Here is a 57,671-nt window from a genome sequence, read left to right on the forward strand (position 1 = left end):
AGTATTCCATGAACGCGTCAATAAAAGGTTGGAATATGAGTTGATCATAATCAATAAGCGACTCTGGGTTTAATTTGGCTTGCTCAGCGTCTTCACTGACTAGGCCATAGTGTGCAGCAATGGCACTTGTCAAATGACTGTCACCAAACAACTGTTGCAACTGATAAACAAACTGCCCTTGCTGAGCAATATAGACCGTGGTTCGACTTTGACCTATATCAACCAATGCTATCGTACCCAGATAATTGATATTACCGCTAACCATGAGCTGTAGGGCACGCTCGGTGGCCTGCGCCTCAACCTCTATCACCTTTGGATTTAATCCAGAAAATATTAAAGCATCCCTATACTGCTCGACGTACTCCGTGCGCGCCACTATTAACAATACTTCATTACAATCAACCGCATCTGTAGCCGCTCCTAATACCTCAAAGTCTAAGCTTACCTCATCCAATGGGTAAGGAATATACTGGTCGGCATCGACTCGTATTTGAGCTTCAATGTCCTGCTCATTAAATTCGTTAGGCAAGCTGATGTGTTGAGTAATGACCAAATCTGTGGCTAGAGCCATCGCTGCTTGCTTCGTATGGCGCTTACTACGAATAACCAGTGCAGCAATACGCTGCCCCATATGCTCGGTGTCTATAATCTGATTATCTACAACCTCCCCCTCCTCTAATGCTAACAAGCCATAGCCTAGTAGATGGAACTGCTGCTTTTTAAAACTTAGTTCTACAAAGCTTAAGGTACTGGCATTAACCGCTATTGCTAGCAATGATTTTGGTGGGATAAAAAATAGCCGCAAAACACATCCTTGATTCTGTACGTTAAAAACAAGCTTAACTATCACCGGCCAGCGTTGGTTTCAATAAATGACTCTCTCTAACTTGATTTACTACCCTATTTATTTAACCCTGCTTTGTCAACATAATTATTAATTTATATTAATTAGTATATTAATATAAATTACAATAACCTTAGTGGTCTTATCTAATAGCCGAGAGGATAACTTTAAATTTAATCTAAACTATTATGTCTCTGAATTTTTTATCCCCTCCCTGGCCTTTTATTATAAAATAGAGCCTTTTATCACTTAAAACTCAGTGTATTACTTTGTTTTATGGCTAGAACTATAAGATATCGCTCAATTACTTTATAATTTGCTTTATAATTGTAGCTGTATGCGTGTCATATGTGCTTTTTATGCATAGAAAGAAATCATTATCCCAACTCATCTTTAAGTTAACCGGCTGTAGTAACTAACCTAGGTTACTGTTTTGATTAACTTTTAAGGCAGGTGCTGTGATTTTTGCTATGCCTAATATTTACGTTTCTAATTAATAGAGTCACTATGTCTCAATCGTCTGCTAGCTCTCGTCTTATCCATTATATTGTTTCCATATTGTTGGCCATTATTGCCTTGGCTCTCATATTGGTATTGGCTCTGCCTATTGGATTTTATGGGATGGCCATGTATATCTCGCCAAACCTGCCTGATATCTCAGATATCAAGACCTCAAATCTAGAAATGCCTTTGCAGATCTACAGCAAAGACGGCAAGCTAATTGGTCAGTACGGCAACCGTATGTCACTGCCTGTGACTTATGATGAGATTCCACAAGGTTTTATTAATGCTTTTTTAGCCGCTGAAGACTCCTCTTTCTATGAGCATAGCGGTATTAGTATTAAAGGCCTAGGTCGTGCAGTTACCGAAATCATCACTGACGATGAAGGACAAACGGGTGGCTCAACCATTACCATGCAGGTGGCGAAGAACTATTTCTTAAGCCCTGAGCGTACTTTTAGCCGTAAGCTAACTGAGCTATATTTAGCCCGTAACATTGAAGATAAATTAACCAAGCAAGAAATCCTCACCTTATATGTTAATAAGATTTATATGGGTGAAGGTGCCTATGGTATCCGGGCTGCTGCTAAGAAGTATTTTAGTAAATCTTTGGACAGCCTAACTACCGCTGAGATGGCAACCCTAGCAGGTCTGCCTAAAGCCCCCTCACAAAACAACCCTGTCTCTAATCCTGAGGTCGCCTTAGAGCGCCGTAACTGGATTTTAGGACGGATGTTAGAGTTGGGTCATATCACTCAAGCGGAATATGATGAATCAGTTCGGCAGCCCCTTGGCGTGCATCTTTATAAAGAAAAGCTCGATGTAAATATGCCTTATCTGGCTGAAATGACTCGTCGTACTTTGGTAGATCGCTACGGGGATCAAGTTATCAACGCCGGTTGGCGCGTTAAGCTAACTGTAGACAGTAAAGACCAAAGAGCTGCAGATACTGCCATCAAAAAAGGCTTAATCGGCTATGACCGTCGCCATGGTTGGCGAGGTGCCGAGGCTAATGGTGAGCCTTTGGAGAATTTCAAAACTTATTCCAACATGGTTCCGGCCAAAGTTACTGAGGTGAGTGGGCGTAGCTTCAAAGCTGAGTTACAAAGCGGTGAAGTGGTCACCATTCCTTGGTCAGGCATGAGCTGGGCCAAAGAATATCTAGATGCCAACCGTATTAGACGATATCCCAATAGCGCTTCAGATATCGTCAAAAAAGATGACATCGTGCGTTTAATTGCTAATGAAAATAATACCTCTTGGCGATTAACTCAGGTTCCTGATGTACAAGGAAGCTTGATAGCATTAGATCCTGAAACTGGAGCCATCGAAGCCCTAGTTGGTGGATTTGACTATCAGCACAGTAAGTTTAACCGGGCCACACAAGGGTGGCGTCAGCCTGGATCAACCATTAAGCCTCTTAATTATGCTGCAGCTTTGGAGAAAGGCTATCGCCCTGACAGCATGATTTCAGATGGTCCCTTACGTATTGGCGATTGGAGTCCTAAAAACTCTGACGGTCGCTTTTATGGCGACATGACCTTAAGACGCGGACTTATTCTGTCCCGTAACTTGGTTTCTATTCGCTTACTGCAAGCGGTAGGTACTGCTGAAGCACGTCAACTATTAGAACAATTTGGTCTCGATAAGGACAAGTTGCCGACCACCCTATCTTTGGCACTGGGTGCTGGACAAGCCACACCTTTACAAATGGCGACCGCTTACGCTGCTTTTGCTAATGGTGGTCACCGCATACAACCTTACTTTATTGACCAAGTTTACGATTATAAAAACAACCTATTGTATTTAGCCAACCCTCAACGTGCCTGTGCGTTGTGCTATAACAATGAGCTCAAAAAGCTAAATGAAAAGCAGCTTGAGGATTTTGAGAAACAAGCTGAGGCTAATGCTGAGCAGCGCCAAAAAGCGGTCAAAGCCTTACAAGAAGATCCAGAGCTAATCACAGCTAGTGAAACATCAGAAGAGCCTGAGGTTGGTGCTGAAGATTCTGACTTAGAAGAAGCCAAACCTAATCCTAAGCAATCACTGCAAGCTGCGGTTGAATCTCTACTCTACGATGCAGGTCCTGAATCGGATCGCTTGAAGCCGGTACCGTTAATTTATCAAGCGGCAGATCAGGCACCTCGTATCTTAAAGCCCGCGGTGGCTTATGAGATGGCAGGCATGCTTCGTGACGTTATTCAAAGCGGTACAGCAGCCCGAGCCAAAGCCTTAGGTCGTTCTGATATTGGTGGCAAAACAGGGACAACTAACGAGATGAAAGATGCCTGGTTCGCAGGATTCCATCCCACTCAAGTGTCGGTAGTTTGGTTAGGTTTTGACCAACCTTCAACCTTAGGTAGAGGAGAATATGGCGGTGTGGCTGCCTTGCCTATTTGGGTAGATTATATGCGTACTGCCCTGAAGTCTGTGCCTTATCAATGGGTTAGTATTAATAACGTGGCAAAATCTGAAATTAAAAAGCAGGAAGTAGTTAACTTATCAGATAACGATAAAAAGGGCGATAAAGATTACAGCGGTCAAATTACCAATCAAAAAGTAACGGGCAATGCAGGCATGACACCGCCTAGAGCGGCTCTGACTGAAAGAAAACCGCCAGAGCCTGTTGCGCCTCCAGCCTCTACTGAACCAAGTGCAGAAAAAGCTGTAGAGAAAAAAACAACACCGGCTAGAGCCCCTGAAAAATCAGATCAGAAGGCCCCTGAAAAAAAAGCGGAAGCCGCTAAAGCAGAATAGAGGAGCTACCTTGTTATCTCTGCAGTGAGCCTCCACTATAAGATTACCCTACCCAAAAGCGCTATGTTAGATAGCGCTTTTATTTTTGTAATTTATTGAACAGCAAAATACAGTATTTGACTGTTTTTGCTATTTTACCCCGTCACAGTGATCATAAAATTATCTATTATTTTGTGTATTACTTTGACCTCATCAGCACTAGGTTTGCGACCTAGCCAGCAGGAGAAAATATGACAACTCAGAATGTAACAAGTGCAGATGCCACTACTAAGCAACAGGATATCGTAGTAACGGCCCTTTATAAATTCACCCGATTTGACGATTATGAAGACTACCGTGAGCCATTACGCCAATTAATGTTAGATCAAGGGGTGCGTGGGACACTACTACTTGCCTCTGAGGGTATTAACGGCACTATTTCTGGCAGCCGTGAAGGTATTGATGCCGTACTAGATTATATTCAACAGATACCAGCTATCGGCCGACTAGAGTACAAAGAGTCTTTTACTGATACCCAGCCTTTTTTCCGTACTAAAGTTAAGTTAAAAAAAGAAATTGTCACCATGGGCGTAGAAGGCATCGACCCCTTACAGTCCGTTGGTCGCTACGTTAAGCCTAGCGAGTGGAATGATTTAATCAGCGATCCAGAAGTGTTGTTAATCGACACTCGTAATGATTATGAAGTTCAAATCGGTACCTTCAAAAATGCGGTGAATCCAAAAACAGAAACCTTCCGTGAGTTTCCAGAATACGTAAAAAATGAACTGGATCCTAATAAACATAAAAAAGTGGCGATGTTCTGTACCGGTGGTATTCGCTGTGAAAAATCTACCGCGTATTTGCGCGAACAGGGTTTTGATGAAGTGTATCATTTGGAAGGCGGTATTTTAAAGTATTTAGAAGAAGTGCCTGCTGAACAATCTATGTGGCAAGGCGACTGCTTTGTTTTTGACAATCGTGTGGCTGTAAATCATAGTCTTGAAAAAAGTGATTATGACCAATGCTATGCTTGTCGTATGCCAATTACCGAAGAAGACAAACAGCATCCTGCCTATGTGAAAGGCGAATCTTGCCCTCACTGTATCGATAAAGCCACTGAAGAGCAGCGGGCTAGATTTCGTGAGCGTCAACGTCAAATCCAGTTGGCCAAAGAGCGTGGTGAAGCTCATATCGGCGTTGAGGTGAATGAGGTTATTGAAGCTCGCAAACAGCAGAAACTACAAGCGAAACTAGAGCAGCAGCAACAAGACTAGTCTCCTTTAAGCGAGTCAATACTGTTATAGCAAAAGGCCCAACACTTGAAGTGCTGGGCCTTTTATTTTAATACGCTTTTAGCCTTTATTTAACTTAGCTAAGTAGCAAGTGGTTTAAGCCTTACTCCTCAACCCACTCGCCATTACGCCAGTAAACACCCCAACGGGTCGCCTTGCCAGTCTTCAAGTTTTCTGAGCCAATATATTGCTCTTTTTGCTTACGTGACCAACGTAGAATGGTTGGGTTGCCCTCTGGATCTTCATCTGGACCCTTAAATAAGTACTGGAACTTATCCTCCATTTGATCCTGAATAGAGCGTAATTCAGCTAATTTAGGCGGTCTAGTCTCCCGTACTTTAGGGAACTTAGAAGCTGCTAAGAACAAGCCCGCTGCTCCCTCACGTAAGATGAAATGGTCATCATGCTTGGTCGACTTCAACTGTGGCATGTCAATTGGGTCCATACGTGGTGGCGCAGGCTCACCATTTTTTAGTACTTTACGCGTGTTGTCACATTTATTACAGGCAAAGTAAGGACCAAAACGACCTGTTTTTAGCTCCATTTGACCATCACATTTATTACAGTTGATGGTCGGTGCATCAGAGCCTGGCACTTCAAATTTACCTTCTTCCAGCAAATAGCCATCACAGTCTGGGTTGTTACCACAAATATGCAGCTTTAAACCCCCATCAACGATATAGCCATCCATTGCTGTACTACATTTAGGACAGCGCTTCTTCTCCATCAGCTCTTTAACTTCAGCAGCATCATCAATTTCACTGTCATCTAAGTTAGCAAAAGCTTCTACGGGCATTAAGTTCTTGGTGCCTTTACAACGCTCTTTTGGAGGTAAATTATAACCAGTACAGCCTAAAAATACCCCAGTGGAGCCATTACGCAGCTGCATCGGTCGGCCACACAAGTCACAATGCACATCTGGGACGTCGGTTGGATCATTAGGGCGCATGCCGTCTTTTTCTTTGGCGTGCTCAAGTTTGGTTTTGAAATCACCATAGAAGTCATCAAGAACCGCTTTCCAGTCTTGTTCGCCTTGAGCCACGTGGTCTAGCTCATCCTCAAGACCCGCTGTGAAAGTGTAGTCCATCAATTCGGGGAAACTTTCGGTCAGACGATCGGTAACGATGTCACCCATTTTTTCGGCGTACAAACGTTTGTTCTCTAATCTGACATAACCTCTATCTTGAATGGTCGAGATAATAGAAGCATAAGTAGAAGGACGACCAATACCTTTTTTCTCAAGCTCTTTTACCAAGCTTGCCTCGGTATAACGTGCTGGTGGTTTAGTGAAATGTTGGCTGGGATCCAGCTTAACCAAATTCAGTTCATCGCCCTGTTTGACATCAGGCAGTAAGGTATCGTCTGTTTTTGCTGGTGGCATAACTTTGGTATAACCATCAAAGGTCATGGTGCGACCACGAGCTTTTAGCTCCACGTTACCCGCTTCAACCAGCAAGTTAACCGATTTATATTTAGCTGGTAACATCTGACAGGCCACAAATTGACGCCAGATTAACTCATAAAGACGAATGGCATCACGCTCAACCCCTTTCAGTTGAGTCGATTTTAGATTGGCATTGGTCGGACGGATAGCTTCGTGAGCCTCTTGGGCATTTTGTTTGCTACCATAGAAGTTTGGCTTCTCTGGCAAGTATTTTTTGCCATAGCTGTCTTCAATAAAGCTTCGAACTCCAGCCAAGGCATCAGCCGATAAGAAGGTAGAGTCGGTACGCATATAAGTAATATGACCGGCTTCATACAGACGCTGCGCCAACATCATGGTTTTCTTCACTGGGAAGCCCAAGCGAGTACTGGCTGCTTGCTGTAAGGTCGATGTGATAAAAGGAGCACCTGGCTTAGACTGAGTTGGCTTTTCTTCACGCTCTTTAACCACGTATTTGGCGGGTTTAAGAACGTCAAGTACCGCGTCAGTTTGCTGTTTGTTCTCAAGCTTAAGCGTCTTGCCATTTTGCTTGACCGCTTCTAGACGAATTGGCGTGTCTTCGGCTACATTCGCATTGTCATTACCTTTCATGGTGGTGTCGGCATGGATTTGCCAATATTCTTCTGGAATAAAGGCACGAATCTCACGCTCACGCTCAACCACAAGTCGAGTCGCTACTGACTGTACTCGTCCTGCAGATAGACCACGAGCAATCTTTTGCCACAATAAAGGAGATACCATAAAGCCCACAACACGGTCTAAAAAGCGGCGAGCTTGCTGAGCATTGACTCGGTCAATATCAAGCTTGCCTGGTTCTTTAAACGCGTTTTGAATGGCAGATTTGGTAATCTCGTTAAACACCACTCTTTGGTATTTGCTGTCATCACCGCCAATCACTTCACGTAAATGCCAAGCAATGGCTTCCCCTTCTCTATCCAAATCCGTTGCCAGATAAATCTTATCGGCATCTTTGGCCAGAGCTTTTAATTCTTTAATAACCTTGGTCTTGCTAGGCAGTACTTCATATACCGCTTTCCAGCCATGCTCTGGGTCAATACCCATTCTGCGTACCAAGGCTTGTTGTGCTTTCTCTTCTTTGCTTAACCCCTCATCAGCTTTGGTGGCTTTTTTCTTGGCACCGCTGCTGGTTGGCAAATCACGCACATGACCAATACTTGAGCGGACAATAAAGTCATCACCCAAGTATTTATTAATGGTTTTCGCTTTTGCAGGAGACTCCACAATAACCAGTGATTTGCCTTTAGCACTGGCTGAAGAGGTCGCTGCTGTTTTTTTACCGGTGGTTTTAGCCATTGATATCACAATCCTAATTAATCTTTTTTATAAATTATATTTGTTATGTATGCGTTTATAAGCAGGGTAGCTACTAGTTAAATCTAGTTAAATTATGCTGAGTGCCAAAAGTTGCCTTGACGTTACACTGCTAACAGTTGCGCTGTCAACCAAGTTTTTCAAGAGCAGTGGCCTACTATGGTACAAATTTTGACAATTTTCAGCCTTTTAAGCCCCTTTATTAGCTAGCTTTTGGGCCCAAGCCTGCATGGTCGACTTTAGGGCAGATAATTCAGGTTCTATTTGCTGCACCTTAAAGTTTGGGTTGGTGGCAGGCTGTACGTAACTGCTGTCATGCCAAAACACTACCAAACTATTGGCTTTTAGATAGACCCCCTTAACCAAGGGCGCTATGCTGGGAGGTAGGCTTAGGGGTTCTCCCTCCAAGCGCTGAGCTAGCATTTGCTTAGAGGTCGAATGAGATCCTTCTAAAGAGGATGATTGAGGGTTTAAATCTGAGCCTTGAGCTTGAAAGTTCTCAAGTTTCAACATCCCATCAACAACTTGATAATGGGTTTCAGGAAATTTCATATCATCCATGATAAGAGAATACTGTCCGATCATCCCTTTACCAAACTCATTGTTGCGGCCGCGAATCCAATCGGGACAAGCAACCACCTTTGGATTTAGCTCCAACCTTCTGGCAATCATACGTAGCTTATCTAAGCGTATATCAACAGCACTGGGCTTAAGCGCCATGATTGTGCCCAATGCAAACATAGCAATAGCAATGGCTATCCAGGTACCCATAATTTCCCCGTAATTTTGACTCGCTGTCAGCTATAACAGCAACTGACAGGTGTAGTATAAATAGGGCGCTAGTTTAGTAGGTTTTTGTGGTTATTCATACCATGTTGAGCCATCATCTACTTTTTTTAATGTATTTTCCTGATCATTACTGCTGTTTGCCAACTTTTCTAAAGTAGCAGGTATCGTACTGTCTGCCAATACCTCTTGGTACTTACTGGCCACTTTTGGCATCAAAGCGTCCATCACTGGCTGCCACTGGGCTTGCACATCACGATAACGCTTTTGATTAAAATCAAAGATGCTCAGACCCTGTTCTGCCAACTGTGGATATAAACTTCTTTCACTCAGCCATGCTAAGGGAGGTTGTCCTATTTCAGTAAAAAACCCCTGTAAAGTTTGGTTGGTGCTACTCTGGGGGCGAATACGGTTGGCTAGTAAATGGATATCAACCTTGCCTTTACGTATACGCTTGATGTCTTGAATGGACTTTAAAAACTGCTTAGTGCTGTCCGCATCGAAGATAGAAGGTAGGACTGGAATTAAGATGGCCTTCGCTTCACTAATTAAAGACTCAGCGCGATCAGCGGTTAATGAGCCTGGTGCGTCAATAATTAACCAATCTTTCTTACCCAAGTTCTTGGCCGCTTTTTTTGGAAGCTCACCAATATCTTCTTCATCCCGCCAATCCACAGCATAAATCTTCGCGGCGGTGTTTGGACGCTGTTTTAACCAGCGCAAGCTAGATTTTTGCGGATCTGCATCTGCTAACGCCACACTCTGTCCTTGATTGGCTAAGGCAGCGGCTAAAGTAATTGCCACTGAGGTTTTGCCACACCCTCCTTTTTGATTTGCCACTAATACTGTTTTCATAGTTATGCCCATTATTGGTATTTAAAAACCAGGTTTTCCTTCTTATACTACTTATATATACGTGATTTAACGTAAATTCAATATTTAACTATTAACTTTGTTGCGTAAATGAGTCACCATACATAATAACAGAAGAAAAGTATTCTATAAGCACTGAACCTAATTCTGTTGTTAATTAATCTTGATTAAAGGAGATCTCAGGGGTTATCCCTTCTCCACTTTGGCATTCATCCTCAGGAGCAATCATTATGACTTTAATGCGTATGACTTTAGCCGGTAGTCTATTAAGCACTGCCCTCGCTCTGCTGTCCGGATGCGCCACCACTCAAGCCTTATCTCCTAAACAGTGTCAAGCTGGTAATTGGACCGAGATTGGCTATGCCGATGGTATAGTAGGCCGTTCGGGGGCCTATTTTGCAAAGCACGTAGAGAGCTGCACTCCGGTACCAGGCAGCACTCCTAATCGCGTGTTATGGGAACAGGGACGACAACAAGGCCTGAAGCAATTCTGTACCGAATTAAATGCCTATAAGCTGGGCCGTGAAGGTTACGCTTGGCAACCAGTATGTCCATTAGACGACATTGAGAAACTAGAAGAGGCTTACAATCAAGGTCGTTATTATTATCTGCGTCAACGTGATATGGAATATCTAAGCACCCCCTATCCTTGGGGATATGGCCGTTATGGTTACGGTCCTTATGGCTGGCACAGTCCCTTATGGCGTCCTCCAGTTTGGTAGTACTGAAGATTAAAACTAAAAAGACCTTTCCGCTAATGCCAAAAGGTCTTTTTTAATGCAAAAATTTGTCTGTTTAGAGGGCTTTACCTCGGTATCAACTTGCGCTATCCAAATTGAGGCTGCTGTCAATTCGGTAGACTAAAAACGTGCCCAACCACATTAATATGGTCATGGTTGCACCGAGTTTAAATACTGGATTAACTGGGAATAGATTAAGTAAAACGCCACCAAAAATGCCAACACAAAACATCAATGACCCTTGCAAGGCACTAGCCATACCAGCACGATGCTTCTGAAACGCTAAGGCAATCGCCGTAGCATTAGGCTGGGTCAACCCTAAGCCTGAAATACAAAAGAAAATAGAGGTCAGCACCAAGGGCAACCAAGCTTCTGAGCCATAAACAATGCCTAAAAATAACAAACAAGTAGCGGCTATCGTCTGTAGTGTGGCCCCAAAGCGCAGCAGTGAAATGAGGCGAAAACGATTGGTTAAAAACTGATTCACCTGAGTTAGCACAATAAATCCAGCTGCATTCATGCCAAATATAAAGCTAAATTGACTTTCTGTCAGACCATAACCATCCATCAATAACTCTGGAGCAGCACTGATATAGACAAACATTGAGCCCATTAATAACCCTGCGCCTACAGCAGGATAGCCAAAAGAAGGGTCTTTTAATAAATCCACATATTGACTAAATATGGTCTTTAAAGGACGAACGCTGCGGTTTTCTTCGGTCAAGGTTTCTTTAAAAAAGAACTTAGTCAGCAGCAGGTTTAATACGCCAAAAGCTGCCAAAAACCAAAAAATCGCATGCCAATCAAAAAACCTCAAAAAAGCAGCGCCTAATGACGGGGCTAAGATAGGTGCCAAACCCATGACCAGTACCATAATTGAGAAGGCTTTTGCCATTTGACGTGGTGGCATGGTGTCTCGAATGGCCGCTCGGGTAACCACTGCACCGACACAAGCCCCTAAAGCTTGCAGGGTACGGGCAGCAAATAACACATATTCACTGTCTGTGGTGGCACATATTATCGAGGCAATGACATATAACGTCATACCAAAGTAAAGGGGTTTTACTCGGCCGACACGGTCACTTAAGGGTCCGTAAATAAGCTGACCAAAAACCAAACCTATAAAATAAGCCGGCACTGAGTTGGAAATCCGAGCGGTACTCACCCCAAAGTCTTTAGCCATCGTTGGCAAGGCCGGTAGATACATATCTATCGACAACGGACCAATAGCCACAATGAGCCCAAGCATCATAATCCAGGCTACAGGCATGGGCTGTTTATCAGCAGGAGTCGTTTGTTTTTTTGACATAAAATATATATAAAGACCCAATAAAATTAAAAGCCAGTCTCCCCGAAAAGAAACTGGCAAAACTGGCTGTTTTAAATTAGGTTAGGTTAACTAACCATCGTCATTCATTAAAAAAATAGAGGAGCTAATAAGCTAAGCCTACCCTAATATCGCCGTTAGTCAATCAAAATTACGCAAGCTTACTTAACCATAAAACAACATGACTAATCCTGGTTTTTTAGTAGCTACTTAAAACAAAAAAAGCCACCTTCCAGACCAATTAACTAAACTGACGCTTTAAAAACTGCACCCCACTGTCCTTGGCTTTTTTTATTGCCAGCTTACGGTTTTTACCACCGCCCATAAGCTTAAGCTGCCACATTTTTTCTTGATACAAGGCACAAAAGCTTTGCTTAGTCATATGGTTTATGACCCGTTTACTGGCCAATACCGCATCTGGCGAGCGACTAGCAATCTCCTCTGCTAAGGCTTGGGCTTTCTGATAAGGATTGTCATCCACATGGCTCACTAAATGTAACTGTTCAGCTTCTTCGGCTGAGATTAAACGGGCGGTCATGGTCAGCTCTTTTAGGGTATCTACTGGCAAAACGTGCAAAGCAGATTGGGTTAATCCCATGTCGGGTACTAAACCCCATTTTGCCTCCATAATGGCAAACTGGCAGTCCGGGCTCGTAATACGAAAATCACAAGCTAACGCCAATTGCATGCCAGCCCCAATACAGTAACCATGAGTGGTGATAATGACCGGCATCGGGACTTCACGCCATATCAAACAAACTCTTTGAAAGATGCTTTGGGTGGGTTTTAGCAGCTCATACAATCCCATAAGGGCATTTTTAGGGTTATTCAAATCGCCCAAGTCGATGCCCGCACAAAAAGTATCACCCTCTCCATTAATAATAACCGCACGAATAGCTCGGTCTTTTTTTAGAGCCTTGGCAACATTGATTAGCTCTGCCATCATTTGAAAACTCATCGCATTTTTTTTGTCAGGACGATTTAGGGTTACAGTCAAAATATCATTGGCCTCACTTAAGGTGACGGTCTGGTAGGTCTTGGTTAGTAGGGATGACATAGCTTCTCTCTTTTTATTTAATTGTCCAGGTTAGTTCCATTAACTAGTGATAAACTTAGATCATTTTCCAGGTCATATCATTTTCACTCAAAGTTTTCTCTTCGCTGTCTTGCATTTGTTTGGTTATATAAGCATCTAAATCTAATGCTTGCAACACTTTTAAGCTAGAAACCAGCGCCGTATAGTACTCCTCCAACATAGCAAACTGTGCAGGCGTAGTGTGCTGCACGTTTAACAAGCACTTGTCCTCTAGGTCTTGGCTGGCTTGACGGATTTGGGGCACACCAGAGTAGCGACTTGCTCCTAATATTCTATGCGCAATTTGTGCCAACTGCTCTCTGTCTCTATTGTCCCAAGCCTTTTGCAAATCTAGTAACTCATCTTTTACAGAATCCTGCATCATCAGTAGCAGCTGTTTGGCCAAGTCTGCTTTGTTCGCCGACCGCATTAAAGCATCTCGCCAATCCACTACCGGCATCTCGCCACTATCTGTAGTAGAAGCTGTCTCACTACCTTGCTTTTGCTTTAATGCAATGTCATTAGATCGCGCCGATTTACTTTGTTTTAAAGCACTTGAGACCGCCTCTCCCCCTCGTCCTAGCCAGCGCTGTAGAATTTGTAACAATTGCGGACGACTGATGGGTTTGCCGACATAATCATCGATGCCCGCTGCTATAAGCTTATCTTTGCCATCCGCCAAGCCATGCGCTGTCAACGCAATAATGGGTAAGCGCTTGGTGTAGTTTAAATGCTCTTTTTGCGCCTCTTCTTCTAATTGACGTATCTTTTTCGCAGCTTCATCCCCAGACATTCTAGGCATTTGAACATCCATAAACACCAAATCAATTTTAGTGTTTTTGCTGTCTTTTGCTGAGCTTGAACCAGCAGCGCCCTCTATTCTGGATTGCTCTGAATAGTCATATGTGTCATACATAATCTGCTTACCGATTATGTCTACTGCATCATAGCCACTATTGGCCGTAATGACTTTAATACCCAGCTCACTGAGTAGGGCATCAAGCACCAACAAGTTTGGCAGATGATCGTCAACTGCCAACACCGTTATCCCTTGCCAAGTCGGCGGCGCAACCATAGTAGAGACATTAGTGGTCCGTGTATCTAGCATGCTATACAGTTGGCGCTTATCAAGGGGCTGATAAAGGCCCGTCGCCTTATAACGCTCCAGTAAGGTTGCATCTAAAGCCACTTGATAGCCATAAATGGCTAGTTTGCCTTGATAATGCAGGCGAATTTGCTTTAGCAGAGCCGCCCTATCCTCTCTAGTCTCACTTTCACCTCCATCAATGACCACCCAATTCCAGCTATTACCGCCTTCTTTTAGCTTCTCTAAGGCACCTGCCAACGAACGGGCTATGGTTACATTCATATTCAGCGGTCGAGTCGCTGCCATAAACACTTGAATACTTGGGGCATGGTTTATCCATACCAACATCTCAAAGGGCTTATCATCAATTGTCGATGATTGGGCAAAGGGACGCAGTACTGGCAGCCTTATTTGATCCTCATTATCAATGTCTTCATGAGTCGCCCCAAACTCGATATCATCAGGCAAGTCTACTTCTATATGAGCTGGAATTGTGAACCAAAAAGTAGCTCCTGTACGTACTGAACCTGTATTAGCAGTACTTTGCAAAGTAGTGTCTGCCAATAATCCCTGGCCATTTATATTGACCTTATCATTGTCATAAAAACCAATACTGCCGCCCATCAGTTTGGTCAACTGCTTAGAAATAACCAGTCCTAAGCCGGTACCACCATACTGCCGGGTAATCGAAGGATCGCCCTGGCTGAAGCTTTTAAATAATTGACTCTTAGCGCTCTCAGATAACCCATGACCTGTGTCTTGAATGGCAATATGAATCATGCTGCCACCGTTCAGATGGTTTTCACTTGAGACTTGTCCCGCACCAGCACTCTGAACGCTGTCTGAGTCCTTATCAATTACTGTTGCCTCTTCAATCTCATCGATACCGACTCGGACTACAACCTCCCCCACATCGGTAAATTTAATGGCATTGCCTACCAGATTGGTCAGTACTTGCTTCACTCGCAGTGCATCACCAATGATGGTGTTGGGCACATCGTTATAGTACATCACCGCCATACGCAGCCCTTTTTCAGCGGCTAACGGCGACAACATATCCATCACATCATAAATGGCTGAGTACAAACTAAATTCATGCTTATCCAGCACCAGCTTACCGGCTTCAATTTTTGAGAAGTCCAAAACGTCATTGACCAGGGCCAATAAGTGAGCGGAAGATTTGCGGATGGTTTGCACATATAAGTCTTGCTCGGCAGTTAACTCTCCATGCCGCGCTAGAAGGTTAATAAAGCCATCAATACTATTTAAAGGGGTGCGTAATTCATGGCTAATGTTGGCTAAGAAAGCAGATTTTGCTTGGCTACTAGATATGGCCTGATCTCGAGCTTCTCGAATAAAGATATTTTGCATCTCCATTTCATCAAAAGCATCGCGCAGATCATCTTCAGTCTGGTCAGAATGGTCTTTTAACTCCTGAAAATCCCCATATAGCCGTCTAAAGGTCTTTAATAAATCCTGCTGTAGTAAATTCAATTCACCGGTGGATTTAATATTCACTGGCAAATACATATTTTCAGGGGTAATCTGCTGTAAATACAACCGCAAATCATAAATAGGCGCAATCCAGCTCTTGGCATAAGTATTCAAGCTGAGAAGTAGCATAAGCAAGGTAAATAGACCGGTAATACCTAACCCCAACCAAACCTTTAGCTGAGCTATGGTTAACGGCTCATTGTCCATATCAACGAACAACCAGTATTTTGTGCCCTCATAGTTTCCCAATAGGTAGCCATAAGCCGTGCCAATATCAGTGGGAACACCTGACACAAACCCCTGTTGATCAACCGCAGTCTTATCAATCAATTTTTGTGGATTAATATTAATCCAAGGCTCAATGCTTTGATTTCCCGAAAAAGCCAAAACCTTACCACCCTCATCAATAATAGCCACCCGCTGGATATGCTGATTATTATTCATTGAAGATAAGATATAGCTAATCCGCTTTTGGATATCATCTAAAGAGTTAAGATTTCTTTCAAGCTCTTGACTATCAATGATACCGTCAACACCTTGAAGCTCTTCAGGCACGGACATATTGGCAACTTGAGAGCTTGAGTCTCGAACAACTTCAGCCTTGCTACTAACGGTTGAGGTAGATTGGTTTGACTCCAAGTTTTCGGACAAGGCTTCTCTGGGCAAATCTTCTTGCACTTGTTTACCCTGGTTCTTTAAAATCACAGGTAGTAGCTGCTTCACCATGGGCTCATAGCGTATCAGTGCTGCTGTGGCCAAAGTGCGCTGCTCAGACTTAATAGCTTTACTTGACTCTCTTTCTACCAAGTAGGCCCCAACGGCTGCCAACACCACAATGGGCAAAAATACCAGTAAGATGAGCTGTGCATAGGCACTACTAAAATCGATTATTTTTTTTTGCATGGGAAGTAGACTTTATTTAGGGGCATGAAAGCCACAATAGATTAGAGCCAAGTAAAAGTAAATAAACAACCAGCTATATATAAGCAGAGGCCACGATAAGTGTAACAGGTTTTAACGTATTGCAGATAACCTGATGGGACTCAAAATGGTATAATCTTTTGCATTTATACTTCTATAATAAAACTGATAACTTGTACTGAGGCTCTTTATGTCAAATTCGACTCAAACCCCTGCGAACTTCTTCAACCAAGTCACAACCTTATCAAACTGCGTAGGCAACACCCCTTTGGTTGCGCTACAGCGTTTACCTCAACTTGAAGGAGTGGACACTCAGGTACAGGTCTTGGCCAAGTTAGAGGGCAACAACCCAGCCAGCTCAGTTAAGGATCGTCCGGCTTTTAACATGATCCATCAAGCCGAAAAGCGCGGTCAAATTAAGCCTGGTGATACCCTGATTGAAGCCACCAGTGGCAATACCGGTATTGCTTTGGCTATGGTTGCAGCCATGCGTGGCTATAATATGATTCTGTTAATGCCCACCAACTCTACCCAAGAACGCAAAGATGCTATGGCGGCTTATGGAGCCACTTTAATCGAAGTAGATGAAGGTATTGAGGCGGCTCGTGACCAAGCATTACAGTTACAAGCTGAGGGCAAAGGCATCGTGCTAAATCAATTTGCCAACCCTGACAACAGTGCGGCCCACTATGAAACGACAGGTCCAGAGTTATGGCGTCAAACTGACGGACGTATTACTCACTTCATCAGCTCAATGGGCACCACAGGAACCATTTCTGGGACTGGTAAATACTTAAAAGAGCAAAACCCTGATATTCAAGTCATTGGCCTGCAGCCTGATGATGAGTCTTCTATTGCTGGTATTCGCCGCTGGCCTGAAGAATACAAGCCAGAGATTTATGACCCAACTGTTATCGACCGTATTATGGATATTAGCCAATATACAGCAGAGGTCTATATGCGTAAGTTGGCCCGTACCGAAGGAATTTTAGCAGGGGTATCTTCTGGAGCAGCCGCTTGGGCCGCTATCCAAGTGGCTAAAGAGATTAAAGACACCCAGCCAGACGCGGTAATTGCTTTTATCGTTTGTGATCGTGGTGACAGATATCTATCTACCGGCTTGTTTACCGCCGAGTAATCACCTGGCAAACAATTGCTTGGTAAATAGCTACTTAGAAAACCATTACTTAGAAAATAATCACTTGGCTATAAAAGCAAAGATAAGAAAGTTAATTACACCGACAGAGCACTTGCCGGTGCAATTGGCTTGTAATACTTAGCTTTCAATACTAAAAACACAGTAGATACGCTATGACTGATCTTTTAAAGCAACCTGTCTTGGTATTCGACATCGAAACCGTCGCTGATATTGACGGCGCTCGCCGGGTTTATCCTCAGTTGGCCGACCTTAGCGATGAAGATGCGTTGACCGCTTTAACCAGCCTACGTGTCCAAGAGTCAGGAGATGATTTTATGCGTCTGCCCCTGCATAAGATTGTGTGTATCTCTGTGTTTTATTTGAAAGACGGTCAGCTCTCCCTGTTTTCTCTCACGGCTGAAACTCTTAGTGAAAAAGAAATTATATCTACCTTCTTCCGTGCCTTTAAAGACCTTAAAACCTTACCGCAGTTGGTCAGTTGGAATGGGTCAGGATTTGACATCCCAGTATTGATTTACCGGGCAATGTTATACGATTTAAGCGTTCCTTTACTGTTTGAGGAAGGCAATCGCATTACTGCCATGCGCTATGATAATTACGTCAATCGCTTTCACACCCGGCATCTTGATTTAATGGACCGTTTCAGTCAGTACGGTAGCAGTCGCCGTGAAGCCATGACTATTGTAGCCAACTTATATGGTTTGCCAGGCAAGCGCGAGCTTGATGGCAGCCAGGTTGGCGATATGGTGGCGCAGAAGCAGTGGCACGAACTTGCCATTTACTGCGAGTCAGATGTCCTTAATACTTGGCTTATCTACCTGCGGTGGATGCGTTTGATAGGCCATCTATCTTCAGCTGATTTTGACATTTGGCAAGATCAAACTCGCGACTTTTTGCAAAATAAATTTGAAGAGGATAGCAGTATTCGCCATCAGGACTTTTTAGCGCACTGGCCGGTCTCCCATTAATCACTTTTTAGGATTGATGGTTAAAACATTTATCCTTCTATCATGCCTTAGCTCACCAATTTATTTCCAAATCCCTAACCCTTAATAGATTTAGCCCCTTTTAAAGCAGTTATTGCTAACGCTTCAGTCTCGACCAAGGGCTTTATGTGTTAAAATCTCACTAATATTTACCCTTAATTTTTGGCACATTTAACAGACAGGCAGGTTTATGCAGCCCACCGATAATACAAACAATACCCCATCTCCAACCGATAGTCGCACCAATAACGCCTCTTTAGCGGCAGCTCCAAGCAAGAAGCTTTCTAAGACCAGCTCAAGAGTGCGTCGCCGCTTGAAAGACGCTGCGCCGCTTCCTTTCAAAATTGACGGCTTATCTCATGATGGTCGGGGTGTGGCTATTTATGGCAATGAGTTTGGCGCTGACCAAGGTCATATTGAAGAAAAGCATGGCAAAAAGGTATTTGTCAGCTTTGCCTTACCTAATGAATCCGTTACTGTGCGCCTAACCAATAGCCGTAAAAGCTTTGAAGAAGGGGATGCGGTTGAATTAATTGAAAATCCTCATCCACAGCGTCAGACCCCGCCTTGCCCACACTTTGGAATATGTGGTGGTTGTAGTTTGCAACATTGGCAGCCTGATGGGCAGATAGCTTTTAAACAAACCGTATTAGCAGAACTGCTTCAGCATCAAGCCGACGTTCAGCCTGACAATTGGCTACCACCTGTAGTAGCAGACCGTCTAGGTTATCGCACCAAAGCACGTATGGGTGTGCGCTATGTTGCCAAAAAAGACAGTGCGTTGGTTGGCTTTCGTGAGCGTAACAGCAACTTCTTAGCCGAGTTAAATGAATGTCATATTCTAGATGAGCGCATTGGATTTGAAATTGAGAATCTAAAAGCATTAATCAGCTCACTTGAATCACGCTCACATATTGCTCAAATTGAGCTAGCAATGGGTGAAGCGATACCAGAGCTAGCCGATGGCGACCAGCCTGTGGCACTTATTTTACGTCATCTTGAACCGCTGTCTGAAGCTGATATCGACAAGCTAAAAACTTTCTTTAAAGCCCGCAACTGGCAGCTTTATTTGCAATCGAAAGGTCCTGACAGCATCGAGCGTATTGCACTACACGACACCGATGATTTAACGGAGCAGTTTGGCCGTTTGTATTATCAACTGCCTGAATTTGACCTAACTTATGAGTTTATTCCGACCGATTTCACCCAGGTCAACTTGTCTGTGAACCGTAAGATGACCAAGTTGGCATGTGACTTGCTAGACTTAAAGCCTGGTGAGCGCGTACTGGACTTGTTTAGTGGCTTGGGTAATTTCAGCCTGCCTTTAGCCCGCTTAGTAGGCGGTAAAGATGGAACCCAAGGCCTGGCCATTGGGGTTGAAGGCTCAGACGCTATGACCGCCCGCGCTGCAGATAATGCCAAACGCAATGGCATTAGCAATACTGAGTTTTATAATCAAGATTTGACCCAAGATTTTAGTGAGCAGCCGTGGGCGCAGCAAGGCTTTGATGCTATCTTAATTGATCCGCCGCGTTCTGGTGCTTGGGAAGTTATGCAGTATTTGCCTCGTTTTAATGCCTCACGCATTGTTTATGTGTCTTGTAACCCCGCTACACTGGCTCGTGACACCAAAGCTTTGATTGAACAGGGCTACCGCCTAACAGATGCTGGAGTGATGGACATGTTCTGTCACACCGGTCATGTTGAATCAATTGCCCGCTTTGAAAAAGTAGACTCTGTTTAGCTCGATACTGCTTAACTGTAAACTATAGTGAGACTGTTTAACATTATGTTTTATAAGCTGCAGAGGCCTATATGCAAACTAAGGGTTAACTAAGCTCACTATAGTATTAAAGGATTTTGATTACTTGCTATACAATACTTACAAAGTATGTTTTATTAGATCATGGATTACCTTGGTTCACAACTGTTCACAGAGCACAACTTGAAATATTTTTAATAGATAAGATAATAATAAACGATAGTTAAGTAATAGCATACAACATAGTATAGGACTCGGTTTAGGCTTTTAACTTGAACCCGTCTAACATATGTTAAGGGAGGAAGACTTGGTAAAAGTTCGCGAAGGGTTGCCCCTTATTGATGGTCAAACAACAACTGAAGACAGTGCCTCCCTAGCTGCGCAAATGATTGCTCAGCAGCAACATGGTTACTATAAACCTGGTGCTAATGAATCCTTTAAGTTGCTTAATGAAGATTTAAAAAAGCAACTGGCCACCTCCAAGCTTACTACAGCCATGGACCGCTCTATTCAAGCGGACTTCCTACCTCTTAACGATGCAGAATTAGTGGAACGGGTACAACTTGACACCCTAACCTACTCTCATAACACGGCCTATACTCCAGACTCTGAAAATAAATCTAGTCCTACCGATGAGCAAAACAAAGATAAAGTCTTAGCCGAAAATACCATCATTGATTTACCCGCTTGGCTAAAAGCTGTGTCTAATCGGGTTAATATTCCCGAATTACCAGATTTGGCAAAAGCCTGTGAGATGGTCGGTAGAAAATCTAGCTTAGAATCCGAGGACAACCGCTCCAGTGCCTACATGACGGGTATCGGTATGACCGATATTCTTACTTATCTATACCAAGATGAGGATGCGTTAACTGCTGCTATGCTGTATCGTGCGGCGCGTACCAACCTTATCTCCAACGAGCGTATCGAAGAAGCTTTCGGCAGTGAAGTGGCCAAATTGGTTAGAGATGCCTTGGCTTTGGGTCAGTTGTCTGAAACTATCGAGAGCAATAAACGCTTAGAAGACCATTTCGTTAATAATCAACGCGAGCAGCTGTCAAACATTTATAGCATGCTAATCTCAATGACCAATGATGTACGTGTGGTACTCATTAAGCTGGCTGAGCGTACCTTTGCCATGCGTGAGCTGTCCTACGCCAGTGAAGAGCGTAGACAACGTGTGTCACGTGAGGTTATGACTATTTATGCCCCTTTAGCACACCGTTTGGGTATCGCTCAGATTAAGTGGGAGTTAGAAGACTTAGCGTTTCGCTATCTTGCCCCTGATCGTTATAAAGAGATTGCCAAGCTCCTATCTGAAAAGCGCAGTGAAAGGGAAGAATACATCGAACGGGTGCAAGCACAGCTCGAAACAGCCTTGGCCGAAGCTGGCATTAAAGGGGAAGTTTCAGGACGGGTTAAGCACATTTATTCTATCTACCGTAAGATGAAGCTAAAAGGCTTATCATTTGATCAACTCTATGACATTAGAGCATTGCGGGTGTTGGTCGATACTCAAGCTGAGTGTTATCACACCTTAGGGCTCGTTCATGGTATGTGGCGTCATATACCAGAGCAATTTGATGACTATATTACCAATCCTAAAGCCAATGGTTATCGCTCATTACATACTGCAGTTATTGCCGAAAACAAATCCTTAGAAATTCAAATTCGCACCCATCAGATGCATTTTGAAGCTGAACTCGGTATGTGTGCTCATGTCAATTACAAAGAAGGTGGCAAAAATAAGCAGGATGCTTACCTCAATCAGAAAATTAACTCTCTACGTCAATTATTATTGGCAGGCAGTGATAGCACCAATAAAAACTTGTCACCCGAGGGCATCATTGATGAGTTTGACTTAGAAGAAGACGAAGAACAACTGGTAGACTTCGGCGAATTAGAGCACATTTACGTGTTTAGCCGTGATGGAGACATTACCGAACTACCTAAAGGTGCTACAGTTTTGGACTTCGCTTACTACGTGCATACTCAGGTAGGTAACCGTGCCCAAGCAGCGCGGGTGAACCAACGTTATGTTCCCCTCACCTATCAGTTAAAAACTGGTGAACAGGTAGAGATAATTACCAAGTCATCACGGGAGCCAAACCGAGATTGGCTGGTTCCTTCCTTGGGCTACATTCAAACCTCGCGTGCTCGCTCAAAGCTACGTCAATGGTTTAATAAGCAAGACCGTGATAAAAATATAGAAATTGGCAAACAGATGCTAACAAAAGAGTTGAGCCGCTTATCGGTTCATCCCAATAGCATTAATTTAAAAGACTACGTCAAACATTTCAATGTCAACTCTGCTGATGATATCTTAGTAGGCTTGGTCACCGGTGATATAGGCCTTCATCAGCTGACAGGACACATCTCACGAGAGCTTGACTTAGTCACCGATAAGGAAGAGCAAGACTATACCCCAAGCGTACATCCTAAAGTCACTGGGAAGCTCGACGCTTATAAGATTAATATTGACGGTCTCGATAATATAGAAACTCGATTCGCTAACTGCTGTCAGCCGGTATACGGTGAGCCTATCGCGGGTTTTATTACTCAAAGTAGTGGGGTCTCTATTCACAATCGAGGCTGTGCAGAATACAACCGTTTAATTGAGCGGGAACCTGAACGTGAAATCTCGGCTTCTTGGGTATCACAGCAGACCAGTTATCAGCCCGTTGAAATCATAATTGAGGCTTATGATAGAAGAGGCTTACTTCGCGACCTAACCCAAGTTATTGATAAAGAAGATGTCAATATTCGCGGCGTAGATACCAATAGTGATGATGATAATGTGGCACACCTCAAGTTCCGTCTCGAGGTGACCGGTTTATCACAATTATCAAAATTGCTGGCCAAGCTTGAACAACAGCCGGGTATCTTACATGCGAGAAGAGCTGTCTAATTATGCCTGAGTTACCTGAAGTCGAAACTACTAAAACAAGTTTAAAGCCGCTACTTAATAAAAAAGTAGAAACAGTTGAGGTCTTTCAACCTAAGCTACGTTGGCAGGTCCCCGAGGATATTGATAGCCTGCAAGGCTATGTGCTAGATAATATTCAGCGCCGAGCTAAGTATTTAATTTTGCATTTTAAAAATAATATGCAGCCTGGCACAGCTGAAGTCGCTACCACGCAGCCACATACCAAGGCTTTAATCATTCACTTGGGCATGTCTGGCAGTTTGCAACAATTTCCCACAGGCACAGATAAACGTAAGCATGACCATGTAATCATGCAGTACGCTAGTGATAATAACTCGGAAAAATCAATTCAGTTACACTACCATGACCCTCGCCGCTTCGGCGCTATTTTGTGGTTGGAAGACTATGAACAAAAACTGTTAGCTCACTTGGGAGCAGAGCCTTTGGATGCAGAGTTCTCAGGAGACTATTTATACGATAAAGTTCATCGTATCTCTGAAAACGAAGCTCGAAATCAGCTTAATAAACCTCCCTTAAAGCCCATCAGTCGCCCAATCAAAGCGGTGATAATGGATCAAGTTTTTGTGGTAGGTGTAGGCAATATTTATGCCACTGAAAGCCTCTTTTTATCTGGTATTCATCCTAGCACTCCCGCCAATAAACTTACCAAATCCCAGCTCTCTGTATTAGCAGAGCATATTCGTGCAATATTAAAACGTGCCATTACCCAAGGTGGCTCTACACTAAGAGATTTTACCGTGGCCAGTGGCACTACCGGTTATTTTCAGCAGACTTTACTGGTCTATGGCAGGCACAAAATGCCCTGTCCCACCTGTGACACTCCTATTGAGAAGGTGACTATTACTGGTCGTGCTAGTACTTTTTGTCCAAACTGCCAGCCTGAGCCCCGCTCATAAAGCACAATAAAGATCACAGAATAAGCCTGAATTTTGGCAAATAAAAAAGAGACTAACCTAAGGTTAGCCTCCTTTTTTACTTTTAAGTGTCTTGTAACTTATACCATTACTAAATTGAGAATTACTGCTTTGAGTGGTTTCTGTATTAATAATTACTGTATTTATAGCTACTGTATATTAAGAGTTACTTGCTTAGCTTTTGGCTAATTTCACGAAGCAATAAAACTTCTTCTGACGGAGTCTCTTCAACCACCTCTTCCACATCATTATTACGACGCATTTTGTTCATACCTTTCACCATCATGAAGATAATGAAGGCTAAGATTAAGAAATTAATAAGTACCGTTATGAAGCTACCATATGCCAGTAAAGGAACACCCGCTGCTTTTAAGGCATCATAAGTCATGGCAACGCCTTCTGGGGCATCACCTAATAAAATGAACATATTCTTAAAGTTAATCTCACCACCAGCGATGAAAGCAACGATTGGCATAATCACATCTTCAACTAAAGAGTTGGTGATGCCTGAGAATGCGCCACCGATGATCACACCCACTGCCAAATCCATAACGTTACCCTTTAGGGCAAACTCTTTAAACTCTGAAATTATACTCATAATTAATCCTCCAAAAGATTAACAAAAAAAGCACAAGCAACTACAGTAAGCATATAAGTAAATGCTTATCACACTTGTATAAAAAAAGGGGTAAAAATAAATAGAAGCTCATCAAGAAAGATGAGTTGTTTTGTTTCTTTTAGAATATGTTAAAAATAATTGGGTAAACAAAAAGAGTTAACATAGACTATGTGCCTATATTAACTCTTATCAAATACCGATCCGTAGTCAAAATGTAAACAATCTTTAGCTTTACAGTAAGCTATAAGCTTTATAAAACCTAGACTTTCATCAAAGCTTTTTTCACATTATGACTTATGGATATAAGTAGCTGATTTACTTCTCTTTTTTACGACCGTGACGCTTACGCTCACTTTCAGTCAAATATTTCTTACGTAGACGTATCGACTTAGGAGTTACTTCAACTAGCTCGTCATCTTCGATAAACTCAAGCGCTTGTTCTAAAGTGAACTTAATAGGTGGAACTAGAGTTAACGCTTCATCGGTACCACTGGCACGTACGTTGGTTAACTGCTTAGCGGTAGTTGGGTTAACCACCATGTCGTCACTACGTGAGTTAAGACCAACAATCATACCCTCATACACTTCAAGTTGAGGTTCCGCAAACAGCTTACCACGCTTTTGAAGGTTAAATAAGGCATAGCCCAAGCAAACGCCGTTTGCCATTGATACTAACACCCCATTAACACGACCACCCACATCACCCACTTTCTGAGGACCATAATGTGAGAAACTTGAGGTTAAAATACCAGTACCAGAAGTTAACGTCATGAACTCAGAGCGGAAGCCAATAAGACCACGTGCTGGCATAACAGCTTCGATACGCATACGACCTTTACCATCAAGTTGCATATCGGTCATTTCACCTTTACGCAGACCAACCTGCTCCATGATGGTACCTTGGTGCTGCTCTTCCACATCAAAGATTACGTTTTCATACGGCTCTTGAAGTTTACCGTCAACTTCTTTAACAATAACTTCTGGACGTGAAACTGCTAATTCATAACCTTCGCGACGCATATTTTCAATCAATACTGATAAGTGCAGCTCACCACGACCAGAAACCTTAAATTTCTCAGCCGAATCAGTATCTTCTACACGTAAGGCAACGTTATGAATAAGCTCGCGCTCTAAACGTTCACGGATATTACGTGAAGTAACAAATTTACCTTCACGCCCTGCGAAAGGAGAGTTGTTTACTTGGAAGGTCATAGAAACTGTTGGCTCATCCACTGTTAATGGTGGTAAAGCTTCAACATGGTTGGGATCACAAATAGTATCAGAGATATTTAAAGCATCAATACCCGTAATACAGATAATATCACCCGCCTGTGCTTCCTCAACATCAATACGATCTAGGCCATGGTAACCCATAATTTTAAGGATACGACCATTGCGAGTTTTACCGTCTTTATCAATAACGGTTACTGGAGTATTGGTAGAAATACGACCACGCTCAATACGTCCAACACCTATAACCCCTACGAAGTTATTATAATCTAGGCTTGAAATCTGCATACGGAATGGCGCATCCGCATCCACTTGTGGTGGTTCAACTTTATCCACAATGGTTTCAAATAATGGGGTCATGTCATCAGCTAAGTTATCTGCATCTAGACCAGCGATGCCATTAAGAGCTGAAGCATAAACAACGTTAAAATCTAGTTGTTCATCACTGGCACCCAAATTGTCAAATAGATCAAATATTTGATCCATTACCCAATCAGGACGTGAACCAGGACGGTCAATCTTGTTAATCACAACAATAGGTTTCAAGCCTTGCTCGAACGCCTTTTGAGTAACGAATCGAGTTTGTGGCATAGGACCATCAATGGCATCAACCACCAGTAGTACGCAGTCAACCATAGACATTACGCGCTCTACTTCCCCACCAAAGTCGGCGTGACCTGGGGTATCTACAATATTAATGCGATATTCGATATCTGTTTTGGGATGTCGCCATTTAATGGCTGTATTTTTTGCAAGAATCGTAATACCACGTTCCTGCTCAATTGCGCCTGAATCCATTGCGCGTTCCGCAATATTTGCACGATCGTCGAAGGTACCAGATTGATGTAATAATGTATCAACTAGGGTTGTTTTACCATGGTCGACGTGAGCAATAATAGCGATATTGCGTAAATTTTGTATTTCATTAGACATATTTTGAAGACTCAATATTTTTCGGGTAATAATCAGTAACTCTTTTCACGCTCGCAGTATAACACCTTTGTATTACAGTTAATTAACTGATTTTATGAATGCTTTAAGAAAAATGTAAAGGTTACTCAAAGTATATAACAAAAAAAAGCCACCAATTTGGCAGCTTTTTTTTAAATAACTACTAAAACATACTCAAGATATTACTGAACGTTCATATCTTTAGTTTGGTCAACAGTCATGGTTTTGTTACCAGTGATAACAGCGTACACACGACGGTTCATTGCGCGACCTTCTTCAGTATCGTTTGGCGCGATTGGACGGTCATAACCGTAACCAACAGTGCTTAGACGGTTAGGAGCTACGCCGAATTCGTTAGTTAGCATAGTCTTAACTGCGATTGCACGGGCTTCAGATAGACGCTGGTTGTAGCGAGCTGATGGACCAGTCTTAGAAGCGTGACCTTCGATGCTAGCTGATGAGTTTGGATACTCACGCATTTTTTCTGCTACTTTAGCGATTTCTGGTTTGTACTGCTCTTTGATAACTGATTTGTCGTTATCGAAGAATACGCGTAGTTCCATTTTCAGTTCGTCATCGATCTGAACTTGTACTGGACAACCAGTTTCGTCAACTACTACGTTAGCTGGAGTGTTTGGACACTGGTCTAAGCTGTCGATTACGCCGTCACCATCGCTGTCTTGGTCAGCTTCAACAACGATAACTGGAGTTGGTTCAACAACTGCTACTGGAGCAGCTACTGCTGGCGCTAAGTGGCCGCCTAGAACTACTTCTAGACCAGCTAGACCCATGTAATCCCATAGATCATAATCAAAGTTATGGATCGCACGAGCTTCACCACGTAGGCTTAAAGCATCGTTGATACGGTACATAGCACCTAGACCTAGGTTACCAATGGTATCAGTGGTTTGACGAACTTGTTTACCACCTTTGTCTTTAACTTCAATTTTTTGTTGACCAGCCCCAATTAAAGCGTATGGACGGAAAGCAGTATCACGGTAGCCTGAGAACTCGTCAAAGCCAACTAGGAAGTTACCACTGATCATTTCACGTTCAGCATCACCAAATGCTTTGCCATTTTCATCAAAAGCATCAGAATCAGTAACACCATATTCAACTTGGAATTGAGTTGAAGGAGTCAATTCGATACCTAGAGCAGCACCAGTATATAGATCATCTTCAGTAGAGAATTTAAGATCTTCTTTTACGTAGTCATCATCGTTAGTTTCAGTGAAGTGATAACCAAGTAAAACTGGGCTCACAGTTACACCAGCAGTTGCCATTACTGGCGCTGCAGCAGCGGCAATTAAAGCCAAAGTAATTTTGTTAAGTTTCATAAACTTCCTCCAAGGGACGGTTTGTGTGCAAAAAACACTTAATATCTCTAATTTGTAATACTTAGCTCATAAAAAAAATGAACCGAGTACTAATTTATACTTTCGCATAATAGCTTATATATAAATTAATTTATTTACAACATATTTTTGTGACCCAGTCATCTAATACATATAAAAAAATACATAAATCACTTGCCAATTACATTGTATTCTATTAATAAGTAATTAATGTTAATTAATCACAATCTAATCAATACATTAATTTTTTATGTGATTTAATTATATGTAATTAAATATAACTAAATGTGATACACAACTTACTAATGGCAATTCTAATACATATACTCAAATAGTTCTATCCTTTATGCCTAGATTTTCACCAAATGTAACAAAATTTGACACTAGGTTAAATATTGCCACAAATACTCGGCTATCACTGGGCTATGTCCAAATGAAGGCTGTTTTATACTGTAAGGTTGACCTATAATGTCGTTTCCTATTGTTAAGTTACTAAATCAAAGAGCTCACCAGAACTGTGACAACCTTAAACTTAACCCAAACAAAAGAGGTCAAAACAAAGGATTTACTTTAATAGAATTACTACTAACTTTGTTGTTACTTATCACATTAATTTCGATAGCCTTGCCCTCATTTGTTGGGACATTGGAACGCTGGGAAGCCAAAGAAGTACGCAATCAAATAACAAATGCCTTTAGAGTTGCCAAAGCTCAAAGCTTTATGCAGCGTCAAAACAGCCTATTATGTTTAGCGGATGCTAATTATCATTGCCATAATCAAGCTGAAGAGTATCTACTGATTTTTACCGATAGCGACAACAACCATCAATTTGACCCAGCAGTCAATAAAATGCTACTAAAACAACCCCTAAACTTGGATTACGGAAGGATATATCTCAGAGCAGGGCGACGCCACTATATTAAATTCTTTGGAGACAGTGGGTTACCTCGTGGGCATTTTGGCCATATTAAATACTGTCCTAACGACCACCTAACCCACAATATGTATCAAATCTCTCTTAACCAACAAGGCAGCTATCGATTCAAGCCTTACAGCGTTAAAAAGACTGGTTGCCCGTGATTATTCTGATAAGATTAGTACAATTAGCCTTGCATTGCTTGCTTCATAGCCTGAACCGCTTTTTCAAGCCCCATAAATACGCTATCTGCAATTAAGGCGTGACCAATATTAAGCTCATATATCCCTGGGATACTGGCAATAGGATAGACGTTATCTCGAGTGAGACCATGACCAGCATTAACGATGAACTTATCTTGCGCCGACAATGCGTAGGCTGTGGCACTTTGAATTCTTTGTAATTCGTGGGCAGTAGCGGCACTGTCACCTGCTAGCGCTGCTTGTGAATACTGACCGGTATGTAGCTCAACAGCATCAGCCGCACAAGCAAGTGCAGCATCTATCTGCTTCGACTCAGGGTCAACAAATAATGAAACCTGTATACCCGCCTCATGCAAAGCTGCTATATAGCCCTTAAGATGCTGTTGCTGTGAAGCCACATCTAAGCCGCCCTCTGTGGTCAACTCTTCCCGCTTCTCTGGCACCAAGCATACCCATTCAGGTTTTACCTTGAGCGCAATATTGAGCATCTCTTCAGTGGTGGCCATCTCTAAATTCATACGAGTCTTTAATAAAGGCTTCATGCGATAAACGTCTTCATCAACAATATGACGTCTGTCTTCTCGTAAGTGAAGGGTGATACCATCTGCTCCTGCTTGCTCACAAAGAAGCGCCGCTTCAATAGGGTCTGGATAGCTAACCCCTCGGGCTTGGCGTAAAGTAGCCACATGATCAATGTTAACGCCCAATAACGGAGTATTTGAAGAGGACTGCACCATTTTATTCATAAGAGTTCACCCTAGATAACTGATAAAAATAACCGAGAATAATAACTGATATCTTGATAAGCATTCATAACTGACTCCAATCCTAATATAGGGGCTTTATAACAGTCATGGCCTATCTATCATACCTTATTGATAACGATAAAACTGTTGCCATAAGATACGACTCTGTAATGGCTGATAATCAAATAAGTAATCAATAAGTTGACGATGAATTTGGGTCCAGCTGTCAATAGTAGGTACACTAATACCTGCCTGCATGGCAAGAATTGTCTCTCCTTTAACAGGCGACTGTCGCATAAAAGCGGAGGGATTGCGATGACCAAAGTTAGAGGGCGAGGCCAAGGTTGCGGCCGTAGAGGACTGGGGGCCTTGATTGCTCGAACTTCTTTGCTGTTGCGACTCAGTGGCTGACGGCTTTACCCATCCTCTATCTGCCGCAAAATAGTAGTACTGTTCTTTCTCAATGAGCTGCTGTTCACTGTCTTGCTCAAGGTCAATCGCAAAACCAAGCTCGCTGAATAAAACTTGCTCATAACAGCGAAGCACAAGCTTTAGTTCAACCAAGCTTAATTGCTGCTGCAACTGAGTTATAGTATGAGCGTATTGCGCATAGACAATGGGCATACTGTCTTCAACCGGCAGTAACTTTAACGTGATCTCATTGACATATAAAGCAGCATATTGCTGTTGCCCCATTAAACTGGGTACCACCTCGACGATATTCACCTGTTGCAAGGTTTTTAACGATTTTTTACCGGTTGCAAACAGCATTAATGGAGCAAACTGTGGAATCCCTTTTTTACCAATACCATGCAACACCCCATGCTCTTTGGTAAACAAATAATAGATACTTCTTTTTTCTTGGTAGGGGCGCTGGTGCAAACTATACGCGTGTAGTGGTTCATTACGCAACGTTATTATCCATCCTATAGATTAATGACTGGTCCAAGCCTGACCTCATCGCCCTATTTCACAAGTCTGACTATTAGTATCCTAAACTGGTTAAGGCACGGGCATCATCTGACCACCCTTGTTTAACTTTAACCCATAAGTTGAGCATAATTTTACGCTCGAACAAAGCTTCCATATCTTCGCGGGCAGCGATACCCACTTGCTTGATACGACTGCCTTTATCGCCAATAATAATGGCTTTTTGACCATTACGCTCAACGAATATAGTGGCATCAATAAAAGTTACCGCTTTACGTTTACGACCAGTTTTAGGATCAATATGTGCCGGCTCATCTTTGAATTCATCAATCTGCACCGTTAAATCATAAGGAACCTCATCGCCTGATTGACGCATGATTTTTTCGCGAATTATTTCACTGGCTAAGAAGCGCTCGCTGCGATCTGTAATTTGCTCAGTATCGTAGATGGGAGTGCCTTGAGGCAGATGGGAGCGAATCACTTGTTGCAAACGCTCTAAGTTTTGGTTTTTTAGAGCAGAGACCGGAACAATATCGGCAAAGTCAAAGTTCTCATGATAGGTTTCAATCAAAGGCAAGATTGAACCTTTATCTTTGATAGTGTCCGCCTTATTGATAACCAATACCACAGGGGTATCAGTCTCGCCAATTTTTTCAAGTGTTAATAGATCGTCTTCCCGCCACTGCTCACCATCTACCACAAATAGTACCAAGTCCACATCAACTAAAGCGGAGAAGGCAGCCTTATTCATACGCTCGTTAATAAGGCGTACTTCATTGCTATGAATACCAGGGGTATCGACAAATACCGCCTGCATCTCTTCATTAGATAAAATACCATGAATGCGATGACGGGTAGTTTGTGGCTTACGTGAGGTAATGGATAACTTCTGCCCCAACATGTGATTCATTAGGGTTGATTTACCGACGTTAGGGCGACCAACGATGGCCACATAGCCAGCTCGATAATCTTCAGGTAACGATTCATCATTAAAGAAGCTATCTAACAAATTGTCAGTCGCGTCTTTTGATTCGTTAGCTAAAGGTTGGTTTTCTTGTGGTGCATTTGACATATGTCTATTTATCCGATGTTATCTTCTGAAACTTCTTGAATTAAGAGGCTTAAGGTTTTAATTTAATAATACGATCACTAACGAGCTTATTTAACTGGTTAATCATCTTCTCTGCTGTCTTTTGTTCAGCAATACGGCGACTCTCACCTGACTCAACTATAGGAGTGGTATGAGGTACGTCTACCTCACAGCGCACAATAAAAATTTGATTAGGGGCATTGCCTTGGGTTTCTAGTAACTCATAGTTGGGTAGCTCATACTTATGACCTTGCAGCCACTCTTGCAGTCGGCTTTTGGCATCTTTTAACACCCGCTGATCATTCACATTATCAATGAGTTCAGCAAACCAACTTAGGACGCAAGCTTTAACCACATCCACACTTTGACTGTCTAGATAAATGGCACCAATTAAAGATTCAACCGTATCTGCCAATATTGACGCTCGCTCACGACCACCACCCTTGCGCTCACCAACTCCCAAAATTAGATGCGAAGATAAGTTAAGCTTTTGCGCCACAATAACTAGTGACTCTTGACGAACTAAGGTAGCCCGCATACGCGTCAGCCGACCTTCATCTTGATTAGGGTATTGGTAATATAGCGCTTCACCTATAATCATCCCTAGCAGGGCATCGCCCAAAAACTCCAGTCGCTCATAGTTAATTTTGCCATCATACGAGCGATGGGTTAAAGCCAACTTTGCCAGAGTGGTGTCTTTAAAAGTATAGCCCAACGCTCTTTGCAAACTAGGCAAACCTTTTTCAAAGTTTATATAGCGCTGTTTAGGAGGCTGCTTATTAGGAGACACTATCTCAGCAACTTCTGTTATCTTCTCGCTATCACCGCTTTCTTTTTTAAAAACTTTTGGCATATTATTTCGGCATATTAATAACTATTACTGGACTCAAGGAGGTGTCAGAAACAGCTAGGTATATTAATTGAAGGGGTTAAATTAGGGTAGTTAAGCTTATGTTATTTAAGTATAGGGTATCTAAATCAAGGTGATGTATGGACTTACTACGGCGCATCAACTGTCTTTATTACATGACACTTTACACTTTATTGTGATATGCACGGTTAAAGATTTGATACACCGCTTGATAAAATTTTACTTAGTCAATAGCGCGGTTATGGCTGAAGGTCGGCATGTTAGACAAGCCAGGCTTTTTGTGCATCCACACATAAACCGCTTTACCAGCCAAGTTCTCATCAGGTACGAAGCCCCAATAACGGCCGTCTTCACTACGGTCTGAGTTATCACCCATTACGAAGTAATTACCCTCAGGAACACTTACGCTCCAGCTGCTATCATATTCTATCGGCTGCTGTAAAAAGTTTGAGTATTCAGCACGTAATAGATTAGGAGACAAGTAACGACGTAAGTAGCTATGCTCACCTAACTTCTCCTGAAAATATCGTGCGCCGCGCTCTTCACTTTGCGCCACCATAACCGCATCCTCAGGGGACAAGTCCCACTCACGGCTAGGATCGCTGCTTTTAACTGGAGTATAAAGTTGATTGGTTAAAGCCTCATCTGCCGTAAACTCAACTTGCTCACTCGGAACGGGTTGCCCATTTACTGACAGCTGGCCATTGTTAAAGCTAACTTCATCACCAGGTAAGCCAATAATACGCTTAATGTAATAAATTTTCGGGTTTTCTGGATAACGGAACACCACCACATCACCGTGCTGTGGCTCACCTATATCGATCACTTTATTATAGGTTAACGGTAAGCGAATGCCATAAGCATATTTATTTACCGCTACAAAATCACCAGTATATAAAGTGGGCACCATAGATGAAGAGGGAATATTAAACGGCTCAACAATGAATGAGCGCACTACCAACACAATCGCTAATACTGGAAAGTAATCATGAGCCCAGCGAATTAAAAAGTGCTCTTTAGAGGAATGAGAAGCCTTCTGGGAGATCGATTGATTGGCCAGTCTTTTGGCTTCACGATATTCACGCTCAGCCTGCTTAACTGGCATAGGTGCGTCACTGACGTTAATCGTATCTAAGTCCTGATTGCTGTTCTCATTGAACATATCGTGCTCAGACAAAGCCTGAATATAAGCGGCTTTTTTATTCGCTAAATTGTCCTGGGCCGCCTGAAGCTCTTTCGAATTACCTGTCTTAGCGCTCTTGTGTTGCTTAAGCCAAAACTTATCAAGCAGCCATATCACCCCAAGAATCAAGGTTACTGGCACTAAAATTAAATTAAAATCAAAGTCCATACTGCTGCCTTAACCGCTTTGTTATTATTCCAAGTCTACTAAAAAGCTAATCACTCAAAGTCTTGGCTAGTTGTTTTTATTTAAGTCATAGGATTCAGATCATAGGGCTTAGAAGCTAAGCCCTTGCGATCGATTTTATTAGGATAAGCTTACTGATTATCCACTTGCAATACCGCCAAGAAGGCCTCTTGTGGAATTTCCACACTACCCACTTGCTTCATGCGCTTTTTACCTTCTTTTTGCTTAGCTAGTAGCTTTTTCTTACGAGATACGTCACCACCGTAACACTTAGCAAGAACGTCTTTACGCATCGCTTTAACCGTACTACGGGCAATAATCTGGCTGCCAATAGCGGCTTGAATTGCCACATCAAACATCTGTCTTGGGATCAGCTCTTTCATCTTCTCAACCAACTGGTTGCCACGATAACGGGCTTGCTCTTGGTGACAAATCATGGCTAAAGCATCTACTTTATCGCCGTTGATTAACACATCTACCTTAACCAGTTTATCCACTTCATAACGGTCAAACTCATAGTCTAATGAAGCAAATCCACGTGACACAGATTTTAAACGGTCAAAGAAGTCCATCACAACTTCACCAAGCGGAATATCAAAAACCAGCTGCACTTGTTTACCCATAAAGCGCATGTCAACTTGCACTCCACGGCGCTCCATACATAGGGTCATCACGTTACCCAAATAATCTTGCGGTACAAGAATCTGACAGCGCGCAATGGGCTCACGGAATTCCTCTACAAAACCAGGATCTGGTAGTTTAGAGGGGTTGTCCACGAGCATGACTTCACCGTTTTTCTTTTTAATTTCATAGATTACTGACGGCGCTGTGGTAATCAAATCAAGGTTGTATTCTCGCTCTAAACGCTCTTGAATGATTTCCATGTGCAACATACCCAGAAAACCACAACGGAAACCAAAACCTAGAGCATCTGAGGTATCTGGCTCAAAGAATAAGGCTGAGTCATTGATCTGTAGCTTTTGTAGCGCTTCACGGAACTTCTCAAAGTCGCCTGAATCCACTGGGAATAAGCCAGCATAGACCTGAGGAGTAATTTGTTTAAACCCAGGAATTAGCTCAACATCAGGTGTGCTAGCATGAGTAATGGTATCCCCCACTGGCGCCCCATGGATGTCTTTAATACCGGCGATAACAAAACCCACTTCACCGGCTTCTAATTTGCCAGTTTCTAGGGGCTTCGGGGTGAAAACACCAATGGAGGTCACTAAATGTGAATCCATAGTCGACTTAATTAAAATTTTATCCCCACTCTTGATAGTACCTTGGCGTACACGCACCAAAGAAACCACGCCCAAATAATTATCAAACCATGAGTCAATAATTAACGCTTGAAGCGGAGCATCACGTTCCCCAGTTGGGGCTGGAATGCGCTCAACTAAAGCTTCTAATAATTCATCAACACCAAGACCTGACTTTGCAGAGACTCGGGGAGCATCAATGGCTTCAATGCCAATAATGTCTTCAATTTCTTGAATAACTCGCTCCGGCTCAACCTGTGGTAAATCAATCTTATTCAGGACGGGTAGCACTTCTAGACCTAAGTCCACAGCGGTATAGCAGTTAGCTACAGACTGGGCTTCTACCCCTTGAGCGGCATCCACAACCAGTAAGGCCCCTTCACAAGCAGCCAGTGAACGTGAAACTTCATAAGAGAAGTCTACGTGGCCTGGAGTATCAATGAAGTTAAGCTGATAGCGCTCGCCATTGGGGTGATCATAATACAAGGTCACTGACTGCGCTTTAATAGTAATACCACGCTCACGCTCAATATCCATTGAGTCTAAGACTTGGGCCTGCATTTCACGATCCTGCAGCGCACCACAAGTCTGAATAAAGCGATCAGCCAAGGTTGATTTACCATGGTCAATATGGGCGATGATTGAGAAATTTCGAATATTTGATAATGCGGTCACGTCTTGCGGCTACCTAGTTGTTGAGTTCATTAATAAAAAATGAAGTAAAAAATATGTTAAGGTCATCTATTCTATCAGCTTTAACTTAGCTTGTAAGTGATAGAAATGCAATGTTAATTGACACAGGTCAAAACTGAGTTTTTTGAGCGTTATTGTCAGCGTAAATCCCATCTAACTTTTAAACGTTTAGCCATACAATTAACTAAACAGCTAGCAGTTAACTAAATGATTAAGTTGAGAATACCAACAAAACGAAGAGACATAAAAAAAGCCAACTACTTAGCTTGATATGGCAAAGTAATCGGCTATTTTAGGCGCTAATGGCCAAATATATGGTGGCGATGAAGAGACTTGAACTCTTGACCTCACGATTATGAGTCGTGCGCTCTAACCAGCTGAGCTACATCGCCATTTGAGGGCGGTATTATCCCTAAAACATTATAAGCCGTCAACCCCTAAATGCAAAAAAAGTGAAAATATTTTAAATTTAAGGGAAAATCTCTGCTATTTCATTAGCAAGTGGCTATTATATACGCTTTTTTGTAGTAAGCATAAAAGATTTTTGGTAAACCGATAAGCCGGGTTCTGTCGTGAACGATCATTCATCTAGGCGTATCGTTGCCAATACGCTCGAGCAACCTACCCGTGTCCCCTGCAGGCGACAAGTAATGGACACCTATTTGGTCTTGCTACGCGTGGAGTTTACCTTGCCATGAACTGTTGCCAGCCATGCGGTGCGCTCTTACCGCACCCTTTCACCCTTACCTCACACTTTACAGCTAGGCTGTATAGCTTAATTGAGGCGGTCTGCTCTCTGCTGCACTTGTCGTCGGGTTACCCCGCCCAGCCGTTAGCTGGCACGCTGCCTTATGTAGCCCGGACTTTCCTCCCTTCTGCCAAAGCAAAACGGCGATCGTCTAGTTTACCAAGTCGCACATTATAACAGACCAAAAAAAATATGGTAGAACAACTTGCCAACTATATGAAAAAATTACAGAACTTAATGCAAAAAAACAGCAATGACTAATGGTCATTGCTGTTTTCTTTATATCTTAGCTACGTCTAAAGCGAGCTATATCTAAGTCGGCTATGTTTAAAACTTTAGCTTAAGCTTTTAAACACCAACTTATCTACGCTCACATTTAACCGCATATTCAGTACCGTCTGCCCATGTTAGGCGCATGATACCTAGATCACCTTTGGTATGCCAATCATAAGTAACGTTTTGACTGGCGTTATTTACATAGCGTGAGCCTGAAGCTGCCTGTGCGATATCCATAATTACAGTTTGGTTATTCCAGTTAGCTTTAGGTAGGCTTGCATTGATTGTAGCTTGCTCACCATCAATTGAGTATTTAGCGTTTACAGTAGCATTGTCTTCACAGATAAACTGTTCAGGCGCCATACGGTCATAGGCTTTATTAGCGGCTGCGCTTGGTGCAGTAGTCGTTGGGCTAGTTGCACAAGCGGCCATAACTAAGCTTAGAGGTAATAAAGTTAGTAGCTTTTTCATAAAAATCTCCAAAAGTTATTGTAATTAAAGGGATGGAAAAATAGAGCAATTGTTAATTTAGTTTTATAAAAATTGCACTAAAAATAATTAATCTGTTGACTATTATAGTCGCCATCTCAGCACTGTCTGTTATCTCTTGTCACGGCTGTTAGTATTCTTTTCATAATTTTGATTAATTTGTGTAACAAAACAGTTACTCATTCCAAATCCCTACCCTTCTAAACCAAAGCCTTGTAAACCGAAGCCTTCTACACCAAAGTCTTATAAACCAGACCTCTATACTCAAAAATACAGCGATTGCAGTGACTAGATTGACATTAATAGCCATATTGTCGCTGTAGCTGCTCAAGGGCTTGCTCTATATTTTTAATACGCTGATTTACTTTGTTAGCTTTAGCCGGTAACTCAAGCAAATAACTACGTGCCTCTTTTTCGCTGGTGAAGTTTAAATTATTCCCTCTGCGCAGCTTATCGTAATCATCTTGGTATTTTTTTAGGCGATCTTGCTCGATACCTAACTGTTTATTCAACAAGTAGTACTGACGACCATCAGCATTAATACGCTCTAAGTTAGCAGCAACATTGGCTGGACACACAGGGCTCATCTGCGCCCCTCTACGCCCAATTTGATAAGCATTGGTCTCAGTACAATACTGCTTTAGACCCTCTTTGCGGCCTTGCTCCCAAGCTCTATAATCTGCAGCTACTCCTACTTTAGCGCAAGCTTTATTGTGATTGTTTAAATAATCAGGTGTCCTGCCGGCGGCGCCATCGGCAAAGCCAATCGCTTGCCAATTACCTATCATACATTCCTGCTTTGATAGGGTGGCACACCCCGTTAATCCTGACAGTACGACAGCCGTTATCAACAACAAACATCTTATTTTCACAATGATATTGTTCCCTTTGTGAATCCGGCTAAAAGAGCAAGAAACCCTCTCTCTTCTGGCCGGTATGTTTCATTTATCTTATCAACTTACCTATTTACTTTATTTTTACAGCATTATCTTCACTAGCTTTTGGTTAAGTCTAAAGCCGTGATACCCGTTGCCGTCTCTTCTTTTAAAGTATATTTCAGCACCAAATACCCTACGACGCCAGAAATAATAGACCCTAAAATAATACCCAAACGCGGATCAAAACCTTCCGTTCTTCCACCAAATGCCAGGCCACTAATGAATAAACTCATAGTGAAGCCCACCCCACAAAGCAGAGAGACACCATAGATCTGCTTAAAGTTGGTACCATTGGGCAATGATGCCATACCTGATTTGATAATGGCCCAAGTCATAAGCATAATGCCCACCTGTTTACCTAGGAATAAACCGGCGGTGATACCAAAGGGTACCGAATGAAACAACTGGGCAAAACCTGCGCCCTGCAGTGAAATACCAGCGTTGGCAAAAGCAAATAGCGGTAGAATCGCAAAAGCCACTGTACCATGTAAGTCATGCTCTAAATCTTCGAGTGGCGAGTGCTCAGGGTCATCCGTATTAACCATAGGAATAAACAACGCCAACAATACCCCTGCTAAAGTGGCATGAACCCCAGATTTAAGCACCGCAATCCACATGATTATGCCAAAGAATAAATAAGGGGTAATCGCTGTGACATTACGCTTATTAAGTAAATAGAGGAAGGGCAGACATAACCCTGCTACTGCTAACGACAGTAAAGATAAATCACTGGTATAAAATAAGGCAATAATTAAGATCGCCCCAATATCATCAAAAATAGCGATGGATACCAAAAATATCTTCAGTGCGTTGGGGACTCGGCTTCCCAATAAGCTTAGGATACCAATAGCAAATGCAATGTCAGTTGCCGCAGGAATAGCCCAGCCTGCTAAATACTCTGGGTTATTGTGGTTAAATGCTACGTAGACCAAAGCTGGTACGGCCATACCGCCTATCGCCGCTGCTGCAGGTAATACAATTTGCTTAATGTTTGACAGCTCGCCAATCAATACTTCTCGCTTGAGCTCTAAGCCCACTAAAAAGAAGAATACCGCCATCAACCCATCATTAATCCAATGATGCGCATCTTTATCGATAATAAGTTTTCCAACCTGCACCACCACTGGGGCATGAATAAAAGACTCATACCAGTGGCTTAGTGGTGAGTTAGCGACAATCATCGCTGCAATGGCAGCAATTGCCAATACAATGCCTCCTGCCGCCTCATATTCAAAGAATTTTTTTAGTTTTTGAAATACCATGCTTCCTCACTATCTTGCTAATGGACTGATTTACTAACCCATCAATTTATTTAATTTATTAATTTATCTTTATACATTTCGCATTTATGGTAGCAGAAAAGTCTGCTGTATCGAGATAAAAATTTGAAATCTACAAATAGCTAAACCTTTATCTTCTACCTTCTTTATTCAATAAAGCAGTCGATTCAATAAAACAGTAAGTTTTACCAATAGATGAAATACTCGCTGCTACAGCATCCAATCACTGGCATATTTTTACTGCATGCTATAATCCACAACTTGATTTGATGTAGTCCAATAGTCGTCTTCACCCTGTTTTTTCAACCTTTATATTTATATTTATATTCAGCTAAGCCATCTATGCCCTTAGCTTAATTTTTGGACATCGTTTATGGATTTTTCCTTAACCCTTGAAGTTATTTTGATGTTAACCGCAGTGGCAGCTATCGCCGGATTTATTGATGCCATTGCAGGTGGTGGTGGTTTATTAACCATTCCTGCTATGTTATTAGCTAATATTCCTCCTGTTTTAACCCTAGGTACCAATAAACTACAAGCAGCTTCTGGCGCCTTAGCCGCTTCTATCACAATGATAAAAAAAGGCGTGGTCTCACCCTCAAAGATGAAACTGGCCATTGCGGGTGCTTTTATCGGCTCAGTTCTAGGCACCATCGCAGTACAGATGTCTCCCCCTGATATGCTAGAAAAGCTTATCCCGTTTTTGATTGCGGCTATCGGTATTTATACCTTATTTGCGCCAAGTTTAGGCGAAGTAGAAGCGGAGCCCAGGGTATCAGAGTCTACTTGGCAACGAGTGGTCGCCCCCTTGATTGGGTTTTATGATGGCTATGTCGGTCCAGGTACGGGTATGTTTTTTGCTCTAGGGAATGTGGCATTACGTGGCAGACAAATCATCGCTGCTACCGGGGCGGCCAAAGTATTAAACCTATCTACCAACATCGCCTCCCTTATTTTCTTTATTATCGGTGGTAATGTGCTGTGGAAGGTTGGCCTAGCAATGATGGTCGGACAAACCATAGGCGCTTATGCAGGCTCACATATGGTGGTAAAAGGCGGTAGTAAAATTATTCGCCCAGTGATTGTTCTGGTTTGTTTGGCCATGGTCACCAAATATATGATGGGCTAAATAGCCAGTTATTGCTATTTTACGTTCTAAGATAAAACTCTTTGACACATATTATGTAACAAGTATTAGATAACGAGCATAAAAAAACCCCAATACATATTGGGGCTTTTTTTACGTGTCATGGATTTACATGATGACTTTATAGGGAATGACATAGGGAATAACGCTTGATTAACAAAATCTAGCGCTTATTTAAGTCGTCATATTCACTACCCATAATGCCATCACTCATAACATGAGCAAATTCTTGTTCACTTTCTGGATCAATGTAACCATCAAACACATCTTTGGTGCCCGCTTCTGGGTCATTATAAACATCTAGGTCCATTTTCTCTTCTGACTTTGCCACAATAGCAGTCACTGCCGCATCACCACCGACGTTTACGGCGGTACGTAACATATCAAGTAAACGGTCCACACCTAAGATTAGACCAATACCTTCGATAGGTAAGCCCACTTGAGCAAAGACCATTGACAGCATAATTAGGCCCACACCCGGTACCCCTGCCGTACCTACAGATGCCAGTACTGACATTAAGATAACCATTAAGTACTGGCCTGCACTTAAATCTATACCGTATAAATTGGCGATAAAGATAGTGGCTGTACCCTGCATAATGGCGGTACCATCCATGTTGATGGTCGCACCAAAAGGAATGGTGAATGACGCCACAGAGTTATCCACACCCATACGTTTGGTTACGGTGCGTAAGCTAACTGGAATAGTGGCGTTCGAGCTGGAGGTACTAAAAGCGAAAATCTGTACTTCACGCATTTTGGCTAAGAAAGTTCTTACCGATAGTCCTGAAGTAAGCTTTAGGATAATCATCATGGTCACAAAGAAGTGGAAAGCCAAAGAGCCTACCAATACGGCCACATAACCGAATAATGACACCATCAGGTCTAAGCCTAAATCTGACATGGCTATTACTAACAGCGCAAATACACCGTATGGTGCTAGGTTCATAATGATGGTTACCATTTTTAAGATAACTTCATTAATCAGTTCTAGACTTTGCACCAAACCCTTAGCAGGCTTACCTACCATCAGAATACTAATACCAATTAAAATGGCAAAGAAGATGATAGATAGCATATCGCCATTGGCCATGGCACTAATCGGGTTAGAGGGAATAATATTTGAGAAAACGTCAATTAAAGGCGGCGCATCTTTGGCTTCAAAAGCGTTCTCAGGCTTAAGGTTCATCCCTTTACCAATGCCAAATATTGAGCCAAGACCAATGGCTGTTGCAATGGCAATTGCGGTAGTGAACATATAGATAAAAAAGGTCTTAGTACCAATACGACCTAGCAAACGGATGTCACCAATACCACACACCCCACAGATAAGTGAGATTAGCACTAAGGGTACAACCAACATTTTTAGCGAGTTAACAAACAGCTTACCGATAATACTAAATAAGCCATTTACTAAATAAGTGTTAACAAAACTACCTTCAGCGTTTAAGCCGGTATAGTTAAAAATTAGTCCTAGGATGATACCTAGTACCATTGCGACCAGAATCTTACTGGTCAAACTCATATTTTTCCACATAGCTTTATCCTCAATGCATAACCCTATAAGCAAGTGCGTTAATCTGTGAGCACACTTGCCATCTCAGAATACTTGTTTAAAAGGGAGATGCTGAATTCATTCATTAGCACAGCAGCGGGGACAGAAAAAACGTCGTTTATGGCTTAACTGCCCTCTCGTTCTTTCACTCTGCTATAGACAATTTCACTATGATTAACTGCTTTAGTGGTTTTTACGTTTCTTATAATCTAATGTTGATAATAGAAATAATTGTCATAAAAACAAAACAGCTATCCATCTTCCTTGTGAGTTTTGAGTCACAACCATCAAAAAAATAACGTTCATTAAGTAATTATCAGCAATTTCAATAAATAAAGATTCAGGCCAATACTTCTCAACCACCAATACTTCTCAACTACCAATATTTCTCAACTACCAATATTTCTCAACTAATAGTTACTCTAATGTAAATCTATGTGACTCGTCAGTATGCGCTCAATATAAAGTAAAAGTTACCCTTGCCGCAAGTTATTTTTATACTCCCTATTCTCATAGGTTATTATTGACACCCATAACCCCTACCTTTTTTTATAACTATCCACTTAATAACCCTTTAATATCCCTCACCCAAAGAGCCGCCCCCTCTCTTTCCAACGCCAATAATCTAGGGCTGGATTAAGCAGATGAATATAGTCTAGGTTATGGGGTAGAATAGAGCCCACAGTCATCTAATGAAATGATCTAAAACTATGCTTGAGCTTCGTCATCTACAAACCTTATCAGCCTTACGTGCCCATGGTTCGCTCGCCGCTGCTGCGGATGAGCTTCATGTCACCGCCTCTGCGGTATCGCATCAACTAAAAGAATTAGAAAGTTATTATGGAGTGAAACTGGTGAATCGCCGAACTCGCCCGCTCACCTTCACCCCCGCAGGTAACGTGGTGCTAAAACTAGCAGACAATATCTTGCCTCAAGTTATTAGAACCAAAAATAACTTAAAAAGGCTGGCTCATGGTCAAGCTGGCCGTCTTCGCTTGGCTTCTGAGTGTCATAGTTGTTTTGATTGGCTTATGCCTATTCTGAATCAGTTCCGACGCGAGTGGTCGGATGTGGAGCTTGATTTTGCCACCGGCTTTGAGCCGGAACCTCATCACCTATTGACTGAAGGTGATATCGATTTATTAATCACTACTAGCGATTTAGAGTTGGAAGGCATCTGCTACCAGCCTCTATTCACCTATGAAAGCCGACTGGTGTTATCCCCTACCCATCCACTAGCCAGCAAACAGAGCATTGCTCCTAATGATCTTGTGGATCAAACTTTGATTGCTTATCCGGTAGAGGCCAAACGACTGGATGTGATTGCCAAATTCATGGCACCAGCTGGGGTTAGTTTTGCCAAAATACGGACTACAGAGTTGACCGCTATGTTAATTCAGTTGGTCGCCAGTGAGCGGGGAGTTGCTGCTTTACCCGATTGGGTAGCCGCAGAATATGAGAAAAAAGGCTGGATTGTGACGCGGCCTCTTATTTCTCCAAATAGCTCAAATAAGGACCTTCCTCCGTCTATGCACCATCAAAATAGACATGGGGTGTTTTGTCAATTATTTGCCGCCACTCGTGAAAAAAGCCAAGAAGTAGCTTATATGCAAGGCTTTGCTAAGCTATTGGATGAGTTGGTAAAGCCCTAGCAAAGAGCTTAACTAAAAAACTTAACTACAGTCAGAAAGGATGGTTTTAAATAACAAAAAAATAAAATTAGGCGGATTTTAGCCAAGCTACCAAATAGCTGGGTAAGCTCAGGCGAGACGAATTGGCTTAACACTTAACTTAAGACAGCAACTAACTGCAAACCGTACTTAACTTAAGACAGGGCCTAACTTAAGACAGTACCAGTCGAGTGACATAATACCCTATGGCAGTGGCTGTCAAAGTAAATAGCACGTGTAGCCCTATCAGGCCTAAACCCGCCACAACCTTTCCATCGTGCAATAAGCCAAATACCTCACTACTAAAGGTACTAAACGTGGTCAGCCCGCCCAAAAAGCCGGTAATCACAAACAGCTTAACGTTAGGATGCCAATTTTGTCCTACTTTCACAAAGACTACCATGGCCATACCGATTAACAGGCCACCAAGGATATTAGCCCCCAGGGTGCCCAAAGGAATCCAAGCGTGCAGCGGATTGAGCTTAGCCAACCAAGCTCTCAAGCAAGCTCCAATTGCAGCCCCCATACCTATTGCTAACCACTGCATTTATTGTCCTTATTGATTGTAAGTGCTTAACTGTTAATTATAGCTGACTGAACTATGTCAACGCCGGCAAGTCGCTAATGTTCCATCTTGGTACACAGCTGACTGCCAAATCGTCACTCTGACCGGCTTGTAGACGTTGATATCCGGCGTAAGCAATCATTGCCCCATTATCAGTACACAGCTCTAATGGTGCGTAATGAACCGTGGCTTGAATTTTTGCCAACTCTTGTTCTAATGTTTGACGCAGGTGTAAATTGGCACTCACTCCGCCTGCGATAACCAATTGTTTCATGCCGGTCTGTTTTAAAGCTTTAACGCACTTTTTAACTAGGGTATCGACCACAGCATGCTGGAAACTGGCGGCAATATCAGCTCTGACCTGCTCATCTGTATCTGATCCTGGGGTATCTTTAATCAGATTATGCACGGCTGTTTTCATACCGCTAAAAGAGAAGTCTAATCCTCGGTGTAACATGGGTCTAGGCAAATCATACTTTGACGGATCGCCATTTTCTGCCAAGCGCGCCACATTAGGACCACCAGGATAAGGCAAACCTAGCATTTTAGCCGCTTTATCAAAACACTCACCGGCCGCATCATCAATACTCTCACCTAAAATCTCGTACTCACCTATGGCATGAGCAGCCACCAACAGCGTATGACCACCTGACACCAACAAAGAGACAAAAGGAAACTTGGGGGGATTAGGACCCAATAAAGGGGACAGTAAATGCCCTTCCATATGGTGAATCCCAATAGCTGGCACTCCTAATCCATAAGCTAGGCTACGACCAAACAGTGCTCCTGTCATTAAAGCCCCAATAAGACCCGGCCCTTTGGTAAAGGCAATGGCATCAATATCCTCTTTACTGATATTGCACTGAGTCAATAGCTCATCAAGTAGCGGTACCAACTTGCGAATGTGGTCACGACTGGCAAGCTCAGGCACCACGCCCCCATAAGTGGCATGCAGTTCAATCTGAGAGTACAGAACCTGGCCTAGTAGACCGCTTTTACCTGCTGCAAGAAGCTCGCTATCAAAGATGGCCAACCCTGTTTCATCACATGATGTTTCTAAACCTAAAACTTTCAAGTCGCACCTACTGTTTGATAATTAAAGTGTTGTGTCGTCTATTTTTGCCCACCATCGGCTTATTTTGATACAGATACTTATATTTAATGAAGACAATTATGACAATTATGACAATTATGACAAAAAAAATACCGCCACGATGTCTACACAGTGGCGGTATTTTAGCAGATTATCAAGGGTGTTTTTAGCCTTAGCTAGCTTGATCGACCATATAATCTACTGCAGCGTGAACTTGCTCTACAGTCACCCCATTATCAGCTTGAGGTGGCATAGCCTTAAAGCCTTCTACTGAGTGCTTATATAAAGTCTCTTTACCTTGAGCAATGCGAGGTGCCCAATCTGTAGCATCACCAAACTTCGGTGCATTTAACAGACCTTTTTCGTGACATAGCTTACAGTGGGCCTCATACAACTCTGCACCTGCTTCTGCTGATAAAGGAGCAGCCGCAGTGCTAGCATCTGACTCTGCAGTCTCTGTGGCTGCTTCAGCTTCTGGCTGTGCCACGTCGTCGGCTACCGGCTCTGTCGCAGGCTCTACTTCGGGCTCTGCCACTTCAGTAGTCGGTTCAGTGGCCATACTTTCACTGGCGGCAGGCTCAGCTACCGTCTCAGATTCAGTCTCACCACCACAGCCTACTACCATGCCTAAAGTTAAGATACCCACTAAAAGCAGCCCTGCTTTACTAAAAGGTGCCAGCCCGTCTTTACCATCTTGTTGTTTATTTATTTTTAGCATGAGAACCCTCATATTAGCTTTTTAAATTTTAAGATAAAAAACTGTTCAAGCCACAAACTCAGTAAAAAACTGACACCCCTAACTTAGACCTACTTTTAACTCAAGTCTAAATGCCTTTAACTTAGATCTAACTTAGGTAAGCGTTATATTATTGAGCCGCTTCTTCTGTGGCTGGCTCCTCTGCAGCTTTTTCAGTAGCTGTTGCCTCAGATGCTTCAGCATCTGCAGTTGTTTCTGCAGCCGCATCCTCTGTAGCAGGAGCATCTGTAGCTCCCTCTTCAGCAGTTGCTGCATCTGCAGCAGGTTCAACCTCAACGATATCTTCAGCAGCTAATGGCTCAGGCTCAGGAGCGTTTGCTCTAGCCAGCTCAGCCGCTTCATCTACTCTATCTACCGCTTTCACTTCGTGATCCTTATCACCACATGCAGTCAAAGTTAGAGCAGCACCAAGCATAACTGAAACTAAAGTTGTGGTACGAACTGCCACTTTTTTGTTGCTTAGAAGAGCCGTTAATGACATTTGTTACTCCTAAAAGGGTTGTTAATATAAGGGATATAGAAAATAAATTACTGCGACTTATCGCAAGTCTAACAGTCCCTTATATATAGTTAAGTTAACTTTACTAGATAATAATATCACAACCCTTTCTGAGTCACTATCTCCAGTATAAGATTTTCATTCAGCCTATCATTAAGTAATGTCAAAACTGTGATGCAATCTACAAACCCCTCATTATCATTCATTTAAAATGAATGTTTAATGTTAATTATAGCTGCCTTCAGTTTACTGTTCAAACATATTTTTAACTATTAAGGCTTATGCTCTGTGTTATTTAAGACTTATGCCCTATGTTATTAACTCGACTGTTTCACATTCGCCTGTAAAAATTAACCTCTATAACAACTGGCACTGTCTTCTTACAAAGGCGTTGAGTGACCATGCTTGACATCAATCTGTAAATTTAGTATAATCTCGCTCTTATTCTAGCATTTGTATAGAATGAATGATTTTATCCTAGCAATAGCTGATGCCGTAACCCCATGAGACATTACGGCTAATACCAATGACACAGCATTGCTAATGTCCCTAGTCTCTAATTTCCACAATTTATTATTTAAGGAGTCTGCATGCCTTCAGTTAAGGTTAAAGAGAACGAACCTGTTGATATCGCTATCCGTCGCTTCAAGCGTGCCTGCGAAAAAGCTGGTGTTTTATCTGATGTCCGTAAGCGCGAGTTTTACGAAAAGCCAACGCAAGAGCGTAAGCGTAAAAAGGCAGCAGCCGTAAAACGTTACAAAAAGAAATTACAGCGCGAGTCTATCCGTACAACTCGTATGTACTAATCAGCTCTCTTCTCAGTTTAGCTCAACCTATTTTAGCTTAGAGCTAGCTGAATTTAGAGATACCAAAACGCCAGTGTTTTGGTGATTGATTAAAAAAACCACCTTATTTTGTCGTCTACCTCGCAGCCATGCTTGGAGCGCCATAATCAAGGTGGTTTTTTTGTGCTAAAATTTTATATAAAAATTATTTTATAGCAAAACTATAACGGTAAAATACTAAGTATTAGCCGATACTAATGAAAGACCTAATAACCATAACAAAATAGGAAGAAGCCATGAGTGCCTTAAAAGATCGCATCACCGAACAAGTAAAAACATCAATGAAAGCCCGTGAATTAGAAAAAGTAAAAGTATTACGCAACGTACAGTCGGTGATCAAACAAATTGAAATTGATCGCAAAGTTGAGCTGGATGATGCTGGGGTATTAGAGATCTTACAGAAGCAGCTGAAACAGCGCCAAGAATCCTTGAACGTGTTCCAAGATAATGGTCGTGAAGATTTAGCTCAAAAAGAGCAGTTTGAAATAGATATCATCAACGAATTTATGCCACAGCAAATGAGTGAAGCAGAATTGGCTACTCTCATCAATGAAGAAATAGCGGCTCAAGGTGCCAGCTCAATGCAAGATATGGGTAAAGTTATGGGAGCCCTAAAGTCAAAAACTGCGGGCCGTGCTGACCCAGCGGTAATGTCGCAACTGGTAAAAAAAGCTTTAATGGGATAATCCCTAATTAACTTGTTGTGGGTCCTATTATTTATAGGAGGCTAATTACATTTATAACAGTGTAATTAATAATAGCAGCTAGGGGCGAAAGTCTCTGGCTGCTTTTACCTCTGCCATCTCATTATTGATATTGGCTAATAAAGGTTTGGGATTAAAAGTAACTGTATTGGCGCTAGTGCTTAAATCTTCAACTTGTTTTTTTGCCTGCTGTAAAGACACCAAAGCATCGTTATATTTGCCCCGCCACAACTCACCTTTAGCTCGATAACGTAAGGCATTTACCGCTGCTATCTCATTAACCAACGCTTGTGTAGCAGCCCCATTCGCACTGGTTTTGCTCTCAATAGCCATCAATTCATAAGCACGCTGGATACGGTACAAGCCTTCTAAATCATGAGGTCTACTTTGTACAATAGGCTTCATCAAACTGACAACTTCATTATATTTTCCCAGCTGTAACCAAGCGTCAGCCATTAACAACTTAAGATCCCGACGCTCAGGATAAAGATTGTAATAAGGGGTCAAGGATTCTTCAGCCAGCTGCCATTTGTCTTGCAAACCTGCAATCTGAGCTTCAGTAATGGCCAGTAAAATATCAAAGTTCATTTTTTCTGCAGCAGAAGCAGTTATCGCCGTTTGCTTTAGTTTATTGAGTCTATTTTGGGCCTCTTGATAGCGACCTTGCTTGGCGTACCAATAAGCCAAAGCCAGCTCTGCTCCTTTATTTTTTGTAGCGGTGATTACGAGCTCATTTTCTGTGGCCTGATTGGATAACACTTTGAGTCGCCACTTCAGCATCTCAAAACTAAGTTGGTGACGCTGACTGTCCAGCCCCAAGGTTGGGTAACTATTGGCCCGACTTTGTGCCTCGCTCAGCCGCTCAGAGCTTAAAGGGTGAGTCATAATAAAACTTGGTAGATAAGCGTTATCACTCATATTTAACTGAGTCTTTTGATCTAAAGTACCAAAGAACTTAGGCATGGCTCTAGGATCGTATCCTGCTTTTGCCATTAATTGCATCCCAATACGATCCGCTTCACGTTCATTACTGCGGCTAAACGCCATTTGCGCATTCAAGGCTACAGTTTGACTGCCCATCATCACCGCTGCTGCCGCATCACCATCTGCCGCAGAAGCCGCAATGGCTGCCAGTATGCCGCCAATCTGCATCAACAGTGCTTTTCGGCTAGCCTCATCTCGATGCTCGTAATGGCGCTGACTTAAATGCGCCACCTCATGAGCAATGACACTGGCAACCTCATCCAAGTTATTGGATTCCATGACGGTCCCCGTATGGATACCCATCACCCCACCTGGAATAGCAAAGGCATTAATACTGGTATTATTAATTACCAGTAAAGCTAATGGGGCTTGATTTCGAGCTTGAGCATTAATTTTCCAAGCCATAGACTCTAATTGCTCTTGCGACCAAGGATCATTAATTAAAGGCGCACTTCTCCCCAGATTCTGTAACGACCACTCTCCCAAAGCTTTATGCTTGTTGACCTCAATGAAGCGGCCACCCCCGCTGCCCAACTCTGGTAAGCTAAATTCGGGAGCATCCTTGAGGCTTGAGCCAGAAAAGAAGGGCGTGGTTGCAGACCATTGATAACCAACTTGGCTATGATCTGTCTCAATCTTAGCTATGGCCGAGGGACCCATGACAGCTAGCCCAACCAATAAGAAACCGGACACCGCCACCTTCTGCTTAATAATCTTGAGGGGCAGCTTAAATACAGACCATTTGTCTTGATTTTTGGGTTGAAAAGAGAGCAAGTATCTATTCCTTAAATTATTGTCCGTAACTTATTAGCAGTCTTAAAATTTATTAGTAGTCTTAAAGTATTGAGAGGGCGGCTTGAATTTCAGCTATTAGCCATCATTATTAAACCCACTTTTGATAATAACATGTTAACCGGTTAACCTTATACCCTCTTATCTGCGGTGTAATTTTTTATAATAGTTACTCTTTTCGCTGAATATTACTTTTATTTGCGTTCATTAATTAATACCTTTACTAAATAAAATGGCCTTCTATGATAAATATTAGTTTAGAAAATAGTGAGCATCAGGCTTTGGTACAAAGCTACATTGACACTCTTAGTAACAGCGACCTCGAGAGTCTTAAGGCAGCCACGCCACAGCTAACCATATCTGCCTTGGTCGATGGCCGAGGCATGGCCTGTCCAATGCCTTTATTAAAAACCAAGGTAGCACTGCGCTCAGTACAGCCCTCAGAGAGTGTATATATTCTAGCTACAGACCCCAACTCTCAAACGGATTTGGCCGCATTTTGCCAACAAGCGGGGTTGCAGTTATTACTGAGTACCGCCACCAATGAGGAATCTACCGATAGTTTAGAAAAACTCGATACAATCTTTCACCTCATCATTACCAAAACGAATGGTAACTAGGGGGTGCTATCCTTTACAATAGATCTCAATAAAGTTATTACTTTGAAGGTCAAAATATGGCTACTCCTAAAACAAATAAAAAAAACACGGCGAAACCAGTGGATTCCAAGGATGTCGAGCCGTTAGAAATCATAGACATGGACGAGGATGACTTGCCCTATGATGAGCTAGATGACGATATCTTAACCCAAGAAGTCGCACAAACTGAAGAGTGGGTTAGCGAATACCCCAATACCAGTACTCGTGATTTGGTCCCGGCTATGCCTGTGAATTTGTCAGCGCCAGGCATCAATCTTGGTGCTTACATGAACTCGGTGCAGCAGATCCCTATTTTAACTCCTGAACAAGAACAAGAGCTTGCTCATCGATACTACAATGAAGGTGACGTTGAAGCTGCGCGCATTTTAGTTATGTCGCATCTACGCTTTGTGATTCATATTGCACGTAGTTACTCAGGCTATGGCCTGCCGCAAGCAGATTTGATTCAAGAAGGTAACTTAGGCTTGATGAAAGCGGTAAAACGCTTTGACCCAAATAAAGGGGTGCGTCTGGTCTCTTTTGCTGTGCATTGGATTAAAGCTGAGATTCACGAGTTTGTTATTCGTAACTGGCGCATTGTGAAAGTGGCAACTACCAAAGCGCATCGCAAGCTTTTCTTTAACTTACGCAGCTTAAAGAAAACCAACAACCAGCTAACTTTAGAAGAGGCGGATGCGATTGCAGCTGACTTAAATGTGACCCGCAAGCAGGTTCTGGAAATGGAGTCACGACTAACTTCCTATGACGCTTCTTTTGAAGCTCAGTCAACTGATGATGAAGACGGGCACTATGCTCCGCAGCTCTTCTTGGAAGATGGTGTTGATCCTGCTGAAATGGTAGAAGATGCTGACTGGGAAGAAAATACTACTAATGCGCTAATGACGGCTATGGATACTTTAGATGATCGCTCGCGGGATATTGTTGAACAGCGCTGGCTGTCTGAGCAAAAATCCACTTTGCATGAGCTGGCTGCTGTTTACAATATTTCTGCTGAGCGGGTACGTCAGATCGAAAAAAATGCCATGGATAAAATCCGAGAGGCAATGACCATCGATAGCGTCATTATGCCCAGTGAAGACGACTTATAACCTATAAGGTATAACTGATATGAACTGGACTTCGATCGCAGCTGTTAACTTAGCTCTGGCTGTGGCTTTAGGAGCGTTCGGTGCTCACGGCATTAAAGCCACTGCCTCCCCTGAACAAATGGCTTGGTGGTTAACCGGGACACAATACTTTTTTTATCATGCTCTAGGTTTACTCCTAGTAAGTATTTTAATTAAGCTTGGCTATACCACCTCAACTACGGCATGGCTATTACAGATAGGGCTGATTATTTTCTCAGGCAGTCTATTTGCCATGACTCTTGGAGCACCGCGCTGGTTTGGAGCCATCACCCCTATTGGTGGTACACTGATGATTATCGGTTGGATCTGGTTGGCGGTCACTACTTTAAGACACTCCGCCAGTTAAAGCCATCTGCTCTAAATTTAAAAGGCAATGTTTTGGGTTATTTTTTAGATAAGATTTTATAGAGGAAAAAATGTATACAATTACTGTTAATGGAGAAAAACAACAGACAGCACAGGTAACTGTGCAGGCTGTACTAGATGACTTACAATTAACGCAAGGACGTTATGCTGTTGAGATTAATGGGGAATTAATCCCTAAATCTGAACTGGCGGCGACCCACGTTGAACAAGATATGGTTATTGAGGTGGTTCAAGCCGTAGGCGGGGGTTAACGGCTAGATATGTAAATAGGCCGTGATTTAGCAACCAAAAACTATAGGCTAAAAAAGAAAACCTACTAAAAAGCCCTTATCCTATTTGGATAAGGGCTTTTTACATTCATATTATTTTATATTGTAAAATTAAGTTTTGAGATTAAGTATGGGTTGACCTAATAAGCGTAAGATTCGTCAACTGGCTCTGTTGTAGGTAGCGCAAGACGTTGTTTGCGTTTAGAAGAGCGGGTTTTACGATCGATACGAGTTTTATATTTACGCACTTGGCGGTCTAATTTATCTGCCATTTCATGAATGGCTTTATACATGTCGTCATCATATGATTGTACAAACATTTCTTGACCAGCTACTCGCATAAGTGCTTCAGCTTTGTGGTTATTTTTACCACTATTGCTATTATCGCTGCGGTTATTGTCTAGCGATAGAATCACTTTAATGCTTTGAATTTGGTCAAAATGTCTCTCAACTTTTGAAAGCTTGTCCATAACCATATCTTTCATAGCGTCAGTAATTGTGATGTGATGGCCAGTAATTGAAATGTTCATAATGCTTACATCCTTTTTATGAATTGAGCAGCTTTTGCTGACTCAAAGTGACTTTTAATTAATGACTGACCTAATGGTAATTCCTTCCAAAATAAGGCTCTGTCATTAGTTTTTTGTCTAAGTCGTTAGGTATACCCTTGTTTTATTTGATTATTTTTTAACCCGTCTGGTTAATTAAAATCAAACTCAACGGTGTAGCTTGGGTATCATCGTTTCAAGTAAAATTAAAAATCCATCTTAATTTTACTTTTGCTTCCAACTTCTGTGCTAGTCAACATGGGTTGGAATAACTTTAATTTGCCACGAAAATAAGGATTGCACAAGCATGTTTGTTGTAAATAAATGTAAAAATAACTAATATTTAGAAATAAATACTATATAATCTGAAATTTTTTTATTTTAAAAATAAGTTCTCGCCATACTAATACTGGCTTCAACTACTTTGATAATGGCTTGTTAAAATATTTCTGAATCTCTTGTATTTTTTACCGTTTTTTTTGAAAAACTATTCTCTAAAACCTGTTTTCTAAAACCTACTCTTTAGAACTTAACTTTCCTTTGAGTAGAGGAACCGATATTCATCGCTTCTCTATATTTGGCTACCGTACGTCTGGCTATATCAATCCCTTGCTGCTGTAAAAGGTTTTTTATAGCACTGTCTGATAAAGGGGCTTTGGGGTCTTCTTGTTGTATCAACTCCTGTATCATGGCACTAATGGCCGTAGAGGAAATATCACCTTGATCACTGGAGACATGCGATGAGAAGAAGTGTTTTAGTGGAAATAGGCCTTGCGGCGTTAAGATACTTTTGCTGGTAGTCAATCTAGAAACGGTAGACTCATGCAGCCCGACCTCCTCTGCAATATCTTTTAGAATAAGCGGCTTCATAGCTGTTGGCCCCTGCAATAAGAAGTCTTGTTGTAGCTTAATAATGCTGGTTGCTACCTTCAGCAGGTTTTGATTGCGCTCTTCAATACTACGGATAAACAACTTGGCATCTACTAAGTTATCCCGTAAATAGACGTTGTCTGGGCTGTCATCACCGCGTTTAATAAGACTGGCGTACTCTTGGTTAATTCTAAGTTTTGGCAAAGTCTCAGGGTTTAACTCCACTTTCCACACCCCTTGTTTTGACTCTGAGTTATGAACCAAATATACCAAAACATCAGGGATATCGTAGACTTCAGGCTGTATACCGTAATCAGGCTGTGCGTTAGAAAAAGCCAATCCAGGGGCAGCACTTAAGGTCCGAATTAACTCTAAACTGGGGCCAATATCACTGTTTTTGAGGCCGGTTCGTTGCATTAACTCTTTGATATTATTCGCTACCAGTAGCTGATGCTCATCTAACAGACGCAGTGCCTGCTCTCGATAAGGCACAGTTTCTTCTAAGCTGCGTAGTTGGATTTGCAAGCACTCTGCTAAGCTTCTGGCTCCCACACCCAATGGCTCGCAAGACTGTATTAATTGAATTACAGCTTCTATGTGCTCATACTCGATGCGATTTTCCCAACCATAAAAACTGGCCATTTCATCAAAGCTTGCTTTTAAATCCGCCATATCTACTTGAATAAAGCCGCTTTCATCCATAGCGTCTATCAAATAGTCGGCAATCAAGGATTGTTGCTGATTTAAATGGCTAAAGTTCAACTGCCAACGTATGTGGTCTTGTAAAGTGACCGAGGTTGCACCTTGATAGTCACTCATACCTTGGGTATCTGGACGGGCTAATGCAGTGCTTCCATGAGTAAACACATCCTCCCAGCCGGTATCAATAGGCAGCTCCCCTAGCGTCTGACCTTCAGTTTCACTGTTCTTATTTTCATTCGCTTGTAGGCTGCTACTGGTTTTTATCTCCATCACATTTTGCTGATCGTCCTCTGCTGAGTCACTCAAGTCACCTTTAGCTGTCTGTTGCGAATCTGCACCAGTGTCATACCCATACTCATCGTAATCCACTGTCTCATAGCTGCCCTCTGCCTCATAGTCATCATTCTCATAGCCCTCAGCATGATCATTGGACAACTGATAAATCTCCTTTTGAGCTTCCGCATCTAGTTCTAGTCGAGTCAGCTCTTCAAGGCTATTAAAGTCTTCAGCACTAATTTCGTCCTCTTCTACTCGCTCAAGTAAAGGGTTACTGTCTAGCTTCATTTGAACTTCTTGCTCAAGCTCTAAGCTTGAAAGTTGCAGTAGCTTGATGGCCTGCTGCATCTGTGGGGTCAGCTTTTGTGCAGTGGATAGGTTAACACCTAAATTAAAAGAGGAACTCATCATAGGTCGTTGTATTCTCGATAGTTTGTTATGTTTTATTTTTTGGTTGGCTGCTAGCTATAGGTTTGGGTATAGAAAGCTTTTGGGCATTTAGTATAAGGTTTTATTAATTATTTTTTCAGATTAGGTAGCAAATAACCTTGACTATAATGACATAATTACTCTCTGTAAGAGGATAAAACTTTGCCACCAACCTTCATAAAAAAATACCTCAACTGGCTATCAGAGTAAACGATTTATTGTTATAAATAGGGATTAGGCTGCGGTATCTCTTGAAACAAAGGCCCAAACTACTGTTGGACAATTAGGCTTATTTTTATAGGTTAGGCTTATTGGCAGCCCATAGATTGCTTACTCTTTCCGTGCTACTCTAATAAGCCAATAGCTTAAGTCTAATAACTTAAGCATAACAACTAAGGTAATCATACCTTTGGTATCCTCTTAATACCCTATCAATATAATTTACAAAAACAAAAGAAAGTAGGTAGCTATGACTCAACTTAACATTGGATGTGTGCAGTTAAACAGTCAATTTGATATTGAAGCCAATATGGCGACCATCGAAAAAGCAGTTGTTGCAGCAAGCCAGCAGCAAGTTAGCTTACTCGTGTTGCCAGAAAACGCTTGCCGTATGGGAGGACAAAAGCAGCTCTCTGAACGCTTTGATGAGCTGTCGAGTTGGTATGCCAATTTAGCTTTTAAACATCAACTATTTATCGTTGCAGGCACACTACCCTGTCCCTATCGTCCAGATGGTACTGTGGTAGCAGACAATAAGTTAAGACAAGTGAGTCAGGTATTTGCTCCTGATGGTAAGCGTCTGGCCCGTTATGACAAGATTCACTTATTTCGTGCTCAAGTAGCAGACGATACCGGCAGCTATGATGAGGGTCGAACTTTTGAGCCTGGTGACACCACAGTTATCGCTCAGTGTGATATGAAGAATTTAAATAAAGAGTTTTTGCACCCATCGGGTAATGTCCAAGATAAAAATTCAGGCATCTTATCTATCGGGATGATGGTTTGTTTTGACCTGCGCTTTCCTGCCTTAGCCCAAAGACTTAGACAGGCAGGGGCAGATATTCTTACTGCTCCGTCCGCCTTTACTTATCAGACAGGCAAAGCCCATTGGCAACTTCTGCTGCAAGCCCGCGCTTTAGATTCTCAATGCTTAGTAGTCGGATCAGCACAAGGCGGCACCCATTACACAAAAGACAGTAGCCGTGAGACTTGGGGCCATAGCGCTTTTGCCAACGCCAATGGTGACTGGGTGAAGGAAACTGAGCAAACTAACTTGACTGAAGACTTTGGGCTAATCACCACCGCTTTCGATGCCGAAAAACAGCAGACCTGGCGCCAAAATATGCCCATTCATAACTGTCACAGACTGGCCTAATAATGCTAACTAATAGCTGGAGCTAGTTAACTTACCCTAGTCTCCACGCCCTAATCTCCACGCTTGTTATGAGAAGCGCGAGGATGAGCCTTATCATAGACCTGAGTTAATTTGGCAAAATCTACGTGAGTATAAATTTGAGTGGTACTGATATCGCTATGGCCCAGCATCTCTTGCACCGCCCGCAAATCACCGCTACCGGATAGCATATGTGAGGCAAAGCAGTGGCGCAGTAGGTGGGGATACATATTTTGGGCAA

At 42.4% G+C, this 57,671-nt stretch carries 45 protein-coding genes, 1 tRNA gene, 1 other RNA gene and 1 pseudogene (2 of these 48 running past the window's edge); 18 read left to right on the plus strand and 30 right to left on the minus strand.

Annotation, left to right across the window (positions count from 1 at the left end; all coding sequences use genetic code 11):
* Positions 1-805: the 5' portion of a type IV pilus assembly protein PilM gene (pilM, locus tag G561_RS0103300; protein WP_028858275.1), read on the minus strand. 260 nt of this gene lie to the left of the window's left edge; 805 of the gene's 1,065 nt are visible here — the first part of the coding sequence; the start codon lies at positions 803-805; its stop codon lies off the left edge, out of view.
* A gap of 546 nt (positions 806-1,351) precedes the next feature.
* Between pilM and G561_RS0103305 the strand changes: the two genes are divergently transcribed.
* A complete protein-coding gene (locus tag G561_RS0103305) occupies positions 1,352-4,102 on the plus strand; it encodes a penicillin-binding protein 1A (protein WP_028858276.1) in 2,751 nt (916 codons plus the stop codon).
* A gap of 230 nt (positions 4,103-4,332) precedes the next feature.
* Positions 4,333-5,355: an oxygen-dependent tRNA uridine(34) hydroxylase TrhO gene (gene trhO / locus G561_RS0103310; protein ID WP_028858277.1), complete on the plus strand. Its 1,023-nt coding sequence runs from the start codon at positions 4,333-4,335 to the stop codon at positions 5,353-5,355.
* A 121-nt stretch (positions 5,356-5,476) separates the two neighbouring features.
* Here the strand turns inward: trhO and topA are convergent, their stop codons facing one another.
* The 3 genes and pseudogenes from topA to G561_RS0103325 form a co-directional block, all read right to left on the minus strand.
* On the minus strand, positions 5,477-8,131 hold the full coding sequence (gene topA / locus G561_RS0103315; protein ID WP_037031563.1) for a type I DNA topoisomerase: 2,655 nt from the start codon (positions 8,129-8,131) through the stop codon (positions 5,477-5,479).
* A 207-nt stretch (positions 8,132-8,338) separates the two neighbouring features.
* A complete protein-coding gene (locus tag G561_RS0103320; RefSeq protein WP_028858279.1) occupies positions 8,339-8,920 on the minus strand; it encodes a hypothetical protein in 582 nt (193 codons plus the stop codon).
* 228 nt (positions 8,921-9,148) lie between these two features.
* Positions 9,149-9,790 (minus strand): annotated as a pseudogene (locus G561_RS0103325) (ParA family protein); the annotation flags it as partial.
* 248 nt (positions 9,791-10,038) lie between these two features.
* Between G561_RS0103325 and G561_RS0103330 the strand changes: the two are divergent.
* Positions 10,039-10,530: a DUF2799 domain-containing protein gene (locus tag G561_RS0103330; RefSeq protein WP_037031566.1), complete on the plus strand. Its 492-nt coding sequence runs from the start codon at positions 10,039-10,041 to the stop codon at positions 10,528-10,530.
* Between the two features lie 94 nt (positions 10,531-10,624).
* Here G561_RS0103330 and G561_RS0103335 read toward each other — a convergent pair whose 3' ends face one another.
* The 3 genes from G561_RS0103335 to G561_RS0103345 form a co-directional block, all read right to left on the minus strand.
* Positions 10,625-11,857: a multidrug effflux MFS transporter gene (locus G561_RS0103335; RefSeq protein ID WP_028858282.1), complete on the minus strand. Its 1,233-nt coding sequence runs from the start codon at positions 11,855-11,857 to the stop codon at positions 10,625-10,627.
* 259 nt (positions 11,858-12,116) lie between these two features.
* Positions 12,117-12,932 carry a crotonase/enoyl-CoA hydratase family protein gene (locus G561_RS0103340; protein ID WP_028858283.1) on the minus strand — a complete coding sequence of 272 codons (816 nt, stop codon included), beginning with the start codon at positions 12,930-12,932 and terminating at the stop codon, positions 12,117-12,119.
* A gap of 55 nt (positions 12,933-12,987) precedes the next feature.
* On the minus strand, positions 12,988-16,434 hold the full coding sequence (locus tag G561_RS0103345; protein ID WP_028858284.1) for a histidine kinase dimerization/phospho-acceptor domain-containing protein: 3,447 nt from the start codon (positions 16,432-16,434) through the stop codon (positions 12,988-12,990).
* Positions 16,435-16,642: 208 nt separating this feature from the next.
* Between G561_RS0103345 and cysM the strand changes: the two genes are divergently transcribed.
* The 5 genes from cysM to mutM all read left to right on the plus strand — a co-directional run bounded on the left by cysM (position 16,643) and on the right by mutM (position 24,199).
* Positions 16,643-17,590: a cysteine synthase CysM gene (cysM, locus tag G561_RS0103350; protein ID WP_028858285.1), complete on the plus strand. Its 948-nt coding sequence runs from the start codon at positions 16,643-16,645 to the stop codon at positions 17,588-17,590.
* 173 nt (positions 17,591-17,763) lie between these two features.
* A complete protein-coding gene (locus G561_RS0103355) occupies positions 17,764-18,579 on the plus strand; it encodes a 3'-5' exonuclease (RefSeq protein WP_028858286.1) in 816 nt (271 codons plus the stop codon).
* Between the two features lie 208 nt (positions 18,580-18,787).
* Positions 18,788-20,341, plus strand: coding sequence for a 23S rRNA (uracil(1939)-C(5))-methyltransferase RlmD (gene rlmD / locus G561_RS0103360; protein ID WP_028858287.1), 1,554 nt, complete (start codon positions 18,788-18,790; stop codon positions 20,339-20,341).
* A gap of 307 nt (positions 20,342-20,648) precedes the next feature.
* Entirely contained in the window at positions 20,649-23,264 is a 2,616-nt protein-coding gene (locus G561_RS0103365; RefSeq protein WP_373277671.1) for a RelA/SpoT family protein, read from the plus strand.
* A gap of 2 nt (positions 23,265-23,266) precedes the next feature.
* Positions 23,267-24,199: a bifunctional DNA-formamidopyrimidine glycosylase/DNA-(apurinic or apyrimidinic site) lyase gene (mutM, locus tag G561_RS0103370; protein WP_028858289.1), complete on the plus strand. Its 933-nt coding sequence runs from the start codon at positions 23,267-23,269 to the stop codon at positions 24,197-24,199.
* Between the two features lie 184 nt (positions 24,200-24,383).
* On the opposite strand, the gene mscL is transcribed toward mutM, so the two are convergent.
* From mscL to G561_RS0103385, 3 genes are all read right to left on the minus strand, one after another.
* Positions 24,384-24,815 (minus strand): large conductance mechanosensitive channel protein MscL, encoded by a 432-nt coding sequence (gene mscL, locus G561_RS0103375; protein WP_028858290.1) that lies wholly within the window; start codon positions 24,813-24,815, stop codon positions 24,384-24,386.
* A gap of 336 nt (positions 24,816-25,151) precedes the next feature.
* The gene (gene typA / locus G561_RS0103380) at positions 25,152-26,999 is read right to left on the minus strand and encodes a translational GTPase TypA (RefSeq protein WP_028858291.1); all 1,848 of its coding nucleotides are present in this window, start codon (positions 26,997-26,999) and stop codon (positions 25,152-25,154) included.
* 200 nt (positions 27,000-27,199) lie between these two features.
* A complete protein-coding gene (locus tag G561_RS0103385; RefSeq protein ID WP_028858292.1) occupies positions 27,200-28,354 on the minus strand; it encodes an OmpA family protein in 1,155 nt (384 codons plus the stop codon).
* A gap of 486 nt (positions 28,355-28,840) precedes the next feature.
* Here G561_RS0103385 and G561_RS13870 point away from each other — a divergent pair, with 486 nt between their 5' ends.
* Positions 28,841-29,452, plus strand: a complete 612-nt coding sequence (locus tag G561_RS13870; protein WP_115342978.1) for a prepilin-type N-terminal cleavage/methylation domain-containing protein — start codon at positions 28,841-28,843, stop codon at positions 29,450-29,452.
* Between the two features lie 23 nt (positions 29,453-29,475).
* On the opposite strand, the gene pdxJ is transcribed toward G561_RS13870, so the two are convergent.
* The 11 genes from pdxJ to nhaA all read right to left on the minus strand — a co-directional run bounded on the left by pdxJ (position 29,476) and on the right by nhaA (position 40,162).
* On the minus strand, positions 29,476-30,237 hold the full coding sequence (gene pdxJ, locus G561_RS0103395; RefSeq protein WP_028858293.1) for a pyridoxine 5'-phosphate synthase: 762 nt from the start codon (positions 30,235-30,237) through the stop codon (positions 29,476-29,478).
* Between the two features lie 126 nt (positions 30,238-30,363).
* A complete protein-coding gene (gene recO / locus G561_RS0103400; RefSeq protein ID WP_028858294.1) occupies positions 30,364-31,149 on the minus strand; it encodes a DNA repair protein RecO in 786 nt (261 codons plus the stop codon).
* Between the two features lie 73 nt (positions 31,150-31,222).
* Positions 31,223-32,239 (minus strand): GTPase Era, encoded by a 1,017-nt coding sequence (gene era / locus G561_RS0103405; protein ID WP_028858295.1) that lies wholly within the window; start codon positions 32,237-32,239, stop codon positions 31,223-31,225.
* A gap of 49 nt (positions 32,240-32,288) precedes the next feature.
* The gene (rnc, locus tag G561_RS0103410; RefSeq protein ID WP_028858296.1) at positions 32,289-33,110 is read right to left on the minus strand and encodes a ribonuclease III; all 822 of its coding nucleotides are present in this window, start codon (positions 33,108-33,110) and stop codon (positions 32,289-32,291) included.
* Positions 33,111-33,351: 241 nt separating this feature from the next.
* Positions 33,352-34,479: a signal peptidase I gene (lepB, locus tag G561_RS0103415; protein ID WP_028858297.1), complete on the minus strand. Its 1,128-nt coding sequence runs from the start codon at positions 34,477-34,479 to the stop codon at positions 33,352-33,354.
* A 149-nt stretch (positions 34,480-34,628) separates the two neighbouring features.
* Complete coding sequence (lepA, locus tag G561_RS0103420) at positions 34,629-36,431, minus strand: translation elongation factor 4 (protein ID WP_028858298.1); 1,803 nt, start codon at positions 36,429-36,431, stop codon at positions 34,629-34,631.
* 333 nt (positions 36,432-36,764) lie between these two features.
* Positions 36,765-36,841 (minus strand) — tRNA-Met (locus G561_RS0103425).
* 148 nt (positions 36,842-36,989) lie between these two features.
* An RNA gene (gene rnpB / locus G561_RS14935) (RNase P RNA component class A) lies at positions 36,990-37,360 on the minus strand.
* A 197-nt stretch (positions 37,361-37,557) separates the two neighbouring features.
* Positions 37,558-37,944 (minus strand): MliC family protein, encoded by a 387-nt coding sequence (locus G561_RS0103430; RefSeq protein WP_028858299.1) that lies wholly within the window; start codon positions 37,942-37,944, stop codon positions 37,558-37,560.
* Between the two features lie 317 nt (positions 37,945-38,261).
* Positions 38,262-38,750 (minus strand): DUF2799 domain-containing protein, encoded by a 489-nt coding sequence (locus tag G561_RS0103435; protein ID WP_081794354.1) that lies wholly within the window; start codon positions 38,748-38,750, stop codon positions 38,262-38,264.
* Between the two features lie 206 nt (positions 38,751-38,956).
* Positions 38,957-40,162 (minus strand): Na+/H+ antiporter NhaA, encoded by a 1,206-nt coding sequence (gene nhaA / locus G561_RS0103440; protein ID WP_028858301.1) that lies wholly within the window; start codon positions 40,160-40,162, stop codon positions 38,957-38,959.
* A 391-nt stretch (positions 40,163-40,553) separates the two neighbouring features.
* Between nhaA and G561_RS0103445 the strand changes: the two genes are divergently transcribed.
* The gene (locus G561_RS0103445; protein ID WP_028858302.1) at positions 40,554-41,309 is read left to right on the plus strand and encodes a TSUP family transporter; all 756 of its coding nucleotides are present in this window, start codon (positions 40,554-40,556) and stop codon (positions 41,307-41,309) included.
* Between the two features lie 181 nt (positions 41,310-41,490).
* Here G561_RS0103445 and G561_RS0103450 read toward each other — a convergent pair whose 3' ends face one another.
* Positions 41,491-42,864: a dicarboxylate/amino acid:cation symporter gene (locus tag G561_RS0103450; protein ID WP_028858303.1), complete on the minus strand. Its 1,374-nt coding sequence runs from the start codon at positions 42,862-42,864 to the stop codon at positions 41,491-41,493.
* 728 nt (positions 42,865-43,592) lie between these two features.
* On the opposite strand from G561_RS0103450, the gene G561_RS0103455 reads away from it, so the two are divergent.
* The gene (locus G561_RS0103455; RefSeq protein WP_028858304.1) at positions 43,593-44,534 is read left to right on the plus strand and encodes a LysR family transcriptional regulator; all 942 of its coding nucleotides are present in this window, start codon (positions 43,593-43,595) and stop codon (positions 44,532-44,534) included.
* A 190-nt stretch (positions 44,535-44,724) separates the two neighbouring features.
* On the opposite strand, the gene crcB is transcribed toward G561_RS0103455, so the two are convergent.
* From crcB to G561_RS0103475, 4 genes are all read right to left on the minus strand, one after another.
* A complete protein-coding gene (gene crcB, locus G561_RS0103460; protein WP_028858305.1) occupies positions 44,725-45,099 on the minus strand; it encodes a fluoride efflux transporter CrcB in 375 nt (124 codons plus the stop codon).
* A gap of 52 nt (positions 45,100-45,151) precedes the next feature.
* Complete coding sequence (gene tsaD / locus G561_RS0103465; protein ID WP_028858306.1) at positions 45,152-46,192, minus strand: tRNA (adenosine(37)-N6)-threonylcarbamoyltransferase complex transferase subunit TsaD; 1,041 nt, start codon at positions 46,190-46,192, stop codon at positions 45,152-45,154.
* Positions 46,193-46,382: 190 nt separating this feature from the next.
* Entirely contained in the window at positions 46,383-46,928 is a 546-nt protein-coding gene (locus tag G561_RS0103470) for a c-type cytochrome (RefSeq protein ID WP_063226660.1), read from the minus strand.
* A 148-nt stretch (positions 46,929-47,076) separates the two neighbouring features.
* Positions 47,077-47,448, minus strand: coding sequence for a hypothetical protein (locus G561_RS0103475; protein ID WP_028858308.1), 372 nt, complete (start codon positions 47,446-47,448; stop codon positions 47,077-47,079).
* Between the two features lie 608 nt (positions 47,449-48,056).
* On the opposite strand from G561_RS0103475, the gene rpsU reads away from it, so the two are divergent.
* Positions 48,057-48,272 (plus strand): 30S ribosomal protein S21, encoded by a 216-nt coding sequence (gene rpsU, locus G561_RS0103480; protein ID WP_007394316.1) that lies wholly within the window; start codon positions 48,057-48,059, stop codon positions 48,270-48,272.
* Between the two features lie 275 nt (positions 48,273-48,547).
* A complete protein-coding gene (locus G561_RS0103485; protein ID WP_028858309.1) occupies positions 48,548-48,997 on the plus strand; it encodes a GatB/YqeY domain-containing protein in 450 nt (149 codons plus the stop codon).
* A 78-nt stretch (positions 48,998-49,075) separates the two neighbouring features.
* On the opposite strand, the gene G561_RS0103490 is transcribed toward G561_RS0103485, so the two are convergent.
* Entirely contained in the window at positions 49,076-50,773 is a 1,698-nt protein-coding gene (locus G561_RS0103490) for a M48 family metalloprotease (RefSeq protein WP_227674006.1), read from the minus strand.
* A gap of 260 nt (positions 50,774-51,033) precedes the next feature.
* Between G561_RS0103490 and G561_RS0103495 the strand changes: the two genes are divergently transcribed.
* The 4 genes from G561_RS0103495 to thiS all read left to right on the plus strand — a co-directional run bounded on the left by G561_RS0103495 (position 51,034) and on the right by thiS (position 53,194).
* Positions 51,034-51,411, plus strand: coding sequence for a sulfurtransferase TusA family protein (locus G561_RS0103495; RefSeq protein WP_037031570.1), 378 nt, complete (start codon positions 51,034-51,036; stop codon positions 51,409-51,411).
* A gap of 260 nt (positions 51,412-51,671) precedes the next feature.
* On the plus strand, positions 51,672-52,538 hold the full coding sequence (gene rpoH / locus G561_RS0103500) for an RNA polymerase sigma factor RpoH (RefSeq protein WP_201586253.1): 867 nt from the start codon (positions 51,672-51,674) through the stop codon (positions 52,536-52,538).
* A 19-nt stretch (positions 52,539-52,557) separates the two neighbouring features.
* The gene (locus G561_RS0103505; RefSeq protein ID WP_028858313.1) at positions 52,558-52,923 is read left to right on the plus strand and encodes a DUF423 domain-containing protein; all 366 of its coding nucleotides are present in this window, start codon (positions 52,558-52,560) and stop codon (positions 52,921-52,923) included.
* Positions 52,924-52,993: 70 nt separating this feature from the next.
* The gene (gene thiS, locus G561_RS0103510) at positions 52,994-53,194 is read left to right on the plus strand and encodes a sulfur carrier protein ThiS (protein ID WP_028858314.1); all 201 of its coding nucleotides are present in this window, start codon (positions 52,994-52,996) and stop codon (positions 53,192-53,194) included.
* Positions 53,195-53,352: 158 nt separating this feature from the next.
* Here thiS and hpf read toward each other — a convergent pair whose 3' ends face one another.
* Positions 53,353-53,742 carry a ribosome hibernation-promoting factor, HPF/YfiA family gene (gene hpf / locus G561_RS0103515; RefSeq protein WP_028858315.1) on the minus strand — a complete coding sequence of 130 codons (390 nt, stop codon included), beginning with the start codon at positions 53,740-53,742 and terminating at the stop codon, positions 53,353-53,355.
* A 540-nt stretch (positions 53,743-54,282) separates the two neighbouring features.
* Positions 54,283-56,019: an RNA polymerase factor sigma-54 gene (gene rpoN, locus G561_RS0103520; RefSeq protein WP_081794355.1), complete on the minus strand. Its 1,737-nt coding sequence runs from the start codon at positions 56,017-56,019 to the stop codon at positions 54,283-54,285.
* 487 nt (positions 56,020-56,506) lie between these two features.
* On the opposite strand from rpoN, the gene G561_RS0103525 reads away from it, so the two are divergent.
* Positions 56,507-57,412 carry a nitrilase-related carbon-nitrogen hydrolase gene (locus G561_RS0103525; RefSeq protein WP_028858317.1) on the plus strand — a complete coding sequence of 302 codons (906 nt, stop codon included), beginning with the start codon at positions 56,507-56,509 and terminating at the stop codon, positions 57,410-57,412.
* A gap of 50 nt (positions 57,413-57,462) precedes the next feature.
* Here the strand turns inward: G561_RS0103525 and G561_RS0103530 are convergent, their stop codons facing one another.
* Positions 57,463-57,671, minus strand: partial view of a tyrosine recombinase XerC gene (locus tag G561_RS0103530; RefSeq protein ID WP_028858318.1) — the 3' end only. 823 nt of this gene lie beyond the right edge of the window; only the last 209 of its 1,032 coding nucleotides appear in the window; the start codon falls outside the window, past its right edge — the gene reads right to left on this strand; the stop codon is at positions 57,463-57,465.

The sequence above is a fragment of the Psychrobacter phenylpyruvicus DSM 7000 = NBRC 102152 genome (genome assembly GCF_000685805.1).
Classification (GTDB): Bacteria; Pseudomonadota; Gammaproteobacteria; order Pseudomonadales; family Moraxellaceae; genus Psychrobacter; species Psychrobacter phenylpyruvicus.

Coding starts and splice junctions, on each gene's coding strand:
- G561_RS0103445 (WP_028858302.1), top strand. CDS start 40,554: ATGGATTTTTCCTTAACCCTTGAAGTTATTTTGATGTTAACCGCAGTG.
- G561_RS0103475 (WP_028858308.1), bottom strand. CDS start 47,448: ATGTCATTAACGGCTCTTCTAAGCAACAAAAAAGTGGCAGTTCGTACC.
- G561_RS0103525 (WP_028858317.1), top strand. CDS start 56,507: ATGACTCAACTTAACATTGGATGTGTGCAGTTAAACAGTCAATTTGAT.
- G561_RS0103430 (WP_028858299.1), bottom strand. CDS start 37,944: ATGAAAAAGCTACTAACTTTATTACCTCTAAGCTTAGTTATGGCCGCT.
- G561_RS0103305 (WP_028858276.1), top strand. CDS start 1,352: ATGTCTCAATCGTCTGCTAGCTCTCGTCTTATCCATTATATTGTTTCC.
- lepB (WP_028858297.1), bottom strand. CDS start 34,479: ATGGACTTTGATTTTAATTTAATTTTAGTGCCAGTAACCTTGATTCTT.
- G561_RS0103320 (WP_028858279.1), bottom strand. CDS start 8,920: ATGGGTACCTGGATAGCCATTGCTATTGCTATGTTTGCATTGGGCACA.
- nhaA (WP_028858301.1), bottom strand. CDS start 40,162: ATGGTATTTCAAAAACTAAAAAAATTCTTTGAATATGAGGCGGCAGGA.
- trhO (WP_028858277.1), top strand. CDS start 4,333: ATGACAACTCAGAATGTAACAAGTGCAGATGCCACTACTAAGCAACAG.
- rpsU (WP_007394316.1), top strand. CDS start 48,057: ATGCCTTCAGTTAAGGTTAAAGAGAACGAACCTGTTGATATCGCTATC.
- rpoN (WP_081794355.1), bottom strand. CDS start 56,019: ATGATGAGTTCCTCTTTTAATTTAGGTGTTAACCTATCCACTGCACAA.
- mscL (WP_028858290.1), bottom strand. CDS start 24,815: ATGAGTATAATTTCAGAGTTTAAAGAGTTTGCCCTAAAGGGTAACGTT.
- G561_RS0103345 (WP_028858284.1), bottom strand. CDS start 16,434: ATGCAAAAAAAAATAATCGATTTTAGTAGTGCCTATGCACAGCTCATC.
- rpoH (WP_201586253.1), top strand. CDS start 51,672: ATGCCTGTGAATTTGTCAGCGCCAGGCATCAATCTTGGTGCTTACATG.
- pdxJ (WP_028858293.1), bottom strand. CDS start 30,237: ATGAATAAAATGGTGCAGTCCTCTTCAAATACTCCGTTATTGGGCGTT.
- typA (WP_028858291.1), bottom strand. CDS start 26,999: ATGTCTAATGAAATACAAAATTTACGCAATATCGCTATTATTGCTCAC.
- cysM (WP_028858285.1), top strand. CDS start 16,643: ATGTCAAATTCGACTCAAACCCCTGCGAACTTCTTCAACCAAGTCACA.
- G561_RS0103340 (WP_028858283.1), bottom strand. CDS start 12,932: ATGTCATCCCTACTAACCAAGACCTACCAGACCGTCACCTTAAGTGAG.
- thiS (WP_028858314.1), top strand. CDS start 52,994: ATGTATACAATTACTGTTAATGGAGAAAAACAACAGACAGCACAGGTA.
- G561_RS13870 (WP_115342978.1), top strand. CDS start 28,841: ATGTCGTTTCCTATTGTTAAGTTACTAAATCAAAGAGCTCACCAGAAC.
- G561_RS0103365 (WP_373277671.1), top strand. CDS start 20,649: ATGTTAAGGGAGGAAGACTTGGTAAAAGTTCGCGAAGGGTTGCCCCTT.
- G561_RS0103435 (WP_081794354.1), bottom strand. CDS start 38,750: ATGATAGGTAATTGGCAAGCGATTGGCTTTGCCGATGGCGCCGCCGGC.
- rnc (WP_028858296.1), bottom strand. CDS start 33,110: ATGCCAAAAGTTTTTAAAAAAGAAAGCGGTGATAGCGAGAAGATAACA.
- G561_RS0103470 (WP_063226660.1), bottom strand. CDS start 46,928: ATGCTAAAAATAAATAAACAACAAGATGGTAAAGACGGGCTGGCACCT.
- G561_RS0103505 (WP_028858313.1), top strand. CDS start 52,558: ATGAACTGGACTTCGATCGCAGCTGTTAACTTAGCTCTGGCTGTGGCT.
- era (WP_028858295.1), bottom strand. CDS start 32,239: ATGTCAAATGCACCACAAGAAAACCAACCTTTAGCTAACGAATCAAAA.
- crcB (WP_028858305.1), bottom strand. CDS start 45,099: ATGCAGTGGTTAGCAATAGGTATGGGGGCTGCAATTGGAGCTTGCTTG.
- G561_RS0103385 (WP_028858292.1), bottom strand. CDS start 28,354: ATGAAACTTAACAAAATTACTTTGGCTTTAATTGCCGCTGCTGCAGCG.
- G561_RS0103355 (WP_028858286.1), top strand. CDS start 17,764: ATGACTGATCTTTTAAAGCAACCTGTCTTGGTATTCGACATCGAAACC.
- G561_RS0103450 (WP_028858303.1), bottom strand. CDS start 42,864: ATGTGGAAAAATATGAGTTTGACCAGTAAGATTCTGGTCGCAATGGTA.
- rlmD (WP_028858287.1), top strand. CDS start 18,788: ATGCAGCCCACCGATAATACAAACAATACCCCATCTCCAACCGATAGT.
- hpf (WP_028858315.1), bottom strand. CDS start 53,742: ATGAACATTTCAATTACTGGCCATCACATCACAATTACTGACGCTATG.
- topA (WP_037031563.1), bottom strand. CDS start 8,131: ATGGCTAAAACCACCGGTAAAAAAACAGCAGCGACCTCTTCAGCCAGT.
- G561_RS0103330 (WP_037031566.1), top strand. CDS start 10,039: ATGACTTTAATGCGTATGACTTTAGCCGGTAGTCTATTAAGCACTGCC.
- G561_RS0103485 (WP_028858309.1), top strand. CDS start 48,548: ATGAGTGCCTTAAAAGATCGCATCACCGAACAAGTAAAAACATCAATG.
- G561_RS0103335 (WP_028858282.1), bottom strand. CDS start 11,857: ATGTCAAAAAAACAAACGACTCCTGCTGATAAACAGCCCATGCCTGTA.
- G561_RS0103455 (WP_028858304.1), top strand. CDS start 43,593: ATGCTTGAGCTTCGTCATCTACAAACCTTATCAGCCTTACGTGCCCAT.
- G561_RS0103495 (WP_037031570.1), top strand. CDS start 51,034: ATGATAAATATTAGTTTAGAAAATAGTGAGCATCAGGCTTTGGTACAA.
- mutM (WP_028858289.1), top strand. CDS start 23,267: ATGCCTGAGTTACCTGAAGTCGAAACTACTAAAACAAGTTTAAAGCCG.